This is a genomic window from Pseudonocardia wallangbongensis (assembly GCF_054486945.1).
The window spans coordinates 114,950-172,620 of the sequence record NZ_JBRERS010000014.1; the positions used below are offsets into that span (position 1 = coordinate 114,950).

Here is a 57,671-nt window from a genome sequence, read left to right on the forward strand (position 1 = left end):
CGGGTGGTGGGCACTCGGGCTTCGCGACCCCCGCACTGCCTGCTGCATCCGCGCGGTCCCCACGTCCCGGGCCGACACCGGCACCCGCACGGCGCGGGCTCTGCGGGCACACGGGCTGCGGGTGGCCGAGCTGCCTGGGCTCTCCGACGTCGACACCGCCGCAGACGCCTACCGCGTCGCAGCTCAGGCGGGCGGCACCCGGTTCGCTGCCGCCGTCGCCGAGCTGTCATGGGCTCGATGAGCACACGGCCGGTGGCCGCAGTGCCTGCAACCACAGCGCCGCCGGACCGTGGACAGGATCGGCAGGCAGGAGCCCCTGGCGCCTTCGACGCCGCCCTCACCGGAACGGTCGACCAGTTGCAGCTCGCCGACGGTCGCACCATGTCGTTGGCCACCCAGCGCTGGCGGACCACCGCGGACCAGACCGACCAGTGGATGCTCGACCGCTGCCACGGCCCCACGATCGACCTGGGTTGCGGACCCGGCCGGCTGGTCGCGGCGCTGCGTGCGCGTGGTGTTGCTGCGCTCGGCGTGGACTCCTCGTCGCTGGCGATGCGGCATTGCGCATTGCGGCGAGCGCCGGCTGTGCGCCGTGACGTCTTCGACCCGCTGCCCGGCGAAGGTTCCTGGCGACATGTCCTGGTCGCGGACGGGAACATCGGCATCGGCGGCGATCCGGCCGCGCTGCTGCGCCGCGTGGCGTCACTCGTGCGGCCCGACGGCACGATCCTGGTCGAGCTGGCCCCGGAAGGCACCCTGTGGCGCGGTGAGGCGCGGTTGCGCGGAAACCGCTGGGACACCGGTCCGTGGTTCCCCTGGGCCGTGGTCGGCGCGGACGCGGTGACGCACCTCGCGCGGCGCGCAGGCCTGCTGGTCACCGATGTACTCACCCGCCGCGGACGCTGCTTCGCCCAACTGGGCACCGACCGGTCAGAGGCACGGGTATGAGGATCCCATGATCGACGGCCTCGTCCACCACGCCGAGGTCATCTCCCACAAGGCGACCGACTACCGACACCAAGACCGCGACCTCGGCCACGGCCCGACGGCCACCACCGACGGCACATGACCAACCAAGGGGGTCAGGTGCCGACGACGGCACGGCACTGCTGGGCAACCGGCAGGTCGCCGTCGGGCCCGACCAGGAACGGGTGGAGGTGGGTGCGCTCTTCGGCAGCGTCGACATCGTGGTCCCCGACGGCGTGCGCGCGCGGGTCGCCGGCCGGGTCGTGTTCGGCGGCACCGAGTGCGAGCAGGCCTGCAGCGAGCCCGAGCGGGAGATCGTGGTGGATGCCGTCGGTGCGTTCGCGATGGCCGATGTGATGCGCCCCGGCGAAATCTTGGCCGATGAGCGCAAGCAGGCGCGGGAGGACGCCGAGGCCTCCCGGCCTGGAGGCGCGAGCGTGGTTGGCTTTCACGACCTTCGGACCTCGGCGCGTGAGGCCTGACAGCTCCGTGCAGGTTCGTCCTCGACGGGGCGGAAGCCCGCCCAGCGCCTGATCGCGTATCCGGAACCGCGGGCCTGTACCTCGGCTGCTCCGCGACCCGGGAAGTGGGCCGGCACGAGCAGCGTCCGCTGCTCGGCGGCCTCGGCGAGGATCCGCTTCCTGCTGGCGCGGGCGGCAGCGGCGTCCTCGCAGAAGCAACTGTTGGCGTCGGGCTCGGCGATCTGCACGGGGCTGTGCAGGATGTCACCGACGAACAGCGCCCGGTCACCCCTCGACCGCAACCGCAGCACCGACGAGCCGGGCGTGTGACCGGGCGCGGGCTCCAGCGACAGGTTGGCGTCGATCACGTACCGGTCCTCCCACAGCGTCGCCAGCCCCGCCTGCACGACCGGGCGCACGCTGTCGCCGAACACCAGGTGGCTCCCCCGGCGACGCAGCCGGTCCGCGTCGGTGACCGGCGCGGGCCTGCGGTGTTCGTTCACCGGGTCGAAGTAGTCGTGATCGATCCGCGGAACGAGGTAGGTGGCGTTCGGGAACGTCGGCACCCACTGCCCGTCGCCGTAGCGGGTGTTCCAGCCGACGTGGTCGTAGTGCACATGGGTGTTGACCACGACGTCAACGTCCTCGGGACGCACCCCGGCCCGGGCCAGGTTCTCCAGGAACGGTGTCTGCAGGTGGTCGAACGTCGGGACCTGCGGGCGATCGCGGTCGTTGCCCGCCCCGGTGTCGACGAGGATGGTGCGACCCTCGCTGCGCAGCACCCAGGTCTGGATCGCGCACCGGTAGCCGTCGTCGACAGGCTCGCGGAACGTGGGCTCCAGCGCGGCGCGACCGGCGGGCGTGCTGTCGGGAACCATGTCGGCGACCGTCCGGATCCGGCCGGTCCACTCGAGCACCCGGGTCACCGACACGTCCCCGAGCACAACCGTGTCCGATGCATTCACGACCCGATCACCGCCAGCGGGCGGATCGGCGCACCCGTGGCGCCGCGCACGTTCAGCGGCGCGCCGACGAACAGGAACTCACCCGTGCCGCGCACGGCCAGGGTCTCGGACAAGACCTCCAAGGCCATCACCTCGATCAGGTTGATGCCCGCCTCGGCGAGCAGGATCCGGTGCACCGGGAGCGCGGCGAGCCCTCCCCCGGCGGGGATGTGTTCGAGCACGATCGTGTCGGCCCCGACGGCGGCGACGCCCCGCTCGGCGAGCCAGCGGGCCGCGTCCGGGTCCACGCCGGGTACCCCGTCGGTGCCTCCGAGGTATGCCGGCGGGTCGTCCCAGAGCTGCGCCCACCCGGTCCGGACCAGTACGACGTCCCCGGGGCGGGGTTCGGGCGCTGCGCGCAGGTCCGCCACGCGCACCGGCTCACCCGGCGCGAGCCGGGCCACGCCGCGGGACCGGGGGACGTCCACGAGCACGCCGCGCCGCACCAGCGGCAGCACCCGGTCGATGCCGTGCGTGCGGTAGCGGCCCGCGTCGACGGCGTCGGCCACCGGCACGCCGCCGTGCAGCAGCCCGTCCACCGCGACGTGGCTCAGCGCGTCCATGTGGGTGCCGACGTGACCGCCGAGGACCATCACCTCGTGCGAGCCGGTCAGGCCGTCGGCGCGCACCACGTCACCGTGGCGCTGCCGGAGCGCGAACTCGAAGGCCGGGTGGGTGGGCGAAGCGGGCATGCCCACCTCCAAGGGCTGGGCGAGGTCGACGACCTCGAGGCCGTCACGCAGCAGGTCGAGCGGGTTCACGCGCACCACCTTCCCGTCCGGGGTGGAGGCCGCCGGCCGCGAGGTCGCGACCACGCCCCTCGCGCAGCGTCAGCACGGTGACTGCGGTGACCACGAGGAGCGCCACCACGTACGCGGTGAAGGCCGGGCGGCCCAGCGTGGTGCCGACCCAGGTCTGCAGGTAGGGAGCGGTGCCGCCGAACGCGGCGACCGCGATCGAGTACGGCACGGCGAGGCCGACAGCGCGAATGCGGGTCGGGAACATCTCGGCGTAGGCGGCCGGCAGGATCGCGACCCCGGCGCCGATGAACACCATGGCGATCGCCATCGCGATCCCGAGCTGCACCGCGTCGCGCACCATCGCCTGCAGCGGGAACAGCAGCGCCGCGGTGCCGACGGAGCTGATCAGGAGGACGGGGCGCCGCCCGATCCGGTCCGACAGCGCTCCCCACGCCGGCTGGACGACGATGAGCACCAGGCTGGCCAGCACCCCGGCCAGCAGCGCCGCACTGGAGTCGATCCCCAGCTCGCTGATCGCGTAGGCGGGCGCGGCGATCACCCAGGAGTAGTAGACGACCGTGAACCCGACCGACAGCCCGACAACCTGCGCCGCCTCTCGGCGGTGGCGCACGATCTCCGGCCAGATCCGTGGGCGTGCACCGGCAGCGGCCTCGCGGCTGAACGCCTCGGTCTCCTCGAGCGAGCGGCGGATCCACAGGGCGACCAGGCCGAGCATGCCGCCGACGACGAACGGGATCCGCCACCCGAATTCGGCCATCTGCGCGGGCGACAGGGTGAGTGAGAGGACCAGCCCGAGCAGCACGCCGAGCGTGTTCCCGCCGACGCTGGCGATGTAGATGACGCTCGACCAGAGGCCCCGCCGTTCCGGCGGCGCGGCCTCGGCCAGGTACGTCTGGGCCGAGGGCAACTCGCCGCCCGTGGCCAGCCCCTGCACGACCCGGGCCAGCACCAGCACGACCGACGCCCCGACCCCGATCGTCGCGTACGTCGGCGAGATCCCGATCATCAGGCTAGCCGCGGCCATGCCGCCGACGGTGAGCGCCATCATCGGGCGGCGGCCGACCCGGTCGGCAAGCCGCCCGACGACCAGGCCGCCGACCGGCCGGGCCACGAACCCCACCGCGAAAACGGCGAGGCTCGACAGCACCGCCGAGACCTGGTCGTCCGGGGCGAAGAACTGCGCCGCGAAGAACGGCACGAAGATCGCGTAGATGCCCCAGTCGTACCACTCGAGGGCATGGCCGAAGCCGATGGCGAGCAGCGCGCGGCGGGCGCGCCTGCGCGCATCGGGAACTGGGGTCATCGCTGGTCCTCCGGGTTCCGGGCGGGGCCGGGCCGACCGGCCCGGCGCAGGGCGAGCTCGGCGTGCAGGGCGGCCCCGAGCGCGAGCACGGCCTCGTCGAACACGGCGTGGCCGCTGTGGTTGAACGCCGTCTTCGCAGGGTCTGCCCCGTCCGGGAGGGCGCCGAGCGCGACGAACGCGCCGGGCACCTCGGCGAGCACACGGGAGAAGTCCTCGGCGCCGGTGAACGGGTGCTCCAGCGGGCGCAGCCACTCCTCGCCAAGCGCCTCGCGCACCGTCTCGTCGACGAACGCGACCTCGTCCGCGTCGTTCACGGTGGCGGGGCGCTCGCGGACGAACCGCGCGTCGACCTCGACGCCGTGCGCGGCCGCGATGCCGTCGAGCAGCCGCCGCGCCTCGTCGCCGACGCGGACCGCGGCCGCGTCGGAGAAGGTCCGCACGGTGGCCTCGAAACTCGCCGCCGCCGGGATGATGTTGCGCCGCGTCCCGCCGTGCAGCACCGTCGTCGTCAGCACGACGGGGTCGAAGACGTCGATGCGCAGCGTCTGCAGCGCCAGCACCATCTCGGCCGCGACCACGACCGGGTTCCGCGCCAGGTGCGGTGTGGAGGCGTGACCGCCCGCCCCGTACACCGTCACCTCCAGCGCCGAGGACGAGGCGAGCATCGCGCCACGGCGGGTGTGGAACCGCTGCGGAAGGGTGGAGAACGCGTGCATGCCGTACGCGGCGGCCACCCGCAGACCGGCCGCGTCGAGCACACCCTCCTCGATCATCGTGCGGGCGCCCTCCCAGCCCTCCTCCCCAGGCTGGAACATCAGCACGACGTCACCGGGCAGCTCCACCCGCCGCGCGGCCAGCAGGTGCGCGGCGCCCAGCAGCATCGCGGTGTGCAGGTCGTGGCCGCAGGCGTGCATCACGCCGGGAATCGAGGACGCGTAGCGCAGCCCTGTCAGCTCCTGCACCGGGATCGCGTCCATGTCCGCGCGCAGCAGCACGGGCGGGCCGTCCCCGCCCCCGCGCACCACGGCGGTGACCGAGGTGGCCGCCGTGCCCGTGCTGATCTCCAGCGGCAGGCCGTCGAGCGCGGCGAGCACCGCGTCCTGCGTCCGTGGCAGCTGTAGCCCGACTTCCGGGTTGGCGTGCAGGTCGCGCCGCCACCGCGTGAGCTCGCCCGCCATCTCGCGGGCCTCCTCCAGCACCGACACGCCAACCTCCGGTCTCGACGTCCGGCGCAGTCTGCGCATCGACTGCGCGACACGGCCCGGAATCCACCGATTCGTGCAGCAAGATGGCTCTTGTGAGCAGATCCGCGCACGCCATGGGCGAAGACGAGATCGACGAGCACGACCTCGCGTTGCTGCACGCGCTCCAGATCGCGCCGCGGGTCTCGTGGGCCGCGGCGGCCCGCGTCCTCGGCTCGAACCCCGCCACCCTCGCCGCCCGCTGGGACCGGCTGCGCGAGCGCGGGCTCGCCTGGGTCACCGCACACCCGGGCGGCAGCTACCGCCACGTCACGCTCGCGCTGGTCGAACTCGACTGCCTGCCCGGCGCGCGCAGTTCCGTCGTCGAGGCGGTGTGCCGCGACCCGCGGGCGGTCACCGTCGAGGAGTCCACCCGCGGCCGGGACCTGCTGCTCACGGTCATCACCCCGGACCTGGCCGCGTTGACCGCGTTCGTGCTCGACGACCTCGAAGCCCTGCCCGGCGTGGAACGCCAGCGCACCTACGTAGCCACCGCGATCCACCGGCACGGCACCCACTGGCGCCTCGACGCGCTCGACCCGGCGCAGGCCGACGCCTTGGAGGCGGAACAGGCCCGCTCGACCCCGGCGAAGCGGACAACCCCACCCGCGCAGGCGTGGCCGCTCATCGAAGGGCTGGCCGTCGACGGCCGGCGCACCGCGGCCGACCTCGCCAGGGCGACGGGCCGCAACACCGCGACCGTGCGCCGCCAGCTCGCCCGGCTCGTCGCCTCCGACCTGCTGTCGTTCCGCTGCGAGCTCGCCACCGAGGTGTCCGGTTGGTCGGTGAGCAGCACCTGGACCGCCCACGTCGAGCCGGCCGATCAGGAGCGCACGATCGCCGCGCTGGCCACCCTCCCCGAGCTGCGGATGTGCCTGTCCATGACCGGCGACGCGAACATCGCGATGACCGTGTGGACCCGTTCCCTGCACGACATGCTGCGGATCGAGCGCCTCTTCGGCGAACGGCTGCCCTGGATGCGGCTACGCGAGAACGCGGTCAACCTGCGCACCCCCAAACGCATGGGCTGGATGCTGGACGAGCACGGCCGGGCGACCGGACAGGTGGTGGTACCCACCGCGCTCGCCACGCGCTGATACCGCGGCTCACGGCCGGTACCCGGTGCGGCGCACCCATTCATGCCGGCGCAGGGCCCACCACACCTCGCTCGTCTCCTGCGCCGACCGCATCGTGATCCCGCTCAGCATCTTCACCTGGTTGATCCGGTACCGAAGGGTGTTCGGGTGCACGACGAGCGCACGGGCCGCGACCGCGGTGTTCATGCCCGCCGCGAGGAAGGCGTCCAGGGACGCGACGAGCTCGGCGCCGAACTCCCCCTGGTCCAGAAGCGGGGCGAGGATGCGATCGACCAGTACGTCGCCGATGTCGTGCTCGGCGGCCACCGCGACGCGTAGCGAGAGCTGCTGCAAGGTCTGCGGCCCGTGGCGCCCGAACTGCGCCGCGACCTCCATGACCCGGCTGGCGACCCGGTAGGACTCGTGCAGGTGGCGGAGCTCGACGGCGGGTCCGACGGCGACGGTGGGGCCCGCCACCGGGATCACCTCGGCGGCGGCGAGCACGCCCGCCGCGTCCCCCTCGACGACGGCCCCGACCGCGTCCAGGTGGTGGGTGGCCGCCCACCGCACGATCTCCTGCAGGAGCGAGGAGGCCGACCCGTCCTCCGCCGGGCGGGCCCGGAACGCCCGGTAGCGCGCGCCCGCAACCAGACCCAGCGAACCCCGCGAGCACCGTGGTCTCGGGTGAGAGCGCCTCCTGGGTGAGGAGACGGCGCAGGATCTCCACCCGGCGGGACTCGGCCGTCCTGGCCATCTCGAGGTCCTCCTCGCGGTGGGCGACCGCGTACTCACGACTGACCAGGTCGTTGACCTCCCAGAGAACCCGGATCCCCTCGAGCTGGACCGCGGTCGGGATCCCCAGCTGCGTGGCCGTCTCGATCGCGAACTCCCGCAGGTACTGGAACGACACCCGGATCGCGAGCAGCACGTGCTCGATCCGGATACCGGACCTCGCGCGCTCCGCGGCCACGCTCACGTCGCTGATCCGCTCCGGGACCCGACCGGCGGTCAGGGCGGTCGCCGCGGTCTCGACGTGTTGCAGCAGCGAGTGGCGCAGCGACGCCCGGGCCACCGACTCGTAGCCGGGCACGTGGCTGTGGATCTCCTCGATGATGTCCTCGGCGAGCACTTCCGCGCGCTCCTGCAGCCGCAGCGCGACCCCGTCGAAGGCGCCCGGCGCCCACCCACCGCGTTCCCGCATGCCCGCTCCTTCAGTCCGGTGCTGCACCCGATGATCGATCCTGTTGTGCCGCCGCGGCTCAGCACCGACGAGGCCCTCGCGCGGTTCGAGTCGGTCGACCTGCTGTGCGCGCCGCAGCTGACGGTCCAGGAGGCTCTCCGGCACCCGCAGGTGCGCCACAACGGGCTCCTGGTCGAGGTCGGGGTCGCCGACCAGTTCCGGGCCCAGCTCGTCGGCTACCCGGTCCACCTCTCGCGGACCCCCGGCGCCGTGCGGCGGCCGGTACCCCGGCTCGGGCAGGACACCGTCGACGTGCTCCGCGAACTCGGACTCGGGACGGAGGAGATCGACCGGCTCGGCGGAGGGGGAGCGATCCGCACACCGGCCCACCGCGACGCCGCCCGGCGCGCGGCGCAGTACCTCTGACCCCGGCGCCCTGTCCGCTACGCGGTGCGGGGCGGCCGATCTGGTGAGCTCTCCGATCCGACCCGGCCACGGAGTGCGGCGAGCTCGCCGAGTCGTACCCCGGCCATCTCGATGACCGCGTGCGCGGCGGGCGAGGGCCGACGTCCCGCGCGGGTCACCGCCACGAGCTGCCGCTCCAGCACGGGAGCGAACGCCACCGCGCTGAGAACGCCCGCGTCCAGGTCGTCCCGAACGAACGTGTACGGCAGGACGGAGCAGTACTCGCCGCGCGCGACGAGATCCTTGACCATGTGGATGGAGTCGGTGCGGGAACCGATGTCCTCGGAGACCTCCCCGAGCTCGACGCTCGCGCGCAGGAGATCGTGGAAGCCCGGAGTCAGGACGAGCCGGAGGGACCGGAGCGCGCCGGGAGTGGCGTGGTCGCCGAGGGCGGCGAGCACGTCCTGCTTCCCGACGAGCAGCATCTCGTCCGAACCGACCGCGGTGACCGACAGGTGCGGCCTGGCGTGACCGGGCTGGTGGGTGAAGACGGCGAGGTCCAAGCGCCCCGCCTCGACCCACTCCCCGAGGAACATCGGCAGGGCCTCGACGATCTCGATGCGGGCCTGCTGGTGCTCGTCGGCGAATCTCTCCTCCAAGTAGCCGGCCAGCCCGGGGACGAGCGACGGTGACAGGCCGAGCCGCACGGTGCCCACCAGCGACGCAGCCGCTTCCCGGACCGCCGACTCGATGTCGTCCACGTAGCCGAGAAGGGTCTGTGCCATCCCGTCCAGGCGGGCACCCGCCAACGTCGGGCGCACACCATCGGGCAGTCGGACCAGCAGCTCGACGCCCAGCTCACGCTCGAGCGCCTGGACCTGCTTGGTCAGGGCGGGCTGGCCGACGTACAGCTTGCGGGCGGCGCGGCTGAAGCTCCCCTCGCGCACGATCGTCGTGAAGTACCGGATCTGCCGGATGTCCACCAGGCCCCCGTCCCGACCGGTCGGCCGCGCCGGCGATCCGGGATGGGCGCGCTGTCACGGCTGCACTTCCGGCACCGTAACAAGCAGTATTCCCATGGGGAATGCTGCCGCTCAGCCTCGCCGCAACAGGAACCTCTGGATCTTGCCGCTCGGCGTTTTCGGCAGCGTCTCGACGAAGTGGACGGCGCGGGGGTAGGCGTGGCGCGAGTACGTGTCCCGGACGAGGACCTGGAGCTCGCGGGCCAGCACCTCGTGCCCTTCCGGTGGGGCGCTCGTGACGACGAACGCCTCCACGACCTCCCCGCGGATGCCCTCGGGGTCCGGCCTGCCGACCACGGCCACGTCGGTGACGGCGGGGTGGGTGACCAGCACGCTCTCGACGTCGAACGGACCGATGCGGTACCCCGAGGCCAGGATGACGTCGTCGTCGCGGGCGGTGAAGAAGAAGTACCCGTCCTCGTCGACGCGGCCGGCGTCCCCGGTCAGGTACCACCTCCCGGCGTCGGTGAAGCGCTCGGCCGACTTCTCCGGCGCGTCCTGGTAACCGCCGAACCAGAACAGCCGGCTCGCCGACGCGTCGACGGCGATCTGGCCGTCCACCACCCCGGCGCTGAAGCCCGGCAGCGGGTGTCCCATCGAGCCCGTCCGGATCGGGCGCACGACGTCGTCGTGCCAGTGGTTGCCGATGACCATGCCCAGCTCGGTCTGGCCGTAGTGGTCCCCGATCGGGACCCCGAACGTCGTCTCGCCCCACTCCACCACGTCCGGGGTGAGCGGCTCACCGGCGGACGAGGCGCGGCGCAGCGAGATCGACCCGGCCGCCGCCCCCTTGCTCATGGCGCGGTACATGGTGGGAGCACCGGCGAAGTTGGTGACACCGAACCGCTGCATCACCGCGGTCGTCGACTCCGGGGTGAACGCCCCGCGGAACAGCAGGTTGGCCCGCCCGCCGACCATCGGCGCGACGATGCCGTAGTAGAGCCCGTAGGCCCAGCCGGGGTCGGCCGCGTTCCAGTAGACGTCGTCGGCGCGCACGTCGAGCCCGTGGTGCAGGTAGCTGTGGAAGGCGGCCAGTGCCCGCACCGGGACGACGACGCCCTTCGGTTTCCCGGTGGTGCCGCTGGTGTAGAGCTGCAGGAAGGCACCGTCGCCGCCGACGGCCTCCGAGGTCGTCCACGGCGCGCTGTCGCCGACGAGCCGGTCGAACTCCGCGCCGGTCTCGAGCACGTCGACGTCCTCGAGGGCGTCGAGCTTCGCCCGCTGCTCCGGCTCGGTCAGGACCAGCCGGACCCGTGCGCTCTCGACCCGCAGCCGGATCGCGCCGTGGGCGAAGGCCGTGAACAGCGGCACGTGCACCGCACCCAGCCGCCACAGCGCCAGCAGCGTGACGACGAGTTCGGGACGCTTGGACATCAGGACCGCCACCCGGTCCCCGCGCTCCACGCCACGCTCCGCGAGGCCGGTGGCCAGGCGCCGCGACCCGTCGGCGAGCTCGCCGTAGGTCATCGTCGACCCCGCCAGGTCCTCGTCCACGAACCGGAAGGCGACCGTGTCCGGGTCGTGGCGGTCGCACAGCAGGATGGCGACGTTCGCGTCGGGCGCGGCGTAGTCGCTCAGCCAGCGCTCGACCGTGTCATCGATGTCCGGCACCGGACTCCTCCTCGGCTCGCAGCGGGATGACCTCGACCCCCTGCGTCACAGTCTGTCGGGTCTCCCCCAACCCCGCCCCGCTGAGGCTCACCACGTCCCCCGGCTGCAGCCAGCGCGTGAAGTCCCGGAGTTCGGGGGTGTCGACGTGCTCGAGGAGGCAGCCACCGGGAACCGTGCCGGACCCGATCACCGCACCGGGCGGGAGGTCCGTCCCGCGCGAGATGTAGGCGAGGAGCTCGCCGAACGTCCAGTCCATCTGGGCGGGGGTTCCGCGGGTCAGCTCATCGCCGTTGACCGTCGCGGACAGCTCGAGCACCAGTCGCCCGTCGCGGCGGTACGGTTCGAGCTCGTCGACGGTGACCAGTGCGGGCCCCAGCGTGATGGCGCTGTCCTTGCTCTTGGCCATCCCGATGCCCTGGGCCATGTCCACGACCTGGTGGTCGCGGGCGGTCCAGTCGTTGTAGAGCGTGAAGCCCGCGATGTGCTCCTCGGCCCGGCGCGGGTGCAGGTCGCGGCCACCCCGCCCGATCACTGCGCCGAGCTCGAGCTCGAGGTCGAACATCGTGGAACCCGGCGAGATCGGGACGTCGTCGTAGGGCCCGACGATCGCGTCGGCGTTGGCGAAGTAGAAGGCCGGGCTCTGCGACCACACCTCGGCCAGCCGGTCGTCGCGGCCGATCGCCCGGTAGCACCCGCGGAGGTGGTCGAGGAAGCACAGCCCGTCCCGCACCGACGGCGGACGGCGCAGCGGGGCGAGCAGCCGGACGTCGGCCAGCCCGCGGACCTCCGCGGGCGCGCGCCGCGCGTCCTCCCCCGCCTCGGCGAGGCTGCCGCCGGCCAGCAGGCCTTCAAGGGTCGTGCCCGCAGCGAGCCCGCGGACGGACTCGCCGTCGAGCACTCCGGTGTGGACGCCGTCCCCCGCCTCGTAGGTGACCCACTTCATGGCATCGCTCCTTCGAATCCGGGCCGGCCGGTCGCCGCGGGATCGCCGGCCGTCGAGAACCCCCCGGCCGGTCGTGCGCCTCGGCCGAGGTAGGTGCGGACCCGCAGGACGACGAAGGCGGCGACGATCGTCAGGCAGCACGCGACCAGCACGACGTACATCGGCGCGCCGAGACCGACGGTCGCGACGAGCCACACCAGGATCAGGTTGAGAACGCCGCCGAGCACGGCGACGACGATGTTGTAGGGCAGCGAGAAGCCGGTTTGCCGCACCTCGGTCGGGAAGATGACCGAGACCATGCCGGGGGCGGAGGCCGCGATCCCACCGGCCGACAGCGCCGCGGGCAGCTGGATCCACACGGCGAGGCCGGATCCCGGGGGCAGGGTGGGGAGGACGAGCAGCAGCAACACCGTGGTCGCCGCGGTCGACAGACCGGCCCAGAGCAGCATCCGGCTCCAGCCGTAGCGGTCGGCGACGTAGCCCCATGCCGGCATCGACGCCATCGCGCCCGCGATCGAGATCAGGCTGGCGACCAGCGACGTCGTCGAGGAGTAGCCGAGGACGGTCTGCAGGTAGGTCGGCCAGAAGTTGAAGTAGGTGACGTTGACGAGCGTCAGGGCGACGACGAGGAGGACCGCGAACGCGACCGGACGGCGATGCTTGTCGAGGACCTCACGGACGGGAGCGACCGGGCGCCTGCCCTCCTCGAGGGTCTCGCGGACGAACGCGGGCGTCTCGTCGATCCTGCGCCGCAGGTAGATCGCCACGGCCCCGAGCAGTCCGCCGACGACGAACGGGAGTCGCCACGCGAGCGAGGGCAGATCCGGGGTCAGGTGCGTCGCCACGAGGCCGGCCACGAACGCCGCGGCCGCTCCGAGCAGGAACCCGCTGTAGGCCGTCATCTGCTGGAACGCGCCGGCCCGGGCGACGCCGTCCGGCCGGGCGTGCTCGGTGACGAAGACCGCGGCCGCGGGGATCTCCCCGCCCACCGCACAGCCCTGGGCGACCCGCATCAGCAACAGCAGCACCGGCGCGAGCACGCCGACCTGGTCGTAGGTCGGCAGCAGCCCGATGCCCAGCGTGGCCACCGACATGACGACCACGGTCAGGATGAACAACCGCTTCCGCCCGACCCGGTCGGCCACCCGGGCGATGAGGATCCCGGCGACCGGCCTGATCAGCAGGCCGGTCGAGTAGATGGCGAAGGTCTGGACCAACCTCATGGTCGGCGACATGTCCGGGGGGAAGAAGGCCTGGCCGATCAGGGTCGCCACGTAGAGGTAGACGACGAAGTCGTAGTACTCGAGCGCGGCACCCAAGGAGCCCAGGCGGATGTTCCGCCTGGCCCTCCGTTCGGCCTCGACCGATGATGATTGCGTCATTGCAAGCCATCCTTTGTGTGAGGCGGGTACTAGTCGTCGAAGTCGACGGCGGCGTGCGGCCAGTCCACTGCGTTGATCAGGTGGTCGTGGGACTCCTGCACCCGGCGCCGGACCTCGTCCAGGTCGACGCCGACGAGGCGACCGTCCCACTTGACGATGCGGCCGTTCACCAGCACGGTGCTGACGGACTCCACCCCCGCGCCCTGCACGACCGAGGCCAGGACGTTGTTGCGCGGGAAGAGGTGCGGCGCCGAGGTGTCGACGAGGATGACGTCGGCCTTCTTGCCCGGAGTCAGGGAGCCGGCGACGTCCCCCACGCCGCAGTTGTTCGCGCCCTGCTGGGTGGCGGACTGCACGATCTCCCGCAGGGTCGCCGAGGCGCTCCCGCAGCGGTGCCGGTCGAGGCGCTGCACCAGGTGGAGCGCACGCATCTCGGCGAACATGTCGATCGCGTAGGTCATCGGGTTGTCGTTGCTCAGACCCGGCCGCAGCCCCTGCTCGACCCACTCGCCGTACGGGATCCGGCCGTACCGGAACTGGCTCTCGATGCGGGGGCACACGTTGACCTGCGCCCCGTTGTCGATCACGAGCTGCCGCTGCTCACGGGAGAGGAAGTTGGCGTGGTTGATCGCTTCCCGGCCGTCGAAGGATCCGTCCGCGTACAACCGGGCCAGGTCCTGCTTCTCGATCCCGCTGTCGAAGGAGAACCACAGGTCGAGCTCCTTGCGCACGGGCAGGAGGTCGGTGAGGTCGTCGAGACCCGCCGCGTAGAGGCGCATCGTGCACAGGTCGTCGTCGCCGCCGAAGTACCGGTCCCGCAGCCGCCCGGCGTCGGCCGGGAACGTGCCGGCCCAGGTGCCCGCACGAGGAGCGCCCATGGCGTGCACACCCCGCACCCCGGAGGCGAGGAGCGCCTCGACGCCGGCGTCGGAGTGCTCGGGCGAGCGGGCGTTGTGCATGTTGTCGACGACCGTGGTGATCCCGCCGTTGAGCGCGGCCAGCAGGGTGTTCAGGGTGCCCGCGTAGATGTCCTCGGGCCGGCATGCCGGCGCGAACGCCCGATGGGCGGCGTACATGTAGCTGCGGCCCGACACCGGGGCACCGCCGACGGCGTCCTCGGTGGTCTGCGGGATGTTCTCCGGGATGATCCGGCCGAGCGACCCCTCCCAGCAGTGGATGTGCGGGTCGCAGAAGCCCGGCATGACGATGTGGTCGCGCGCGTCGACGACGACCGCCCCCGGCGCGGAGATCGAGGCCCCGACCTCGGCGATGCGGTCCCCGACGATCAGCACGTCGCCGACGGCGAAGTCGCCCACGGCACCGTCCATCGACAGCACCGACCCCCCTCGGAGGAGGATCTGCTGGTCCGCCTCCACCCGCCGGGCGGCATGCCGCTCGCGGAGGGCCTCGAGCCTGCGCTCGGCGGACGGGTCCGGTCGCACGTTCTCGTCAGCACTCATCAGACCTCGATTCCACGATCCGGACAGACCCGGCCCAGCGTCAGGTCGAAGCCGAAGCAACCGACCCAGCACGTCCCCTGCGGGTCGACCGCCATGTCGTTGATCTCGCCCACCGCCAGGCCACGCAGGTCGGCGTGGGTGACCAGGGTGCCGTCGGGCTCCCGGCGCACGATGCGGTTGTCGAGCATCGACGCGACCAGCAGCCGGCCGTCGGGCAGGAAACCCAGGCCCGACGGCTGCCCCTCGACGGTGGCCTCGACCCGCGCGTCGGTCCCGTCCTCGCGGACGCTGAGCACCTCGTGGGCGTAGCAGTCGGACACCCACACGCGGCCCGCTCTCCACCGCGCCCCCTCGAGGAATGACCGCTTGTCCAGTACGACGTCGAACTGTGCCATGGTCATCCTTCCCGATCAGCTGGCGTCGTCGGCGAGCACGATCTCCATCGCGTCCTGCCACGAGACAGCGGCGAGGCCGGGCCGCAGCTCGGCGTACACCGCGCGGATCGACTGGAACGCCCGCGACGCGTGCGGCCACAGGCGGTACTCGCCGGGGTCGAAGCTGCGGTAGGCCTGCTCCAGGGGCGTACCGGCCTCCACGCACCGGGTCGCGTGGTCGAGCAGGCGGGAGAGGTAGTCGCGCGCATCGCGGACACCCGCGGTGCCGGCGACCGGGCCGTGGCCGGGCACGACGACCGCCGGGTCGAGCGAGAGGATGACCTCGCAGGCGGCGATGTAGTGCGAGACCGGACCCGCCCACACGATGGGTGTGGAACGGTGGAAGAGGATGTCGCCCGCGTAGACGACGCCAGCTTCGGGAACGTGCACGATCGCATCGCCGCCGGTGTGCGCGGGCCCCACCTCGCGCAGTTCCACCGCGCCGTCGCCGACCTTCAGGGTGTGGGCACCGTCGAACGTCTCGGTCGGGTGGACCGGTCGCCAGCCCTCGTAGTCGTAGATCGATGCACGCCACCGCGACCAGCGGCGCAGCGCGGTGCCCTCCTCCCCGACCTCGGCGAGGCGGCGGGGATCGACCCGCAACGTCCGCATGCCGTCCGCGGCGGCCGTGGTCGCGACGATCCGGGCGTCCTCGAAGAACATGTTCCCGAACCAGTGGTCACCGTCCTCGTGGGTGTTGACCACCGTCGTGACCGAGTCGGACCCACCGAGCTCGGTGGCCGCCGCGCGCACGGCACGGGCCCGCCCGACATCGTTCTGGGTGTCGATGACCAGCATCTCGTCACCAACTCGCACGATCCCCGAGTTGCTCAGCCCCCAGCTGCCGGGTGGTTCGAACCACGCCCAGCAGCTCGGGGCCACTTCGTGCAACCCCCGGGAGAACGGCACGGATGACATCGGTGTCTCCTGTCCATGATCGTGTGCTGGCCGGGGTCACCCCCACTTGCCGCCTGCGCCGGGCGCGAAGTAGTGCCCCTGGTCCAGGTCCGCGAGCAGGCCCGGCTCGCGCGGGGCCCAGCCCGTCAGCTCACGGGTGAGGGCGCTGGAGGCCGGGCCGTCGATACCGAGGAACGTCGCGAGGAAGCCGAAGTGCTCGTCGACCTGCGCCGGCACCTCGCGCCTCGACGGCGGCGTCCGAGGCGTCCGACCGGGCGAGCCCGGTGGCCACGTGCCGCGCCCCGACGAGCTCGGGAACGACCGCGGAGCCGATCCATCCCGACGCGCCGGTGACCTGCACGCGCATGACAACACCTCCGACGGGACGGATTTCAACGACCTCACAAAACGCCGGCCGCCTTCGTCGAGCAATCAGCCGGGGAACCGTTGCAGAAACGCTAGCAGCGGCGCCGCGCCGGAACCAAATGCACATTTATCATGGCGAACATTCCTAGGAGGAATAGGATTCCGTCACGTGCTCTGCTGCCGTCAGTCCGCGTCCACGCTCGCGCTGAACTCGAGGATCGCCTGGGCGACGTCGTGGGGAGCTTCCATTGCGCCGGCCTCCGGTCGCGCCGCCTGATCGCCGCTGAACTCGAAGTACAGCGTCGGGACGTGGACTCCGCGGCGCAGCGCACGAAGTCCGCGTTGGTGTGGTGGGCCGACCCAGCACGTCCCGGTAGAAGGCGACGCGGTCGACTACCGGGTCGGCGGCCGGCTGCCCCTCACCCGGACCGGGATCGGCATAGCCCTGCTCGCCCACGCCCCCGGCCAGGTGCGGGACCGCGCTGGCCGGCGCGGCCGACGAGAGCACCCTCCGCCGGCTCCCGGCCACGGTCCGCAGGGAAGGCGTCTGCGCCGTGACGGTCCCCAACCCGCTCCGTACCGGGCCTCCCACGATGTCGACGGTCGCCGCCCCCATCCTGAGCCACCGCGGCGACGCGGTGGGTGCGCTGTCGCTGGTCGCACCCGAAGACTGCGCAGCGAACTCGGCGGAGACCTCCAGCAGCGATCTGATCATCGAGCGGGCTTCGAGGTCGTTTCCGGCTCGCCGGGCGGCGGCTGCCCGCAGATCCGCGACGAAGGCGCGGGACTGGGCTTCGTGGTCGGCTTCGGGATACAGACGCCGGGCGTCAGGTTCGGTGAACCACCGGTGCACGAAGCTGGCGCGCACGCCCCGGAACCCGGAGTGGTCTCCGAGCAGCGCCACGGCGAGCGGATTCTGCACGAGGGTGACGTGCAGGTCGGTGATCACCTGCGCAGGTGTCGACGTCAGACGATCGAGCAGATCGAGCATGCCGGGGTGCACGTGCGCGGTGGCTCCGCCGTGCACGGGCACCGGGCGATCAGCGAGGTGGTAGAGGTAGTCACGCTCGTCAGCGGTCAGGCGCAGCGCCCTCGCCAGCGCGGCGAGCATCTGCTCGGACGGTTGGGACCCGGCTCCGCGTTCGAGCTCGATGTAGTACTCCACCGATGCGCCGGCGAGCTGGGCCACCTCGTCCCGGCGCAGCCCCGGCACCCGGCGCCGCGGCCCGGACGGGAGACCGACGTCGGCCGGGCGGATGCGATCGCGCCGCGAACGCAGGAACACCCCCAGTTCGGTGTACTTCGCAGAACCCACGCCCACCATTCTGCGCCCGGGCTGGTCCCGGACACGGGGGACGACATCCCCTGGTTCCGCCGGCCGATGGCGCGCATCGTGGCGACCATGACAACGAACCACGACACGCTCGCACCGGCGGTGCGGGTCGCCGTCGTCACCGGAGGATCACGCGGAATCGGCCGCGCGATCTCCCGGAAGCTCGCCCGCGACGGGCAGCCCGTCGTGGTGAACTACGCTCACGACGCGGCTGCTGCCGAAGAGACGGTCGCAACGATCGCCGCGGACGGCGGACAGGCGATCTCCGCGCAGGCGGACGTGGCGGACGAGAACGCGGTTGCCGCACTGTTCGACACGGCCGAGCAGGAGTTCGGCGGCGTGGACGTCGTCGTGCACTCCGCCGGCCGACTCGCCCTGTCGCCCATCGCCGACCTCGACCTCGCCGTACTCGACGCCCTGCACCGCACCAACATCCGTGGCGCCTTCGTCGTCGCCCAGCAGGCCGCCCGCCGGGTGCGTGCGGGCGGGTCGTTCGTGGGGTTCTCGACCTCGGTGGTCGGCACGCAGTTCCCCACTTACGGCGCGTACGTCGCGAGCAAGGGCGCCATCGAGTCGATCACGCTGATCCTCGCCCGTGAGTTGCGCGGGCGGGACATCACCGTGAACACGGTCGCGCCCGGGCCCACCGCCACCGAGTTGTTCCTCGACGGCAAGACTCCCGAGCAGATCGACCAGCTCGCCAAAACGCCGCCGTTGGAGAGGCTGGGCACCCCGGAGGACATCGCCGATGTGGTCGCTTTCCTCACCAGCCCGGAAGGGCACTGGGTCAACGGCCAGATACTCCGCGCCAACGGCGGCATGGTGTGACGGAGCCGGACGCGAAGTCGTCCGATTCACCGACACGATAGATCCGATCTCCGCATCCGCAGAAGAAATCAACCAGAGGAGAACAGTCATGCCCTTCGCCAACTTCAAGGTTCCCGCAGGCACCATCAGCGCCGAGGACAAGAAGAAGATCGTGGAGCGCACCACCGACCTGTACGCGGAAATCTACGGTGAGCGTGCCCGGCCCACCACCGTCGTGCTCATCGACGAAGTCGTCGACGGCGGCTGGGGCGTCTCCGGCAACATCCTCACCGCCGCCATGCTCAACGGCGAGTCCTGACCCGAATCAGATGGGCGGGCGCGCCACCCGCCCATGCAGCCATTGCCTACGACCGAAAGCAACCGCACCCGTGACCGATGCACCGACGATTCCCGACTCGCACCTCGACCTGCTCACCGCTGGAACGGTCGTTCTGAGCACGAGCAACGCCGACGGCACCATCCAGTCCACGGCCATCTGGGTCCACTACGGTGACGACGGCGTACTACGCACCTCCCTCGCCAGGGCGCGCCAGAAGTACCGCAACCTCCGCGCCCGGCCGGACCAGGCCACCATCTGCGCCATCTCGACCACCGATCCCTTCCACACGCTGGAGATCCGTGCGGTGGTCGAATTCGCCGACGACACCGACCGGTCGTTCTTCGCCGAGCTGCTCGCCCCGTACGGACACACGCTCGAGACGTTCAGCGCCCAGGCTGCCGAGAACCGTTGCGTCGTGACGTTCACCCCGACCCGCGTCCGGGCGAGTTGACGGCTTCGATCCGACACCTGGGCGGCTGGACGACCGCCGCTCAGCGCCTACTCATCGCGAAGGCCGTCTACGCGGGGGTGGGCGCTGAGCCGGCTGGGTCTCGTCCTGCTACGTGTCACTCAAGCGCAACAAGCGCAGCATCAGCCTCGATCTCAATCGAGTGACGGGCCACTGGACCTGCGCCGGTGGCCGCGCGGAATGCGAGTGATCGTCCACAAGGAGCGCCCGCACCACGCCACCGCAGCGCCCTGCTCCGGCGCGAGCCGGTGGGGCGCTGCACGCGCTCAGTCGTGCGGCGACATGGCTCGGATGCCGGCGAGCACCACGTCGACGATGCGCTCCGCGTCCGCGTGGGTGAACGGGCGCAGGCCGCGGTTCACGATGAGGCGCACCGGACCGGTGATCATCTCACCGAGCAGGGAGCAGTCGACCGGCGGCAACTCGCCCCGGTCGATGGCCAGGTCCACCCGGCGCCGCATGGCGGCTCCGCGCTCGTCGAGGATCCTGGTCGCCGCCCGGCGCACAGCCGGGCTCTCATCGGTGGCCTGGGTGGCCAGTTCGAGCGCCCGGACGGTGGGCCTGCCCAGACCCTCGGCCAGGATCATGAGGAAGGACACGAGGTCCGCGCGGAGCTCGCCGGTGTCGGCCACCGACCCGAAGTCGTCGACGTACTGCAGCAGGGCCTCGACGACCAGCTCCTCGCGGTCGGGCCAGTTCCGGTAGACGCTGGTCTTGTGCACGCCGGCGACCTCGGCGACCTCCTCGTAGCGGAAGCCGACGATGCCGTCGCGCGCGACGAGCTCGACGGTCGCGGCGAGCACCTGCGCGCGCACCCGCGCGGTGCGGCCACCGGGTCGACGCGTCGGCGCCCCATTCATCGGGTCAGCCATCACCTGCTCACCTCCTGCCGGCTCGAGGGCTCATGGCCGCGCCGATTGTCGACCACCCCGCGTTGCGAGCGCACGGGGCCGGGCGTACTCTCCTTTAACGCAACAGATTGTTGTTTTTAGTGGGAGTGGAGGCCCAACGTGAAGATCCTCGTGTCCGGAGCCGGCATCGCCGGGCTCGCCGGCGCGCTCGACCTCGACGCCCGCGGCCACGACGTCACCGTCGTCGAGTACGCCCGCCACCTGCGGCTCAAAGGCACACCCATCGACATCCGGGGCGACGCCATCGAGATCGTGGAGAAGATGGGGCTGCTCCCGAAGATCCGCGAGCAGCGGATCCGGATGAGCGAGCTCCTCCAGTTCGTCGACGCCGACGGCGAGTCGATCGCCCGCATCCCGATGGCCGAGGTGAGCGATTCCGACGACGACATCGAGATCGTCCGGGAGGACCTGGTGCGCATCCTCGCCGACGCGCTCCCGGACACCGTGACGATCCGCTTCGGCGAGTCGATCGAGGCGCTGACCGACGACGGCGACCGCGTCGACGTGGAGTTCCGGTCCGGCCGTCGGGAGCGGTTCGACCTCGTGGTCGGCGCGGACGGCCAGCACTCCGCGGTACGCAGGCTGGTGTTCGGGCCCGAGCGAGACTACCTGCGCCACCTCGGTGTCTACATCGCCCTCGCCGACCTGCCCGGGCAGACCGGGGCCGACCGGGTCAGCTCGATGCACAACGTCCCCGGCCGGATGGCGGGCATCGCCCGGTACAAGGACAAGGCGCTGGCGACCTTCACCTTCCGGTCGGAACCGCTCGACCACGACTACCGCGACGTGAACGCCCAGAAGAAGCTCCTGGCCGGCGCCTTCGCCGGGCACACCTCGTGGAAGATCCCCCAGCTGCTCGACGCGGCCCGCGCCGACCCCGAGCTCTTCTTCGACTCCGCGAGCCAGATCCACATGCCCTCCTGGCACCGGGGCCGCGTCGTCCTCGTCGGGGACGCCGGGTACTGCGCGGCCTTCCTCTCCGGCCGCGGCACCTCACTCGCCCTGACCGGCGCCTGGTTCCTCGCCGACGAACTCGGCACGGACGACACCGACCACGCCGCTGCCTTCGCGCGGTACGAGGCCCGGCAGCGCCCCTACGTCAACTCCGCCCAGGAACGGGTCGACGAGGGGCGCGACCGCCTGATCCCGGCAACCCAGGAGGCCATCGAGGCCCGCAACGAGCACCTGCGCGCTGCGAGCAACCCGACGAGCACAGCGGCGTGCTGAACCACACCCAACCCCCGTCCGCCACATGCATGCGCTGGAGAACCCGTCGTGAATGACGCAACAGTGGAGCTCGAGCCCGTGGTGGAGGAGCGCCGATGGAGCGCGCGGCTCATCGGCTGGGTGGCCGTCCTCGTCCTCGCCAACCGCGTCGCCGACACGGTCATCACCACACCCCAGATGGTCACCTCGGACATCCTGGAGCACTTCGGCACCAACCAGCTCGCCTGGCTGAACTCGAGCGCACTGTTGGCGGGCGCCATCTGGTCGCCGCTGATCGCGAAGAGCGCCGACATCTACGGCAAGCGCCGCGTCCTGCTCATGACGCTGTTGCTGGCGGGCGTGGGCTCGGTGATCTGCCTGCTCGCCCCCAATCTCGGGATCTTCCTGCTGGGGCGGCTGCTCCAAGGCTCCGCGATGGCCGTCGTGTTCCTCACGGTCGCGCTCACCCGGCAGATCAGCACCCCGCGGGTCGCGATGACCGCCATCGGGATCGTGACCTCCGCCTCCGCGATCATCGGAATCGTCGAACCGTTCCTGATGGACCCGCTCATCGACCGGTTCGGCTTCCAGAGCGTGTTCGCCGTGTCGATCGCCCTCGCCGCGGCCGCCGCACTGTGCGTTCGGCTGTTCGTCCCGGAACCGCCGGTCCGCAGAACCGGACGGGTCGACGTGGGCGGAGCGCTGCTGCTCGGCGGCGGTCTCGCCGGCGTGCTCGGCTACCTCAGCCTCGGACCGGACCTCGGTTGGCTGTCCGGGAGCATGATCGCCCTGCTCGCGGCCGGTGCCGCAGCCCTGACCGGATGGGCGGTCCTCGCCCTGCGGGTCGACGAGCCGATCGTCGACATCCGGGCCCTGAGCAGGCCGATCCTGCTGACGCTGCTGGCCGTCGTGCTCGCCGCAGGCGCCTTCCAAGCCGTGATCGGACTCACCGACCTCATCGCCTCGGTCTCGCCGGACCTCGGGCTCGGGTACGGGCTGAAGGACGGCGGCCCGAACGCCCTGCTGTTCGCCGCACCCGCGCCCGGCATCATCCTCGGCGGCATCTTCGCCGGATGGCTGGCCACCCGGATCGGCCCCGCGCGGACCCTGCTGGGCGGTATCGCGATCGGCACACTCGGAACCTTCATCATGCTGGCCGGGCTGACATCCTTCCCGCTGGCGGCCATCGGTTTCGCACTGCTCGGGACAGCCGCAGGCGCGATCAACACGTCCGGGTTCAACCTGGCCACCAGCCTCGCGCCTCCCGAACGCCACGGCGTGGTCTCCGGTCTCGTCTCGGTCATGCTCGCCGTCGGAGGCGCCGTCGTCACCGTCGCCGGAACGACCGTGCTCAACGCCACCCCCACCGTCGTGGACGGCACCCCGCACAACTCCGCAACCGGCATGTACCTCTACATCCTCATCTCGGGGATCCTGTTCGTCCTCTCCACGGCCACCGCGACCGTGCTCGTCCGGAGGCGGTTCACCGCGGGCCAACCGCCGCGCGATGCGGGGCCCTCGAGCCGGACGAAGGCGACCGGCGCCCACAGAGCCGCGCCGTCGGCCCACCACGGTGCGCCCCGCCCGCACGGTCCCGGGGGCGTTCCAGCCCACGGTCGGCGCTCGCACCGAGCCGGCCGTGGGACCGGAGAGGAGCCCACAGGGGTCATCGCCGTGCCCCGCCCGCCGTCCGACAGTGGTGTGAAGCGCCTGGGCCAGCGCCTCGTCGTCGGGTTCGGCGCAGTGCTGTTCGCCGGTCTGGTGCTGCTCTTCGGGATCCAGATCGTCACCGCCGACGACAGCACGGCGCTGCTGGGTAGCCGGCAGATCACCGTCGGCCCCGGCCAGGAACGGGTGGACGTGGGTGCGCTCTTCGGCAGCGTCGACGTCGTGGTGCCCGACGGCCTGCGCGCCCGGGTCGCCGGCCGGGTGGTGTTCGGCGGTACCGAGTGCGAGCAGGCCTGCAGCGGGCCAGGGCACGAGGTCGTGGTGGACGCCGTCGGTGCGTTCGCGATGATCGACGTGATGCGCCCCGGCGAGGTACTGGCCGATGAGCGCGAGCAGGCACGGGAGGTCGGCGAGGACGCCGCGGAGGAGGCGCGGGAACGGGCGCAGGACGCACAGGACGACAACTGAGGCCGGGGGATCAGCCCACCCTCGCCCACCCTCGCAGCGCGCCGAGGTAGGCCTCCGTGAGACGGGTGGTGACCTCGCGGCGGGTCATGCCGGCCTCCTGGAGCAGGTCGTGGATCTCCCGCGGGTCGTACATCATGTTGTTGAGGAACAGCGCGTGCTCGAGCATCTGCGCCGGGAGCCCGAGATCGGCCAGCAGCCCCTCGACGGGACGTCTCCAGGCCTCCCGGACCATGGCGATCGTCTCGTTGCCGTCGTGGAGCCGTTCCAGGAAGCCCCGCCGGGAGCGGAGCTGGACCATCACCGGACCGTGCTCGGCGAGCAGGTCGATCCACCGGTCGACGACCGCGTCGAACAGCGGGCGGCCCGCGGCGGAACTGCCGGCGCCGAAGTCCCGCAGCTCCTCCACGACTCCGAGCACGTAGGCCGCGAGGACGTCGTCCAACGTGGAGTAGTAGCGGTAGGCAGTCGCCGGTCCGATCTCGGCGCGGTTCGCGACGTCCTTCATGGTCAGCTGGTCCGGTGCCTCCCGGGCGATCTGGCCGAGCGCCTCGAGGAGCCGCCGCCGGTTGCGGCGGGTGTCGCTGCGGAGTCTGCGCGCTTCTCGCGGGGCCTGCTGATCGGTCACTCGCTCTCCTCGTGCTCGGTGCGCGCCGCCGGAACGATATCCCGATCGAGTGCAACCACTGCCCGGTCAGGACCGCTGGTCCGCCAGGTAGGCGACGAGGCGGGCCAGCCCCGTGCGCAGGTCGTCCTCCGAGGCGGCGAACGAGATCCGCAGGTGCCCCTCGCCCGAGGGGCCGAACTCGGCGCCGGCGCGAACCACCACCCGCCGCTCGGCGAGCTCCCGGGCGACCCGCTCCGAGGGACGATCGAGGTCGTAGCGCAGGAAGCCGTAGAAGGCCCCCTCCGGCGGGGTCAGATGCAGACCCGGAACCCCGCTCAGCTGCGCGACGACGAGCTCCCGGCGCGCCCGGTAGGCACCGACCATCGCGTCGATCGTCGCCTCGGGTAGGTCCAGCGCAGCCAGCGCCGCGAGCTGGGCCGCGGTGTTCACCGAGCCGTTCCCGGTGCGGTGGACGTGTGCGGCGGCGTCGACCACGTCGGGCGGACCGGCCAGGTGACCGACCCGCCAGCCGGTCATCGCGTAGGTCTTCGAGAAGGTCTGCACGTAGACCGTCCGGTCCTGCAGTGACGGGATGTCGAGCGCGGAGACCATCCGGTGCCCGGGGTAGACGAGCCGGTGGTACGCCTCGTCGGCCACGACCAGGGCGTCGGTGGCCCCCAGCAGCTCGCCGAGCGCTTCGAGTTCCTCGGCGCGATGCACGATGCCGGTCGGGTTCGACGGATTGGAGAAGATCATCATTACCGCGCCGGGCAACCGGGCCGCGAGCGCGTCGAGGTCCCAGTGCAGGTCGGGCGCCAGCGGGACCCAGTCCACGGTGCCGCCGGCGAGCACGACGAGGTCGGCGTAGAGCGAGTACGCCGGCTCCGGGATCACCACCCGGTCCCCTGGCCCGATCATCGCGAAGACGACGGCGGCCAGCGCGGCGGTGGCGCCGTGGGTGACCACGACGTCGTCCGCGGTCCACGATCGGCCGGCGCCGCCGGGCAGACGCCCGGCGAGCGCGGCCCGCAGCTCCGGCAGGCCCTTCTGGTCGGCGTAGTGCGTGTGGCCGTCGCGCAGTGCCCGCACCGCCGCTTCGATCACGGCGGGCGGGGTCGGGAAGTCCGGTTCACCCATCGCGAGGGAGGCCGCACCGGGCGGGGCCGGGGCGAGCGCCGGGCGCCGGGAGGCGGCCCGCAGCTCCGCCATGCGGGCCGCCGGGGCCGGGACGGGCAGGATCGGCCTCATCGGACGGCCGCCGCGCGGTCGTCGCGGGCGGCGTAGATCTTCTGCCGCAGCGCCTCTTCCCCGGCGACGATGCCGTCGACCGAGCCGATGACCTGTGCGACCCGTTCGCGCGGCACGACGACGACGCCGTCGGCATCCCCGACGATCACATCACCGGGCGCGACGACCACGCCGCCCACCGCGACCGGGACGCCGATCGAGCCGGGACCGTGCTTGAACGGACCGGCCGGGGTGACCGCCCGGGCGTAGACGGTGAGGCCGAGCTCCGACAGGGCGCGCACGTCGCGCGCAGCCCCGTCGATGACCGCGCCGGTCACCCCGGTCGAGACCATGATCTCCCCGATCAGGTCGCCGACCAGCGCGCGGGTGGTGTCCCCGTGCCCGTTGACGACGAGCACGTCGCCGGGCTGCGCGTCGTCCAGCGCGCGGTGGACGGCGAGGTTGTCCCCCGCCCGGACGTCGACGGTCAGGGCGTTCCCGAGGATCTCGGCACGCTCGGTGACCAGGTGGATCCGCCCGTCGAGCACGGTCATCCGGGACAGGGCGTCGCCGACGTTGGCGGCGGGCACCTCGCCGAGGCGGCGCAGGTCATCCGGCGACGTGCGATTCCAACCGGCGCCGACGGCCAGGCTGTCGGTGGGTGCGGAGATGAACACGATCTGACACCTCTATCTCAAGTGAGATTGTCTTATCATCTGAGACAGTACTATGATTTTATGACCGCGCCGCCCCCGATCAAGAGGAGTCATCGATGTCTCGTTCCGACCCCGTCCCCTCGGCCTTCTCGCCGGACGTAGGGACCGAGGTGGTCTTCGAGAACGACCGGGTGCGGGTGTGGGCCATGACCCTCGGGGCCGGCGAGACCTGCGAGTTCCATCAGCACCACTTCGACCACCTCGTCCTGTGGCCGGAGCCGGGCAGGTCGCAGGGCCAGGAGTACGGGGCCACCGGATGGCCGATCACGCAGGAGGCGGAGCGCGGCTTCGCCTTCTTCCGGACGGTTGGACGGGACGGACCGCTGCCGCCACACCGGATGCGCAACCTGGAGGACCACCCGGTGACGCACTACATCGTCGAGCTGATCAGCGAGGAGTCCCCCAGCGCGGGTTCGCTCCCCCACCAGACCAACGGCCGCGGCCGGACATCGCGCCCCACGGCGTGAGCCGGTCCCGAGGGCCGCACGCACCCACCCGAGCAGAGGAGACACCATGCTGTCCGACAGCCACCCGAACGCCCTGTGGCTATCCGAGATGTACCGGGACGGCGCGGCCATCACGGTCGATGAGAGCATCGGCGAGGACGAGCGGCTGCGGCAGCAGCAGGCGCACATCAGCGGCGTGATGGAGCGGATGTCCCCGGACCTGGTGATCCACACCGGTGGGGTGCGCCTGGCGGCGACCGGGGGGATGGACTTCCTGCGCCGCTACTTCAAGCGGCGGGCGAGCCTCGCCGACGCCAACGTCCAGCCACTCGAGATCCACCAGATCATCGCCGACGACCACTACGGCATCGTCCACGGGACGTTCCGCACGACACGTGGCGAGCGGCACTGGACGCGCGTCGGCATGGGCGCGTGGCGCTTCGACAGCGGCCTGGCCGTGGAGCATTGGGAGCTGTCCAACGGACCCGTGTGGGACGAGTTCTTCCTCTCCGGCGACCCGGCCCCGTTCACCGGGTCGGCGCACGAGTTCTGGACCCGCGGCGTCTGATGGCGCCACCACTCCGACCGGGGCCCGCGCAGCGAGATCCGCACACGGCGGACCGGCCACGCCGACGACGTGACCGTCCGCCCTCGCAGCCGCGCGGCCACCCGTCGTCGGACGACCCGTCCATGCCGTCCACGAACTTGTCGGCGAGCTGGACCTGTACCCCGTCGGGCAGGTCATCGTAGAACAGTTCCGATCGGTTTCGTTTCACGTGCAGGCGCCAGTAGGAGTCAGCGATGACATCGGGATCGGAATTCGGCGCCCGATGCCGATGCAGGCAGCCAGTGCCAGGTGCGCGACATGGACCACGCGGTCCGCCACCGACTCGTGAAGTGCGAGCACCCAGTTACGCAATCCAGCGTTGGCTCGACTCCCACCCGAGCCAACGCGGCGGCCTTCCTCTCCGGCGAGGCGGGTCAGCGCCTCCTCCGGCCTCGTCGAGACGCTCGGCGGGCAACTGCCAAACCAGGTCGACGCGGGCGGTGAGCCGCGTGATGACGCGGGCCCAGATGTCCTCGGCGCGCGGGCCGCGGCTCGGCACGCCGAGCATCTCGAGGAGGGCCTCGGCGACCTGCCGGGCAGCGTCGCCCATACGCCTTCGCCGGGCAGTTCTCGGCGGCGTCTCGCTGTCCGCCCTGCGGGAGTCGGAGAGCGGCGCGCGGTCCTGCCGTGGCGGCCCGCCCGCCGGTTCCGCATGCGGTGCCGACCTTGGCCATGCCGAGGCACCGATCCCCGCCGTACAACCCGGGCACGCCGCTCACTGGGCCACCACCGGCTTGACCCGGACTGGTCGGGCGCCGCACTTGACGCGCCCAGAAACTCATCAAGCTCACGCGGCAAGACCCTCACGGCGAGAGCATCCACGAGGTCCTGGAATCAGCCTCATAGGAGAACCTCAGGACGTCGACCTCGTGGGCCCACAGCGCATGAGTGCCCAGGTAGCGGCGGTGCGGCTGACCCAGATGAGCCAGACCACACCGACATCGCGCATCCTTCACATGCGACGAGTCGATCATGGATCGGTCGACCTCAGAGCGCCTTGGCGCGGCACGCCCGGTTAGAGCATGTGAGACGGCCCGTCTCGATCATGAATCAGGGCCCTGATTCATGTGAGCGAATCAGGGCCCTGACCTGGGAAAACTTCCCATCTCGCCGTCGGGACGACAGGATTTGAACCTGCGACCCCTTGACCCCCAGTGGGCGAGGAGACCCCCAGCAGGTCTCTCCAGCGCCTCCGACCTTGGCAGCAGTCCCAGGGCAGGGCCTCCAATCCGCCCCCGTCCGCACAGTCTGTGAGACGAATGTGAGACGGGGCGGCCCCGGCCGGTGATCCACACACCAGCCGGGGCCTCGCTCGGAATCGGAGGTTCCGACCCCGTGCAAGACCCGCAACAGACCCCCACCCCACGGACCTGGTGACGCCGACGCAGCGGCCCGCCACCGCAGCCGGATCGGAGACGAACGAGACCGGACGCCGGCGCTCACCGACCGACGGGCAACACCATCAGGTCGCCCGGTCCGCTGCCGTCCACGACGAAATCCACCCGCGACCCGCCTGCCAGGAGCCCGGCCGATGACCACCACAGCTGAGCCGGAGGGAACGAGCACGACGACCGCGCAATCCGAAAGATCCATGACCGTCGCTCCACGCCACACGCCCAACCCTCGCACCCCGCCTTCCCGGTTCACCACGAAGCCCAGCGGCGACACGGGCTCCGACAAGCGAACCCCCATGACCATGCGCGAGCAGTGGGCACGAATCTGGCCAAGCCTCCTCGCCGTCGTCACCCTCTCCGCCGTCGGCGGCCCCGCCGCCGTCGCCAGCTACCGCCACGCCCGCGACGTCATCACCCAACACGGCGACCCCGTCATGGCACCCTGGCTCGCCCTCACCACCGACGGCATGCTCCTCGCCGCGCTCGTCGTCATCTGGGTCCGCCGCCACCGCAGCGAACCCGTCAAAGCCGGCCCCTGGGCCGCATTCTGGGCCGGCATGACCGCCACCATCGCCGCCAACCTCGCCGCCGCCCACCCCACACCGATCGGCATCGTCGTCGCCCTGTGGCCACCCGTCTGTCTAGCGATCACACTCGAACTGGTAGCCCTCGTTGCGTACCCGGCCCAACAGCAACCGACCGCCACCGGCGCATGGCGCGGCGAACAGACCAGGCAGGTGCTCAACGACACCCACCCTGCGCCCGAACCTGTGCTCGCCGAGCCCACTCCCCAAGCACGGGCACCGCAGCCGCGCGAAGCTCGCCACGACAGGAACAGCGAGACCAGGCACCCGCTGAACGGGGTGCCACCCGAGCCCACCGCCAGGACCGGGCACAGGCCCCTGTCCGAGCTCAAGCACGCTGTGCCCAGTCAGCACCCGCGGAATGCCTCCAACCCGGCCGGGCAGCCAACCGTGCCCGAACACACGCGCAACAACCAGAACCCGAGCGGAGGTGTGCCCGACGACCACATCGTCGCCTGGCTACGCGAGCGCGAACGCACTACCGGGCACGTGCCCGGGCGCAGGCAGATGATCGAACAGTGGGCACTCGGCTCCACCAGGGCCGACCGACTACGCGCAATCGTCATCAAAGAGGTTCCGCGCAGCAGCACGGGGTAGAAGCCCTGCGGTCCGAACTCGCCCGTTGGCCTCGAAGAAACCGCAGCTCGGGCAGCTAGGCACGCGCAGCGAAGCCGACCGACTTCGCGCGATCGTCATCATGGAAGCCGTGAGCAAGACCCCATTCGGGCAGGCTAACTGACCAGGCGACCAGGTTGCCCACGACGCTACGGACGCAACATTAGGATGATCCGTCGTGGCAATTCAGACCAGTCGAGGCCAGACGTTGCGGTACGGCTCGGCGGGTGAGCTCGGTGGTCGACTACGCCTCGCGCCGGAACTACTATCGTTGCTCTTTGTTAGTCGGGGCGGCGCGCACCGCATCTGCAGCAACGTCTACGGACCCTTGGGTCCACACCTGATCACTGGGCTAGGATCGCATCCCCCCAAACTAGTACGGTTCGAATCTTCTCAAATCCGCAATATTGATTAGGGGCATTCGGATTATTCATGAAGAGGCGTATCCGAGTGACACTTGTCACGTCAACGTCGAATTTCTCGGCTGGACCGGCGGCGAGACTCCCGCTCGCAAGGTCGCGGCCGGTTAGGGCATCGAGGATCTGCCACGTTCCCGAGGACTCCGTTGAAGACTTCCCGTTCAGACCAACGTTGCCGGAGAAGCGCCTCCATCCATCCCCGATCGTATATTCGATCCAATAGTCGCCGCCGTCATCGTTCTGGCAGCCAGCAGCCATCGAGACGGAGTGCCCGAACTGCCTCCCGCCGATATCCATCGTTCCATCATTCCAGCGTCCTGTACCTGATTCACGGTTCCAGTCGGCCACCGATAGCTCGCTCAGGTACTGCTCGCTGGATTGAGGCGCCAACGTTGCACCTGAGTCAGGCTCGTCAATTTCAAAACCCGGCCCGCCTGGGAAGCTGGACCGTCCGGAAGCGGAGGGAGGTGTCTCGATTTCTGGACTAGGTGTTGCAGTGGATGGGAGGGCCGCGTCCGGCGGCACTGGTTGATCCGTTGAGCCTCTACTTAGCGTCCCTATGCCGAGGAATGCGAACCCGAATAGCACGAAGGCTGCGCCGACAAACAGGGTGTATTTGCGCAGGGTTCCTGACGCAGCTAGAGCTATGGTCACGAGTATCGCTGCTACGGCGAACATTGCCGTCATCCAGCCCGTGAGCGTATCGGTCAACTTCTCTCCAACTCGACGATCGTGATGGCCATTTCACTGAACCGTCCGACGCATGGCCACAGGCCGCTCGTCTCCGATCCTGAGCCGTCCGAAATTATGCCCGGACGATGGCAGGTCCCCCGCACCCCGACGGTCGACGGGACAAGCTGCGCGCTGGTGCCGCATTGTGGTCGATCCATGTCAAGGATCGCGAGACGGGATGGCTTCGTTACCATCAACGGCTCTACCTAATGAGGCGATCAGCCAAGATCGTGTTCGTGGCGGCTTCTGGGAGAACGTCGGAGTAGACGCCCTGCCCCCGGGCCGGTGAACGCAGGCAGGACGCCCCTTGTAAGGCTGGATTTGTTCAAGTCCGAACGGGAGCTCTCCTTGGTCGCCTATCGAGCCAAGCTCGACGTGCTCCGCGAACTCGACCCGCGCCTGGGCGGCCCCAGGAGGTCGGTGTACGTCATCTCGGTTCCGAACGCGCCGCCCGAATTCGTTCTATTCCGTCGAGCGGAGAGTCGTTGAGCCGTCCACCGAGGTAGACGTTCGCGACGTACAGCGCGAGGAGAGGCGTGAGCACGAGCGCGTACGGCCCTATCCGAAACGACCAGAGGACGACGATGAGCACGACACTCAGGGCACCGGCGACAGCCGCCAGTACCGGGCTGCGTCGCCCGTTTCTCATATCCATGGTGATCCCGTCCGGAGCATGGTTCGGAGAGGTGGGAGGAAGGCGCCCGCCGACGACGGCCGGTGGGAGCGAGCTCGCCCGGCTGCTTCTTCCTGGTGCGAACCGCAGCCGGGCCGTACGTGCGGAACGCAGTGAACACGTTCGGACACCTGCTGTCACGCCTCGTAGGGCGTGAACGAGTAAGCCCGTACAAGTCCGTACGAGGGAGGTTCGTCCAGGTGGAGGTCACAGAGGAGGCCAGCGGGGATCCGTCACGGATCTCGTCTCCCCAGCAGCTCGCGGTCGCGCTCAGCCTGGTCAGGGAACGTGCGGGTCTCACAGTTCGGGACGTGCACAAGCGGACGGGCATCGCCGCGAGCACGCTGGGCGGCTACTTCAGCGGACGGCACCGACCACCGCTCGGTGCGCTCGAGCAGATCCTCGCTGTCTGCGGGGTGACTGATCCCGACCAGACCGAGGCATGGACCTCGGCGCTGTTGCGGGTACGCCGTCCGGACCGGCGGCGGGCGAGGTCGGTCTGCCCGTACCGGGGCCTGGAACCGTTCCAGTCCGAACACCGCCAGTGGTACTTCGGCCGTTCACAACTCGTCGAGACGGTGACCCGCCGACTTCTCGAATCCGCAGCGGCAGGACATCCGCTCGTCGTGGTCGGACCCTCCGGCGCGGGAAAGTCGTCGCTCCTGGCCGCCGGCGTCGTCCCGGGACTCGCCGACGAGCACGGAATGCGGGCCCTGGTCATCACCCCGGGCACCGAACCGCTGCAGGAAATCGACGCGCAAATCGCCAACAATGTCACCGACAACGTCACCGACGTGCTCGTCGTGGACCAGCTCGAGGAGGTGTTCGCGCCGGACGTCTCCGCTGCATCGCGCGCGGCGTTCCTCACAGCGCTGAACGACCTGGCCGCGCGGCCGCCTGGCGCCGGCCGGGTGGCCGTGGTGATCGGGCTGCGCGCCGACTTCTACGCCGAGGCCCTGCGCCTGCGCGAGTTGGCCACCGCGCTGCAGTGGGCGCAAGTGCTCGTCGAGCCGATGACGCCCAAGGAGCTCCGCGAGGTGGTGGTCAGGCCTGCCGAGCAGGCCGGTGTCGAGATCGAGGACGATCTCGTCGACCTCCTGCTGGAGGACCTCGCGTTGGGCGACGACCCGTCGGCCGGCGCGCTGCCGCTGTTGTCCCACGCCCTCATGTCGACCTGGCGGCGCTCGAACGGGATTCGCATGACGCTCGCGGACTACCGAGCGACCGGCGGGGTGCGTGGGGCGATCGGCCGCTCCGCCGAGGACGCGATCGCGCAACTCGGCTCCGACTACGAGGAGCCGGTCCGCCAGATGTTCCTCCGGCTGGTCCACGTCGCGGAGGACGTCGTCGACACCCGACGACGCGTCGAGCGCGCCGCACTCCTGCACATCGGCCACGCCGCGGCGACCGCCGAGGCCCTCGACCGGTTCGTCCACCACCGGCTTCTGGTCGTCGACGGCACCAGCGTGCAGATCGCCCACGAGGCGCTGCTCGTCGCGTGGCCGCGGCTGCGGTCGTGGATCGACGCCGACCGCGCCGGGCTCGCGGCACACCGGCGACTTGCCGAGGCTGCTCGGCAGTGGCTCGACCACGGAGAGGACCCCGACGCGCTCCTGCGCGGGGCCCGGCTGCACGCGGCATCGGAGCGGTTCCGCCAGCCCGCGCACGCCGCCGACCTCAACGATGTCGAGCGCAGGTTCCTCGTTGCCGGCGAGGAGCAGGAGACGAGGCGCAGCGTCGCGCGGAAACGGCAGACCCGCCGGCTGCGCCGGCTGCTCGCGACCGCGACCGTGCTCTTCCTCACCGCGTCCGGGCTCGGCGCCTACGCCGTGCACCAGCGCAACAGCATCGCCGCCGAACGAGACGCCGCCGTGTCCCGGCACCTCGCCGTCCGGTCCGACACGCTTCGCGGCAAAGACCCGGCGCTCGCCGCGCAGCTCGCCGCAGCCGCGTACCGGATTGCACCCACGACGGAAGCACGCTCGAGCTTGTTCGACTCCACAGCTGTGCCCCTCCCCGCACGCCTACTCGGCCCAGGGGCGGTCACCCAGACCCTCGCCGTCGGGGGCGGGCTCGGGGTCTCCGCCACGGGTGCGCTGCCCACCGCCCAAATCTGGCGGCTGGACAGCAGAGGGAAGCCGCGGCTCGTCGGCGACACCGTCGGCACGACGGCACCGATCCAGACGATCGCGCTTCAACCCGGTGCCGGCACCCTTGCCGCGGGCAGCAGCGACGGGCGCATCGTCGTCATGGACCTCACCGACCGCACACGGCCGCCCCGGACGGTACGAGCCGGAGGCGGCAACGTCCTCGCGCTGTCCTTCACGCCGGACGGCCGGACGGTCATCGCCGGCACCGCCGACGGGCTGCACGCGTGGACGATGCCGGACGGCGGAGCACCGTCAGAGATCCCGTTCCCGCTTCCCCACGGGAGCGCCCCCGTGCACGCCGTCGCCGTCAGCCCCGACGGTCGGTTGCTCGCCGCCGGTGGCGCGGACGGCGTCACCTCCCTGTACACGGTCGACGGATCCGCGATGTCGCCCGTCGCGCAGCTGCCGGGACCGGGAGGCAAAGTATTCGCCGCCGCGTTCGCTCCCGACGGCGCGGCCCTGGCCACCGCCGGGGGCGACCGCACCGTCCAGCTGTGGGACGTCGTCGACCCCGCCCGGCCCCACGCTCGCGCGGTCCTCGCCGGGCCGAGCAACTGGCTCAACGCGGTCGCCTTCACCCCCGACGGCAGCACCATCGCCGGTGGTAGTTCGGATGGGCACGCATGGCTGTGGGATGTCGTGACCGGCGAGGTCCGCGGCCGACTGCCCCACCCGACACCCGTCACCGCTGCTGCGTTCCTCGACGCGGACACGCTCGTCACAGGGGCGGCCGACGGCACGGTGCGGCTGTGGCCGGTCCACGGACCGCTCCTCACCGGTTTCGACGACGCCGTGTTCGCCCTCGACTTCGACGCGAGCGGGGGAATTCTCGCCATCGGTCCGGGGCGGCAGGACAACGCCGCGCACCTCTGGAACATCTCCGCAGCCGGTGGCCCACGTCCGCTCGGTGCCGTTCCCAATCCGTCGGGCGAGGCCCCGGTCTCCGGGTCCGCGGCACTCACCCCGAACGGCCGGATCCTCGCCGTCGGCCGCACCGATGGCAGCGTGCGGCTCTGGGACGTCGCCGACCCCGCACGACCGGTCGCCGCGGGGGCGCCGCTCGTCGGCTCCGGCGCGCTCGTCGAGCAACTCACCATCAGCGCGGACGGCCGGCTGCTCGCGGTCTCCGGTGACGACAACACCGTCCGGCTGTGGGACATCGCGCAGCCGGAGGCCACGAGACCGCTCGCCACGCTCACCTGGGCCGGCAGCTACGTCCTCGCGTCCGCATTCAGCTCCGACGGTCGGCTGCTCGCCGCGTCCAGTGCCGACACCACCACCTATCTGTGGGACCTCGCCCAGCCGGACCGGCCCGAGCTCATCGCGTCCCTCACCGGCCCGTCGAGCTACGCCTACTCCCCCGCCTTCAGTGCCGACGACCGGCTGCTGGCGATCGGCAGCGCCGACAAGACCGTCCGGCTGTGGGACGTCACCGATCCACACCATCCCGTCCAGGTCGGCACCCCGCTCACCGGCCCGACCAACTACGTCTACTCCGTGGCCTTCAGCCCGAGCGGCGCCGAGCTGGCGGCCGCCAGCACCGATGGGACCGTGTGGCTCTGGGACCTCACCGATCCTCGATCACCGCGCGTTCTCGCCACCCTCACCGGCCCCACCGAGGCCGCGTTCTCCGTCGCCTGGAGCCCCGACGGCCGCAGGCTCGTCGCCGGCAGCGCCGATCGCGACGTCCGCATCTGGCAGGTTGACCCGGTGGAGGCGGAGGCCACGCTCTGCTCGAGGTCCGGTTCACCCCTCACCGCGGACGAGTGGGCCCGGTTCGAGCCGAGTTCCCAGTACGACTCGCCGTGCCGGTGACCCGCGACGATCGCCGGCAGCCGCTGGCTGCGGCGTGTACGGACTTGTACGGGCTGCGTCGCGAGGGCTGACAGCGCACGGCGCCGCCGGGTTCACTACGCGCACCGTCGAAGCGTCGCCCGACGGCTTCTCGCCGCCCCGCCCAGGAAGGAAGCGGCTGTCCCACCGGAGGATCCATGACTCGTCGTCGTGTCAACATCGTCCTGATCGTCCTCGCTGCGACGGTCGCCGCCGGCTGCGCTTCCGGCCCTGTGGACAGAAACGACCTGTGCGAGGGCTTCGACCGCCTCGACGAGGCAGTCGCCACGGGCAACACCGGCATCGGGAACCCCCTGTTCGAGGCCGCAGGCGACCTCGCCGACCTCGCCGACGGGTACCCGGGCGGACACACGAGCACGGATGCGTCAGCATTACGCACCATCGCCGACTCAGACTCCACCGACATCAATGAGCTACGCAACGCGACCATGCAGACCTCCACCATCTGCGAACGACCGCCCGTCGGCCTCGGGGGCCTAATGGGCGGACGAAAATGAAGTCGCGTTCTTCGGATAGGGTATCAGCGCGAGCGCGATCGACCGATTGCGCGCAGCCGGGTTGTCCGACGAGCACCTCCGGAGCTTTTTGCCTTGAGTAGAAGCGTTCCCAGAGCCGTTCCGCGATCTGTCCGATAAATTCGCGGCCGAATCTTCATCGCCTGCCTCCAAGGCGAGGCCACCGACCTCGTTATACGCTCACCCGATCGCCCCATCGATCACAGACGTCGGGAAGACTGCCTCCAGCGAGCGACCCGACGCGACGAGATCCTGAAGCGTTGTGCTGTCAATGATCGAGGACGAATCGAGTCCGGCGTCGGCGCGGTTGCGCATGAAGTACATCTTCAGGGTCGCCGACCAGACCAAGCGCCAACCGTCGACGTCGTCCCGTCGACCCACACCGAGACCGGCTGCCAGCACGGTAGCGGCTGAGACACGCCGGTAACGCACAGCAGAGGCGACGAGGCGAGGCAGGCGTGGATCCGCCAAGGGGGCACTGATACCTGCGACGTGGACGGCAAGCGGAACGGGGTGTCCGCGGCGTTCCTCGAGCCAGATGCCGTCGAGGCCCAACTCCTCTGCGGACTTGGCACACCACAGCTCGTCATCGACGAATGTGGCCGCCGACAGCAGGTCCTCGGTCATGCTCGCGGGTGTCGCGCGTTCCTCGCCGCACGACACGGCCTGGCTCGCCGCGTGTTGCGTCGGCTCGAGCAGCCCGTGCTCGAGGGCCGGGACGAGGACGTCCTGAACCGCGACAATGCGTTCGCGCTGATCAGCACCGCGTCGGATCATGACCCAGCAGAGGAAGGCGGCCGATTCCCGGACGTCGAGGGCCAGCGAGCCGAGCACCTCGTTCGTCTCGACCTCGTCGGATCCGTCGAGGAGGCCGTCCCGGCGACCGGTTCCGACGAGCGCGCGCAGCCACAGCCACCAAATCTCGTCCACGTCGTCCTCACGTAGTACGGTGCCTGGCCAGTCCTGAGCCGCGGCGACCCTGAGCTGCGCGAGTACCCCTGCCATGACGGCGAAGTTGGCCACAGGAGCGAACCGGTCGATCCAGCGCAGGCGGGGGTCGGTCTGAGCGGCAGCCCACCTGCGCAGCAGGTTCCGGACCCGGACACGCAACCGTGTCGTGGCCCCCCACCGCCGGGAGCCCGCCGGCCGGTCGTCGGCGCGAGGGTCGTCCGTATCACCACCAGCTATCGACGATCGATCCGACGCCGCGGGCACTGCCGCTCCCAGCATCTCGACGACCTGGAGCAGGACGTCGCGCGGTCCACCGACCGGCTGCCGGTAGCGGCCAGCTCGCGCATCGGAGGCGAGTTGTTCACGTTCCAGACGCGACCAGAAGTCGTCGTCCTCCCCCTCGGATCCGGCCGCGCCGCCACCGGTTCCGCGGACGACGGCGTCGGCACGTTCCGACACGTCCATCACCAGTTCGCGGTGCAGGAGCGCGAGCGCGTCCACGAGCGGCCCGCGGGCGTCGACGCCAGCGAGCTCCGGCGGCAGGTCGCGGTCAGTTTCGGCCCCGGCGTCGCCGAGCGCCGCGGCCAATCCGGCGACGTCGTCGACCACCACCGGGTTGGACAGGCGTGTCCCGGCGGGATCCACGAGATGGACGAGGCGGCCGTCGACCGCGCCACGGGTCCGGCCCGATCCGTCGGCGTTCACCACGAGCGGCAGGGTCTGCTCACCGTCGGCGAGCAGCCAGGTGTCGTCGGCGTGGGGCTCGGTGGTCACGAGCACGGACCCGTCGTCACCGGCCTCGGCCCGCCGGAGCAGCACGGGGTGTGCCGGCATGTCCTCGTCCGGCGCGAGCACGAGAGAGTCGAGGATCTCGACGGGCCGATCCATAGCTGTCGTGCCCGGCGGGACGAACCGTCCCCGGACATCGGCGGCGGGAAGCCGGGTCAGGACCCCCAACTCGACGTTGCCGCCTGCCCTTGCGGGGTTCAGCAGCGCGGCGCGCGAGAGGTTCGCCGAGCCGGAGACCAGCCAACCGCGCTCGCCGGACACCGCTCCGATGAGTTTGGTGTGGGTGAACCGATCCGGCTCGTAGGCGCGGACGACCAGTTCGCGGCCGGCGGACACGCGGCGAAGCGCGGCACCGTGGACGCTGGTCGAGCTCGTCACGTGCACCACGATCCGCGGGGGGTCGAGCGCGACGACGAGCCGCTCGACCGCGGCTGCGTCGGCGTCGTAGAACGGAGCCGCGAGGAGTAGCTCGTCGGTGACGGTGACCCCGTCCGCCCGCAGTCGGGTGAGGATCTGCCGGTCGAGGGGCTCGTCGAGGTTGTCCAGGAGCATCGACTGCCATGGGCCATCGGGCCCGATCGCGGCGGGGAGGCGTGATTCCAGGTCGACGAGCCGCTCGCTGAGCAAGGGGTCGCTCTGCGCCCGTACAAGCCGCCGCATCCACCCCCGCCATTCGGCAAGTGCACGGTCCCCGTCGGGCTCCCCGCTGCGGAAGGCAGTGAACGTCTCCCGCCCGTCGTCGAGGCCGCCTGCGGACAGGTTGCCGCTGCCGACGAGCAACAGGACGCGCCCCGGCGCGACGGACAGGTACGACTTCGGGTGGAAGGCTGGACCGGCCGGGCGGACACCTCGCAGCAGCCAGCGCCGGTTCACCGTCGCCAGCCCGCCGAGCTGGTCTGCGCCGAGACGACCCAGACCGTGGGCAAGTCGCCGCTGGTCCGCGAGAACGGTGATGTTGACCGGCGGATTGCCCAGACGCGGCAGCAGGTACTCGGAGAACAGGCGGAGGTCGATGTTGTAGGTCGTCGCCCAGAATCCGGTCATCGACCGGTCGAACAGCTCCACGATGGGGCTGAGGGTGTCGATCGGGGCCGTGCTCACTGGAAGACCTCGCCCACGAAGGCCCTGCCGCGCGTGGTCAGGACCGGAGCGTCCTCGTTTTCCCATAGCCCGAGGTCGAGGGTGAGGGCGCGGAGCGGCCAGTGGCGTACCGACGCGACGGGGAACCGGTGGGCCCCATTGTCGAAGAACCGCAGGAGTCCCTCCTCCCAGCGGAAGCGGAACGTGTTGTCGGGTAGCTTCGAGAACGCAATGCGCTCGTGGGTGCCTATGACGAAGCGGTCGAGCAACCACAGCAGGGTATCGGCGGCCGACTCCCCCGTAGCGGCGCGCTCCCGGAACCCGGCGAGGGCCTCGCGCACGGACGGTTGCCATGTCGACGCGACATCGAGTGCAGCATCCCAGTCCTCGCCGTTGCGGCCCTGAGTTCGTCGGGCCAGCTCGAGCAGAACCACGATGGCCGACGATCCGGTGTCGAGTTCGGCGGTTGCGGCGCGAAGGCCTTCGAGCTCGGAGACCGACGGGTCGAGGGTCTCGTCACCCACGGTCAACAGGAAGGTGCCGGCCTCGATCGCGGCCGCCAGGTCCGCCGTCCGCATCGCTGCGGGAATGGTCGGCGGACCGTCGAGCGTGGCGACCGCCACCTGCCGGACCTCGGTCGGGGTGAGGCCTCGATCGAGCTCGCGGACCTGCTCCAGCCCGCGGCGGCAGAAGTCGGCCCAGACCGATGCGATCGCCTCCTGCCAGATGTCCTTGACCGCCAGTGCGGCCCATCTGTCCGCGACGGCCTGGTGGGCATCGCCTCGGACGGCCTCGCATGCCCAGAGCTGATGCCGGAACTCGCCGACCTCGACGACGACGTCCGCGGTCGAATCCACGAGGCTCAGGAAGTGCGCCACGGAGGCGCGGCGCCTTGGCAGCGTGTCGTCCTCAGCGTCGGCGCTCGGCTCGCCGGTGAACAGCGCGTCGTGTAAGGCCGCCTGCTCCGTCGGGCGGTCAAGGAGGCGGCACAGGCAGGCGCGTTCGGCGTACTCCTCGACGACCGCGGCCGGAAGCGGTTCGTCACCACCGAGGAAGCGGCGGACGTACTCCGTGTCCCTCACCGCGTCGCGGTACTCGGCAACAACCCGCCGAGCCCGGGTGGAGCCGGGCCGGAGGACGTCGATCGGCGTCGGTTCATCGCCCAGCATGGTCCCGGCGCGAGCGACGAGACCCAGGGTGATCATCGGTGACCGGTAGTAGAGGCCGTACCCGCCGAGCGCCTGCTGTACCGACTCACCACGCGGCAGTGTCGCCAGGTCGTTCGACACCGCACGGAGCCGCCGCGCCCCGACCGGGCTGTACCGACATGAGCGTGGGCAGCGCTCAACCGCAAGCCCCAGGTCCCACTCGCTCGCCCGGATGAAGCGACCCAGCTCCGCCATGCTCGCCGGCAGCGCCCGCTCGCGGTACTCGTCGAGGAGGAAGGCATGGAAGGCGAAGTACCGGGCGACGGAGGACAGTTCGAGGATCCCGGGTATCAGCCAGGGCAAATAGCGGTCCTGGGTCATCGACAGGTAGCCCAAAGGATCCTGGCCCTCGCCGACGCGCAGCCCGGGCCGAATCCACTGCGGCCCGACCGGAGTCGCCGACTCCACGCCATCGTTCATCGGCGCGGTCCCGGTGTGGGCAGCACCCGTTCGTAGATGGCGTCCTCGGCCCGCCGCATCTCGGACTCGACCGCCTGCGCGAGGTTCGTGTTGTCGGCCAGCACACCCAGCTCGACGTTGCCGTGTTCTGCGCTCCACGAGAAGTTCGCGCTGGTCACGAGCAGGAAGCGATGATCGACGGCGAGGAACTTCGCGTGGTTGCGGACGTAGCCGCCGTCGAATTCCTTGGTGTGCATGACCACCCCGGGACGCAGGTGGGCCGCCACTTCCCCGGTGCTAGGTGCCGAGGCATGGCCGGCTGCCTTCCGGTCGACGTAGACGCGGACCGCGATCTCCGGCCGCAGCGCCGCCGTGCGGAGGGCGGTCCACAGCGCGGAGCTGCGCTGGAAGTTGAAGGTGGAGCAGGTGACGGACTGGCGGGCGCTGTCGACGAGGCGCGCAACCGAACTCGTCAGCGGCCCGCTCCGGGCGAGGTGGCCGGGCATCGTCCACAAGGGGTCGATCGCCGTGGTGGTCGAGCGGGCGCCCTCGATCCCCCGCAGGACGGCCACCGCCTGGTCGCGGACGAACGCGACAGGATCCGGGGCGAGCAGCACCCGCAGGGGTGGGCGCCGCCCGGCGCCCACGGCTCTGAGCGCCGCGGTGACCGTGTCACCGTCGGCCAGCCGGTCCGCGATCTCCTTCGCCTCCGTGCCCGTGAGCAGGCGGCCCAGCTCCCGGGCCGCCTCAGCGGACGGGTGAGAAGAACCCAACATCGCTCCCCGGAAGATTGAGGAGGAACCGGCGGTCGAGGAAGCGGTTGGCCTTCTCGCACGAGGTCTCCGACGCCATCACGCAGCAGTGGCAGGCCGCACCGTGCAGGAAGTCCTCCGGGTTCTGAGGGGTGCGCATCGCGCAGATCGGGTCGGACGAGCAGCGCTCGGCCCGGTACAGGGCAGCGGAGACGACCCGTTCCAGCCGGTCCGGGGTGCTGAGCTGCACGAGCCCGCCGAGCGTGCCGTCGCTGTCGGACGCGGTCGTGCAGATCAGCAACCCTGCCGCGGCGGCCCGCCCGGGCGCCGCCGGCCAGGCGTAGAGCCGCTCCGACAGGCTCGCCGCGGAGTAGCCGCAGGTCATCGCCAGCTCACGGATCAGGACGTGGGCAAGGGTGTGCACCAGCCAGTAGCGCGGCGGCTTGAGCCGAGTATCGGGATGGACCGTCTCGGCGGTCTCGGAGAACCGGCGCTCGAAGTTGCGGCGGTGCGCGTCCCGATGGTCCTCCCATAGTGGGGTCGAGAGGATCCGGCTCTCCCACGCCGCGACGGCGTCGCCGTCGAGCTGCAGGAAGATGCCCTCGCCGCGGTCCTCGGTGGCAACGGTCCACGTCGGGCGGTCGGTCCGGGTGAGCGGGGCGAGCCGCCGGGGCAAGTCGCCGACGCGGTCCATGTCGTCGATGCGGGTGAAGCCGACCAGCGCGTTGACCTTACGCAACCGCTCGACGGCCAGCACGCGGGTGATCGAGGCCGGTAGATCCGGGCCGCGCTCCATCATCGAGAGGGTCAGCCCGCTCGCCGGGTCCTCCTGGTGGGGACCGATGGGGTCACGCTGCAGGTAGTCCCACTCGGGGACGAGCAGTTCGACCGGATCCCAGTCCCGGATCTGCTCCTCCTGCTCCTCGGGGCTGACCGGAGGAGCGATTGCCGCCTCGACGGCGTCGAACAGCTGCGCGTCGGACAGCTCGGTCACGTCGACCCGACCCTCCAACACGTCCCGCAGTGTGTCCAGGTCGTCGCGGTACTTCGCGAGCTTGTCGCCCAGGGCGAGACGGATCTCGTCGGCGACGTCCGCGGCACGCTCGGCCTTCGACTCGGGCATCACGATCACCGACTGGGTCGCCGGGAACCACAGATTTGACGCCCCGACCAGGATCAGCTTGGTCTTGTTCTTGCATCCATTCACGTCGAATGCGTCGAGGTGCGGGTGACGGCCACGGCAGTCCGGCAACTTCGCCCGGCCGACCTCGCCCTGGGCCTCGTTCATCGGGCGGCGCAACCCACAGGATGCGCATTCGATGACCGCGGACGCGCCCTTGCCGACGGTGCGGTCGACCATCCGCAGTGCCGGGAACTCCGCCTGCGCACAGGCCTGGCCGTGATGGACCCACTGGTCGTAGGGGAACTCGTCGAGGTGGCCATCGACGCAGGCCAGCAGGTAGCGGGCGGGCACGGCCGGGCGACGGGCCGCCTTGCGCCCCCCGTGGCCGTTGCGTCCCGGGCGCCCGGTGCACTTCGCGTGCTCGAAGCCGGCGAGATCGGTCCGAAAGGGGTGGGTGTTGCGGTAGTCGAACTGAGCGAGGCCGGCGAGCATGTCGCAGCCGGTGCAGCGCAGCCATTGCGGGAACACCCGGGCCGGCACGCCCAGGTCGCTGCCCTCGGTGGAATGCACGTTCTTCTTCGGTTGCCACGGGTGGGGCCGCAGCTGAACATCGGGCGAGCGCAGCAGCATGCGGACCACGTCGCGCAGCCGCGGAGCGCGGATCTGGGGGATGCCGTCGCGGCGGCGCCAGATCCGGTCCCAGTCGTCGAGGCCTGCGGGCATGACCGTGAACTGGGGCAGATCCATGATCGCCCCGGGGCCATAGGTGTAGAGCAGCGACGACGGTCGCCCCGACCCCACCTTGGCGCGGTTGTGCTTGGTGCCCTTCTCGGCCTCCTGATCGGCGTCACCGAGCGGGTCGACCGGCGAGGCAGGGTCGTAGTGGAATCGGCCCTCAGTGGTTGTCATCAGTCCTCCTCCGGCATCTTCCAGGTCGGCGAGCCGGGCGGGGCCACGTAAACCAGGTTCTCCGTGATCGGGCTGACGAGGAGGTTGATCTCCGGCTGCACCTCGCGCATGGAGTTGGCCACCACGAACGGAGCCGCGTCCTTGCTGGTCGCCATCGCGCGAGCCATCTCGGGACTCGTCATCAGTGGGCCCTGGTGCGCCTCGTCGGGGGTGCGCTCGTAGGCCAGCGCCTTGGACAGGCTCTTCAGGTAGGCCCGCCGCTTGCTCCACTGGTCGAGGCGGTTCGTCAGGTGCTGGCGGGCGCGTTCGGCGCCGTCGTCGTCCGAGGCCAATCTCGTGCGCTCGACCAGCGCGTCGATCATTTTGACGACGGCGTCGCGCTCGTCGTCGATCCGGCCTGCGGACTGCTCCGGCGAGAGCCCGTCAGTGACGATCGCGTGCTGCACCCGCGCCGCGCTGACGAGAACCCCGTCGAGGCCACGCTCCAGCGACGTCACGGAGAACGGCGTCACCGACAGTGCCTCGACCTGGCGGTAGAACGTCTCGTGGTAGTGCCGGAACTGCTCGAAGTGTGCGAGGTCGCGCGGGCGCGCCCAGTTACCGAGGCTGACCACCAAACCCGGCCGACCCGGATCCCGCCCCACGCGCGAGGACGCCTGGATGTACTCCGCGGTGTTCTTGGGCTGCCCGACGACGAGCATCAGCCCGAGCCGGGTGACGTCGACGCCGACCTGGAGCATCGACGTGGCCAGCACCGCGTCGAACGGGTTGGTATCCCGCTTCGGCACCGCCTTGCCCGCCTCGCGCAAGTCGCGAAGCTCGCGCTTCCCGTCCGCCGAGTCGAACGCGGGATCGAACTCGACGGCCATCTGGTCGAGTGTCCCGGTGATGTCGGCGCTGGCCACCCGCGAGGTCAGCTCGGCGGTGTGCAGGTTGCCGTAGTCGGTTCCCGAACGGCTCGGAAGCAGCGACCACGGTCGACGCTTGGCCAGCGCGGTCTGCACGTCGTCGCCGAGGTAGCGGGCCATACCGGCCAGCTCCCGGATCGCGCTGAAGTAGCCGACGAGCGTCATGTAGGGGTCGGCAGCCCGCCCGGACCGGTCGAGCAGCAGTTGCGCGCCCGCCATCAGGATCTCGGCGACCCGGATCTCCGCGGTGGTCAGGCGAACCCCGGTGGTGCTGATCCCCACGTAGCGCCGGCCGGGGAACTCCTCAGACACCGGCGCGTCCTTCGAGAAGAACGTGCGGCCGGCGTCGAGCACCTGCGGCGGGAAGATCGTGACGTGCCTGCCGTACAGGGCACGGACCTGATCGGGGGCGTTGCGGGCGGTGGCCGTCGACGCCACAAGCAACGGCCGTATCGGGCGTCCTTCCTTTTCGCGCCAGGAGGTGAGAACGTCGACGGCCACCTCGAACAGCCCCACCGTGGTACCCAGCGCACCGGTGATGAGGTGCAGCTCGTCCTGAATGATCAGGTCCGGGGGGCGGAGCCGGCCCACCGGCCGAACCGTCGCAGGCGGCGCCCCGTCCTTGCCCTTGGGGTGCTTGCTGCCGTCCTTGATATCGCAGAAGCGGTAGTCGGGATGGACGTAGCCGTGGCGCCCGCAGCGCCGGTTGACGAACCCGAACAGCGCGGCCGCCGCGCCCTCGCGAGCCAGCCGGGCGAACTTGTCCACCGTGGCGATGACGAACGCCGGGGCGAGCCGGTAGATCTCCTCGTCGATGGTGAGGACGGGCAGACCTTCCTCGACCGTCCCGCCCTCGGCGAACGGGCATCCGGCCAGGTCGTCGCCGCACCGCACGTACACGCGTCGTTCCGAGGCGGCGGCCTGGATGTCGCGAGCGGTGATGCGGCTGCCGCACCACGGGCAGCGCTGGATCTGCAGCACGGTGAGCCGGTGCCCGCGGCCCTCGTTGACGCTCTTGAGCTGCTTGTCGGCCTCCTCCCACCACTTCGGGCTGACATCCGTGCCGACCCACAGCCCGATCCGAAACGGCTCTTTCCCCCAGGTGGCCGGGTCCTTCTGCCGGGCCAGCTCGGCGGCGCAGACGAGCGCGGTGGCGCGCTGGAACTGCTGCGAGGTGAGCAGCCGCAGCGTGTAGCGCATCAACACGGCGACGCCGTCGCGGCCGTCGAGCGTGCCGTCGGGGGTGTCGACGACGCCCTGGCGGCGACGGACCGCGAACGTGTACGCCGCGAGCCCGAGGTAAGCCTCGGTCTTGCCACCGCCGGTGGGGAAGAACAGCAGCTGGGCCCGAGCCATGTTGCCGTCGGAGCGCTTGGGCGTGGCCGGGTCGGTGAGCATCGGGAGCTGGGCGAGGATGAACGCGAGCTGGAAGGTGCGCCATGAGTGGGCGCGGGCGCCCTTGTCGTCGAGGACCGCGGCGCGGGCGGCGGCGATGTCCAGCGTCGGGTTCTTGGCGCGCAGTTCGGCGACCTGGGTCTGAATGCGCTGGTCGGCCATCACCCGGTTCATGAACCGGAAGCAGCGCAGCGGCTCGTCGTCGGTGGCGTCGAGGAGGTGCGCGAGGCCGTCGGCGAGCTGCTGGGCGACCTGGCGCGCCTCGGTCACGGCGTCGTGGGCCTCGTCGCGTAGGTGCTCGGGCAGATCGGCCGCGCGCTGCTCCTCGCCGTCGAGCCACTCCCGGTAGCCGGTGATGATCGGCGTCAGCCCGGCTTCGAGGGCGCCTCGGTCGGCCGTGGCGAGTTCCTCCATGTCCAGCAGCGCAGCCTCAACCTCCTCGGCCGTGGTCTGCGGGGTTTCGGACGTCGGCAGCCAGGTGGTCCACACCGAGGTGGCCCGCCGCTTCTCAGGGCCGACGGCCCAGTCGACCGAGCACGTGCGGCCCAGCGCGAACTCCAGGCGGTCGCGGTACTGCAGCCGCAGCCGCCGCAGCTCGTCGTCGCGCTCGTCACGGGCGTCAAGCAGCGCGTCAGTGACCGGCAGGAACACCTCCGCGCCGCCGGCGTCGACGGTCAGCCTGGTCTGGTAGAGCCAGGCGTCGACGGGGATCTTCCGCGGCGTCACCTTGTCGTTGCACAGCGCCACCTCGATCATGCGGCAGCCGCGGTCGGCGTCGTCGTAGCGGTCGACGCGCAGCACGACCTTGTCGTGCAGCACGTAGGTCTTCGTCGTGCCGGGGACGAGGTCGGCGACCCGCACCGTCGTGGGGAACTCCATCGGTGTGCGCTGGTACTTGCGCGCCCGCGGCGAGTCGGAATGTTCGTCGGCCACCGACTTGTAGGTACCCCAGGTGGCGAGCACGGTGAACGTGTCGAGGTCGGTGGGGATCTGGAAGCGCAACCCCATCGACGCGGGGATCATCAGCCCCCGCTGCTGCGGCTGGTCCTCAGCCGAATCCTCGTCGGCCGATGCGGTGCCGTCGTCGACTGCGGTGACCGGCACGCCCCGGCCCTCGTCGGCGTCGACGGCGTCGCCTACGTCGGTGGCGGCCTCCGGGTCGTCGGCGGTGGTGGGGTCGTCGCGGCCGGCCGTGAGCCGAGCCGGGGCAATCCGGCCGATGAGATAGGCCGAATCGGGCGAGCCAGTAAGAAGTTCCCGCGGACCATTGGCCGGGCCGAGAAGTTCGCGTTCAAGGATGTCGGACAAGTTCTCCCGGGCGGTCCACGACCGGCCGTCCGGCTCGTGGGCGAGCCCGAACGGCGGCCGCTCCTCGCGCCGGACCACCGTCTTGGGGATCGAAGTGCTCATTCGTCCTCACCCTCGGTTTCCTCGGCCTCAGCCGGGGGAGGCGCCTCGCCGTGCGCGGCAGCGCGGCGGTAGTTTTCCTCCAACAGCCGGTCGAGGATCTCGACCCGCGCCGTCGGGCTGACCGTCCAGCGGCGCATCTGTCGGTAGATGTGGAAGCTATGGTCCAGCGGGACGTCGTCCCAGCCGTAGGCGGCCATCACAGCTTCGTCGAGCTCGACGTGGATCTGGCGCAGGCGGGCCACGTCGAGGTCGACAGAGTCGGATATATCTGGGTCGTTGACGAGGTTGTAGAGCTTGGTCAGCCCAAGGTTTCGTCGGAGCATAATCTCCCGACGCTCGGTGTCGAGGCTCTTGCCGACCTCGCCGAGGCGATCAGTCGGCCTTGGGCGAGGGAAGGTCTCGAAGACGACCGACGGTGTGTAGGTCGGATCGACCCTCATGGTGGTGCCGTACCTGATCGCCCACGTCTGATGCGGGCTCGACGACAGGATTGCCTGATCGGCGTGCAGATCCGTAGCGAAGACCACCAGCTTCTCGTGGAAGACCTGATCATTCGCGACGCGAACGGGCATGACCGTCTTGCTAACGCGGGCGATGACCACCACCTCGTCGAACCCGGCGATCGCTCGACGCATTCCTGGCCGCTTTTCAGCGTATTGCCACCATCTATCGCGCAATGCCTTGCGGTTCACCTTCTGACGCTCGGACTTGACCTGCACCCTCACTCGCTCGAAGGGCAGGTGATACTTCGCGGCTGCGTCTTCAGAGCGGTCGTTGAAGTCGATGACCCAGCGCGACGGTGACGCGTCCGGCCTGGAGTTGAGATTCTCGCCGTTCAGGTAGGGAAACAGCACCTCTTCGTTATGCGGGTCAGCCTCGATCCACTCCGCGGCCTCCTCGGGTTCGAGCACGAACCCCATGCCGAGCACGATGCAACCCTGAAACGCGATGCCGGCATTCTCCGCGAGGCGGATCGCGTTGCCCTCGACCCGACCCTCGGCCTCCAGCAGCGTGGAGATCCGCGCCACCACCACGTCGTCGGCCACGCGGAGCGCATCCGGGGCAACCTCTCCCCGCGTACCCCAGGCTGCGGCGAACTCCAGGTTTGCACTCGCAGCCGGCCAAGACCGGCTCTGAATGGCGCGGGTAAGAGTGAAGCCTGCGGCGACCATGCGGTCGAGACCAACCTCGCGAGTGTCGCCCTGAGCCAAGGTGTTCGTCGCGATGAGCCCGAGCGCGCCCCTGTCGGTCAGCAGCGAGGTCGCACGGAGGAAGAAGTACGCGACCAGATCCGCGCTGCCCTTCTGTCCGCCCGCCACCACGTTGACAAGCCAGTCGCGCACACCGGTTCCGAGCGCACCGGTGAGCTTCTGACCGCCGAGGAACGGCGGGTTGCCAATGACCGCATCAAATCCACCCCTGTCCATCACGTCCGGAACCGCGAGGATCCAGTGGAGCGGACGCCAGCGCCCATAGTCGGTCTCCACAGTCGGGGTGAGACCGGCGTCGAGTATGCCGTCAAGCATCGTCCGGTCCGGATCCGACCCGTCGCCGGGGTGGGCCTGGCCGACTGCGATTTGCAGGTTCTCGTACGCCTCGCGCAACGCCTTTCCCGGTTTGCCACCCCAACGCAGCCCGGCCGCCACTACTCCGTCCGCGACGTCGACGAGCTGTTCCGTCAGCTCCTGGTACTCACGCCACTGCCGCCGCTTTGTGGCTGCGGAACGCTGCGGGTCGGCATCGTCGACCTCCGTGGCGAGGCGCCGCCGCAGCTTCACCGCCTTGGCCAGCACGTCATCGACGTCGAGCGCCGACAGCGGCATCCGACCGCTCGCAACGGCGGGATCGATGTGCTGGAACTTCAGCTGGTCCTCGCTGGTGAGGCCGAGCAGGGAGTTGCCGTGCAGCACCTTGTCGTCGACGAAGGAGAACGGGAGCTTCGGATCCAGCGACACGAGCCAGAGGGAGAGCTTGCACATCTCCACGGCCATGGCGTTGATGTCTGCGCCGTAGAGGCAGTTCGCCACCACCTCGCGTATCGCGCGCACGCGCTGCTCATGCGGTGCGCCGGTTGCCACTCCCTCCCGCAGATAGGCCTCCACCAGCCGGTCGGCGAGATAGCGGGCGGCGGCCACGAGGAACGCGCCGGAGCCACAGGCGATGTCGACGACCTTCAGGTCGAGGATCTGCCACGACTTCAGGGGCGTCCAATCAGTCGAGTTGGGCTTCTGGTACGAGCCGGGATGGAACACCAGAGGCTGCAGAGCGTGCTCCACCACTTCGGTAGCCAGCGAGCGAGGCGTGTAATGCGCGCCGGCGGTAGCACGGGACGGCGTCTCCACCACCACCAGCCCGCCGGGCTGCACGACCAGGGGGCGGTTGCGTAGGTCGCGGCGAATGATCCCGACGAAGGGCCGCAGCCGCTCGCGGAGGCCCGGAGACGTGGCCACCGCCCGCAAGGCCCGGTCGGCGTCCTCGATCTCGTCGTTGGTGCGGATCGCCTTGGTCAGCGCCGACTTCGACACCAGCGAGGCCGCGGGCTGGCTCGCCTTGACCGCGGCTAGGATCGCGTCGGCCCGCTTCGCCGGGTCGAGATGCCGCTCGGCGAGATCCTCCAGTTCGGCGAGCGGCAGTTCGGGCTCCTCGCCAGGCTTGCCGATAAGCCCGACGGTGACCTCGTCGACGTCGACGCACGAGTAGCCAAGCAGGCCTTCGTAGATGTAGCCGATCTGCTCGACGTCGATGTCGCGGAAGGAGATCTGCCGCGCAGGTTGGCCCTTCAGCCGGGCAACTTGCACTGCGCCGAGCACCTCCAGCATCACGCGGTCGCTGACCGTGACCGCCAATGGGCCACGCTCGCTGCGTGCGGTGAGGAACGCGAACCGGTCGGGATCGAACAGCGATCCGCCGTAGGACGGCAACCGAAGATCCTCGAATGAGGCTCCGCGGTAGAGCGCCAGCGAGGTGGCGAGAAGCCGATGCCAAGTCAAATGCGTCGCGTCGAGAGCCTCGGCATTCTCCGCGTCCTTGCGCTTTGTAAGTGCCTCAAGCTCATTGCTGATGCCGTAGCCCGCGGCGAACAGCCGGCCCTGCGGCAACAGCCCGCGCTCCTCGGCGAACAGCAGGAAAACCACCCGCATCATCACCGTCACGGCTGCCTCGTACACCTGCGGCCGGTTTCCGGGAAGCGGGTCCGGCTCGCCGCGATCGCGCGCGTCCAGCGCTGCCTCTGACAATGCCTGCACCAGCAGCTCGACCGCGCGGCGGACCTGCACGCCGAGCGCCTCCGTGATCTCCTCCGCGGCGGCGACCGACTCCTTGAACATCAAGGTCAGCCGGTCCTCGGGCCGGCCCGCGACCAGGCGGCGGCGCGAGAGCAGCTCGATGAACGCGTTGCGGGTGGCCGGCTCCTCCACCCACGTCTGCGCGTCGACGATGCCGGAGGCCACCATCGTCTCCGGCCGGGCGCTGACGATCGCCCACCACCGACCGTCGGTGACCACCCCGATCGGCACCGATGCGGCCCGCAGCAGCTCCTCCATGCGGTCGATCGGGCTGGTGGCCCAGCCGTCGGTGAGCGGGTCCCGCAGCGAGTCGACGGGATCGACGACGAGCACCAGCGCGCCGGTGGTGTCGCCGTGGATGAGCGCTCCGGTGGCGGTCACCGCGACCGTGAGGTCGGGCGAGCGCACGGCCGCGGCCGACGCCTGGCCGTAGGCGGACGACCAACCCAGTACGTCGCGGAGCACGACCTGCACCCAGGTGTCGCGGGCGGCCCGGTATCCGTCGAGCGGAGCCTTCCGCCGGCGGTCCCAGGCCTCCCAGGCCTTCTCGAACGCCGGCTTGGCGTCCTTGAGTGCGGCGACCGCGTCGGCGTCGGGCTGCGGGATCCCGCTCCCGTAGACGCGGCTCAGGGCCGGGACTGCGAGGAACGGCCCGTCGGTGTCGACGAGCTCCAACCACTGCCGGTGCAGGTCGCCCGTGGACGGGGCGCGCCGTTCGCCCTGCCGTCTCATCTGGGGCCGCATCATCGGGCCACCGTCCCGGCCTGGGCGTCCTGCGGGGTCAGTGCGAACACCACGGCCGCCGCCGACACGTGCGGCTTGACCTCGGCGTAGCGTTCCGTAATCGCCGCCACCTCGCGCTGTTCCTCCTCGTCGAGGCTCTCCAGCCGGTCGCGCATCGCCTCCAGGTCGCGGCGGCGCTGCTTCTGCTGGTCATCGGTGAACAGCATCTCTTCCTGAGTACGGATCTCGGCGGTCAGCCGCTCGCGCGAGTCGCGCAGGTTCGTCCGGAACGCCCCGAAGATCTCCCGCGCCCGGGCGACGTCGGCCGTGCGCCGCGCCTCCAGGGCCTCGGCGACCTTCGTCTGCCGGGCCTCTGCCTTTCGGGTCATCGCCGTCAGCAGCCGGGTGCGCAGCCGGGAGCCGTCGGCGTTCCACTCCTGGGCCAGTACGGCCCGCACGTCGTCGTCGGCGAGGGTCAGGTGCTCGGCGTCGAGTGCCGCATCGAGCACCTCCTCCACCTTCGCCTCCGCCATCGCCTGCCCACGCACCCGGATGCCGGTCAGGAACACCTCCTCATGCAGCCGCAGCCCGCCCCGCCCGACCAGCACCAGCCGCGACACCGCGGCGACGCACGACTGCGGCAACCCGTCGACGACCACCGCGGTGACGCGGTGCACCGGGGACTCGACGCCGAACAGCGCGCTGCGCAGCAGTCGGGTGGAGCGCCGCATCAGGGCGTGTCCCAGGTGGACGTGCACGAGATCGGTCCGCTTCTCGGCGGCCCGCTCGTCGAAGGTGATCGGGCGCAGGACGTCCGGTTCCAGGCGGGTGGCGAGGCCGTCCAGTGCGGGCTGCCACGCCGGACCAAGGGCCGGGATGGCGAACACCTGAGCGTCGGTGTCCGCGTCGCCGACCTCCTCCAGCGGCGGCTGCGCGGTGAGCGCCAGCGCCGCGTCCACCACGCGGCGCGCGTTGCCGGGCGTCAGGTGCATCTCGATCTTGCGCTCGGCGTAGGTCTGCGACAGCTCGGTGAGCCGGCGGTTGAGCTCCATCCCGCCGGCGAGCGCGCGGGTGATGATGGCGTTGCCGCTCTCCGGCGCTGTTTTCGCGGCGCGGCGGGGGCGGCCGGCGAAGTGCTCCTGCACGTCGGCGTCGATGATCTGGTTGACCGAGCCGAGATCGTGCGCGACGGTGCCGACCTTCTCCGCGATGCGGCGCATGAAGTCCATGTCCGCGGCGTAGGTGGACGAGGTGGAGTCGGGCGCGAAGTGGTAGATCTCCGGGATCTTCTCCTGCCCGTAGCGGTCGATGCGACCGATCCGCTGCTCGAGGCGCGACGGGTTGAACGGCACGTCGAAGTTGACCAGCCGGTGACAGTGATCCTGCAGGTCGATGCCCTCGCCCGCGGAGTCGGTAGCCAACAGCACCCGAACCGCCGTACGGCCCGGGGGCTCGGTGACGGGCGAGGTGAATGCGGCGCGGATGTCCTCACGGTCCTCGGGAGGCGTGGAGCCCTGGATCACGCCGAGGACGTCGCGGTAGCCCCGCTGCGACAGCACGCGCGTGATCCAGTCGAGCGTGGCGGCGTACTCGGTGAACACGACGACACGCTCGTTGGTCCACGTCTTCCCGTCCGGGCGGCACACGGCGTCGAGGAACTTGATCAGCCGGGCCAGCCGGGAGTCGGGCCGGTGCTCGTAGCCGCGCCCCCAGTCGACGAGCGAGCTGATCTCCTGTGCGGTGGCGGACACCAGCGGGTCGGACGCCTTGCTCTGTCGCAGGGCGGTGAACTCGGGGTGCTCGACGTCGCCCTCCTCCTCGTCCGACTGCCGGCTGCCGAGCACCTCCTGGTAGTACTCGTCGTCCCCGTCGTCATCCCAGCCCAGATCGGGCAGGGCGCCGGCGGTGGCCGCGTGCTCGTACAGCTCCAGGGTGCGGGCGAACGACCACGGACTCGACAGGAACCGCTTCTTGAGCAACAGCGACACGATGTCGCCCGAGCGGCCTTTGCCGTTCGCGCGGGCGCTCTCGGTGAGGATCCGGTCGAGCGTGGCGAACCGCGCCTGCTCGTCGTCGCTCGGGGTGAAGTCCAGCGCGGCGATCCGGCGCGGCTGAAAGCCCTTCTCGGTCAGCTCGCCCTTCAGCCGGCGCACCGTCACCTCGCGTAGCGCGGTCTCGTCGAGCATCGCGCCGCGGCTGAACCGCCGTCCGTCGATCATCTCCAGCAGCGCGGTGAACGACTCGGAGTAGCCGTTGTGCGGGGTGGCGGACAGGAACAGGCGGTGCTCGCAACGCTCGGCGAGAGCCCGAGTGGCGGTCGTGCGGGCGCTGTCCACGGCGTAGCCGCGGTGGCCGCTCGCCGCGCTCGGGCTCGCCGGGGCGACGTGGTGGGCCTCGTCGACCACGAGGATGTCGAAGGCGAAGCGGCGTGCCAGGCTCGTGTCGCGCACGTCGGCGTACACGCTGCGCAGCAGGCGCTGGGCCCGCAGCGACGGCAGCCACGCCATGCTGACGATCACCCGCGGGTGCAGGCGGAACGGGTTGGCGGCGAGCCCGTGGCTGCGGCGGGTCTCGGCCAGCAGCTCGCTGTCGACGATAACGAAGTCGAGGCCGAACTTGTCGCGCATCTCGGCCTGCCACTTCAGGCGCAGGCTCGGCGGGCAGACGATCACGACCGAGCGGGCGCGGTGACGCAGCAGCAGCTCCTGGATGACCAGGCCGGCCTCGATCGTCTTGCCCAGTCCCACGTCGTCGGCCAGCAGCAGGTTGGTGCGCGAGGACTGCAGGGCCCGGCGCAACGGCTCGAGCTGGTAGGCCTCGACGTTTGCGCCGCTGCGGAACGGGGCCTGGTAGGAGTCGGCGTCGGCCGAGGTGACCGCGCCCCAGCGCACCGCGTCGACGTAGGCGGCGAGAGTGTTGGGGTCGTCGAAGCCGTCGGCGCTGACGGCGTCCGGGAGCCCCTGGTCGGGCGCGACGGTGTGCCCGACCTCCAGCTCCCAGACCACGGCCAGCTCTTCGCCGAGACGGTCCTCCTCCAGCGACTGCAGGCTCACGACATGGGTGAGGCCGGCGGTACCCTCGTCGGCGGGGCTGCGCGGCAGGCCCTGGCGCCGGACGTCGGCGACGGCCCAGGTGGACCCGCGCACATTGACGATCTGGCCCGGCTCGGGTGCCAGCGGCAGCGCGTCGGCCCGCTCCAGTGCGATCGTCATCGTTCCCCCATCACGTACCGGCTACCGTCAACGATCACGGCGCGTCACAGATCCATCGCTCGGATGCGCCACTGTGCCGGATTGTTGCGATTTTCGCAACCTCCTTGCTAGCATCCCGTCCATGCCCAGCACCTCCGACCGTGTGCGTGATCTGATCAGGGAGTCCGGGCTGACCCAACACGACTTCGCGGTACGGATCGGACTGGACGACTCGAAGCTGTCCAAGGCGCTCAGCGGCAGCCGTCGCTTCTCCTCACTCGATCTCGCGCGCATCGCCGATCTGTCCTCGGTCACAGTCGACTGGCTGATCACCGGCGACCAGCCACCGCTCGCCGTCGCGGCCCGCACCACCGGGGGCAGCGCCCGCAGGGCTGTGAACGAGGCCCGCCGGCTCGCCACGATGCGCTCGGACCTCTCCGATCTCGGCTTCGCCCAACCGTGGCGTCCGCTCGAGATCTCGGCCGGTACGAGCGGGTGGACCGAACAGGGCACCCAACTCGCCATGGCCGCACGGGCCCGGATCGAGGGGGCAGACCAGACAGACCTCGTCGGGCTAGTGGAAGCAGTGTTCGGCGCCGACGTCGCCGTACTCGACCTCGGCAGCGGGTTCGACGGGCTGGCAACGTCCTCGGATGAGGTCAAGCTGATCGTGCTGGCCACCTCGGCGGTGCCGACCCGCCAGCGGTTCACCCTCGCCCACGAGCTGGGACACCTGCTCGCCGGGGACGACCAGGGCGTTCATCTCGACGAGGACGTCTTCGACCGGGCGCAGGGAAAGACACCCAGCGAGCTGCGTGCGAACGCGTTCGCCGCCGCGTTCCTGATGCCTGAGCCGACGCTGCGCGCGGCCGTCGGCGGCACCGGCTTGACGGAGCAGACCTTCGCCGCGCTCGCCTGCGATCTGGTCGTCACACCCTCGGCGCTCGCGTACCGCTTGAAGTCGCTCCGGCTCATTGACGCCGGCACCTGCGACCGGTTCCGCAGCCTCACCGCGCGCCGGGCGGCATCACTGGCCGAGCGAGGACCGGACTTCGCCCGGCAGGTCAGCGAGGCGAACAGACAACGCCCCCCAGGTTTGCTCACCCGGGATGCCTACGCCGCGTACGACGCGGGCGCGACGACACTGCGCCCCTACGCCAACCTACTCGGCGTCGACGTCGACGAGATCAGGCGGGCACTCGACGTCGAAAACGGGACGATGGACGTCTCGTGACGACGTTCCTCTTCCCCGACAATACGGTGCTGTGCAACTTCGCTGCCGTGGATCGGCTCGACCTGCTGCAGGTTCTACTGAACGGACGGGGACGGTGGACGACCGCCGTGGCTTTCGAGGCGAGCAGATCCGCGCGGTACCTCCCGGCACTCGCCGGCGTGCCGGCCGCCGGGTGGCTGGACGAGCCGATTGAGATCACCGCCGATGCCGAAGTCCAGCGCGTGAACCGGGTGCGCCGGGCAGTGTTCGGCGGTACGGACGACAAGCCACTCCAGCACCTCGGCGAGGCCGAGACCTGCGTTGTGATCAAGGAGTGGGCGGAGTTCGCCGGTTCGTGGTGGATCTCCGACGATCGCGAGGCGTTGCGGTACGCCCGGTTCCAGGGCATCACCACCTACGAGACCATCGACCTGCTCAGCATGGCGGTCGCAGACGGAGACGTCACCGACAAGCACGCCTACGAGGTCATGGTCCGCATGAGCAAGGAAGGTCGATCGCTGCGACTGCCGCGATCCGCGTCCGACCTGAGGCGATAGCCGGCGCTGATCAAAATGATCTCGGCGGCGCCGCTGGCAGCGATGGCACGGTCGGTAGTCACCAGCGGCGCCGTGAGCTGAAGCGCGCGGCGAGGATGAAATCGGTCGAAGGGGTCGCGCAGCTCCAGACGCGATGGATCGCCACGCACTTGACGCCCCCACAAACTCATCAAGCTCGCGCGGCCAGAACCGGACAGGGAGAGCATCCACGAGGTCCTGGGATCAGCCTCACGGAGGGCACCAGGAAATCGACCCAGTGGCCCACAACCCACGAATGCCCAGGTAGCGGCAGCGCAACCGACCCAGATGAGCCGGACCACACCGACAAACGCGCATCCTTCACGAGCGACGAGTCGATCACGCATCAGCAGGCTTCAGAGCGCTTGGCGCGGCAAGCTCGGTGAGCCAATGTGAGACGACCCACCTCGGACACGAATCAGGGCCTTGATCCACTTGCGTGAATCAAGGCCCTGACCTGGGGAAACTCCCCATCTCGCCGTCGGGACGACAGGATTTGAACCTGCGACCCCTTGACCCCCAGCGGGCGAGGAAGCCGCCAGCAGGTCTCTCCTGCGCCCCTGACGTCGGGAGTAGTCCCAGGGCAGGGCCTCCCATCCGCCCCTGTCCGCACAGTCTGTGAGACGAATGTGAGACGCGGGGCAGACCCGGCCGACGATCCAGACACCGGCCGGGGCATTGATCGGAATCGGAGGTTCCGACCCCGTGCAAAACCCACCACCGACCCGCCCCGCCGACGGTCACGTCCCCGCCAGCTCACCACCACGCGACCTACCCGCCGGCGGCGAAACCCACCTCACCCCCGCGATCGGCGCCCGCGTCGACGATCGCGAGCCCGACCCGGCCGCCCAGCCCCGCACCCATGCACACGCCGACACCCGGACGCTGGACGACCGGCTGACCGCCACACGGACTCTGACCGCCACCGGGCCCGCGACCCACGCCGCCTCGGCCGTGCGTATCCCCGCCGCGCCCGACCACGAGACCATCGAAACCGGCGCACCGCACCCGCAGGCCGACGAACACTCCGCCGGCGCCCTCAACAACCTCCACCCGCTCCCAGACGACCGGGAGCCCGGCCGGTGACCACGACCGCAGACCGGCCCGGGACGAGCGCCACGGACCGCTACCCCGCCCGAACCAGAACCAGACCGACACGCGGAACGGGAACCCCTGACGCGGCCGGCAGATCCGACCCACCCATGCTCGTCGATACGCGCTGCAAGCCAAACCATTGCATCAGCCCGCCTCCGGACTTCGCCGCCGCGCCGGTTAGCGACACGTATTACGCGACGCATGGCCAGACGACGACGATGCGCCGGCGGTGGGCACGAACCTGGCCCAGCATCCTCGCCGTCGTCACATTGTCCGCAGTCGGCGGACCCGCCGCCGTCGCCAGCTACCGCCACGCCCGCGACGTCATCGCCCAGCACGGCGACCCGATCATGGCACCCTGGCTCGCCCTCACCACCGACGGCATGCTCCTCGCCGCGCTCGTCGTCATCTGGGTC

At 70.7% G+C, this 57,671-nt stretch carries 45 protein-coding genes and 1 pseudogene (2 of these 46 running past the window's edge); 20 read left to right on the forward strand and 26 right to left on the reverse strand.

The genetic code is table 11. From position 1 onward, the window contains the following. From ACU436_RS35605 to ACU436_RS35615, 3 genes are all read left to right on the forward strand, one after another. On the forward strand, positions 1–241 hold the 3' end of the coding sequence (locus tag ACU436_RS35605; protein ID WP_459031478.1) for a TIGR04282 family arsenosugar biosynthesis glycosyltransferase. The gene continues 437 nt to the left of window position 1, outside the view; only the last 241 of its 678 coding nucleotides appear in the window; its start codon lies off the left edge, out of view; it ends in the stop codon at positions 239–241. Positions 242–381: 140 nt separating this feature from the next. Next, positions 382–948, forward strand: a complete 567-nt coding sequence (locus ACU436_RS35610) for a class I SAM-dependent methyltransferase (protein ID WP_459031479.1) — start codon at positions 382–384, stop codon at positions 946–948. A 209-nt stretch (positions 949–1,157) separates the two neighbouring features. Then, the gene (locus tag ACU436_RS35615; protein WP_459031480.1) at positions 1,158–1,448 is read left to right on the forward strand and encodes a hypothetical protein; all 291 of its coding nucleotides are present in this window, start codon (positions 1,158–1,160) and stop codon (positions 1,446–1,448) included. Here the strand turns inward: ACU436_RS35615 and ACU436_RS35620 are convergent. The 4 genes from ACU436_RS35620 to ACU436_RS35635 are packed head-to-tail and all read right to left on the reverse strand — an operon-like array spanning position 1,415 to position 5,700. Further along, on the reverse strand, positions 1,415–2,353 hold the full coding sequence (locus ACU436_RS35620; protein ID WP_459031481.1) for an MBL fold metallo-hydrolase: 939 nt from the start codon (positions 2,351–2,353) through the stop codon (positions 1,415–1,417). The genes ACU436_RS35615 and ACU436_RS35620 overlap by 34 nt on opposite strands. Before the next feature lie 35 nt (positions 2,354–2,388). Beyond that, on the reverse strand, positions 2,389–3,192 hold the full coding sequence (locus tag ACU436_RS35625; RefSeq protein WP_459031482.1) for a cyclase family protein: 804 nt from the start codon (positions 3,190–3,192) through the stop codon (positions 2,389–2,391). After that, on the reverse strand, positions 3,167–4,495 hold the full coding sequence (locus tag ACU436_RS35630; protein WP_459031483.1) for an MFS transporter: 1,329 nt from the start codon (positions 4,493–4,495) through the stop codon (positions 3,167–3,169). The genes ACU436_RS35625 and ACU436_RS35630 overlap by 26 nt, the downstream gene beginning before the upstream one ends. Further along, on the reverse strand, positions 4,492–5,700 hold the full coding sequence (locus ACU436_RS35635) for a M20 metallopeptidase family protein (protein WP_459031484.1): 1,209 nt from the start codon (positions 5,698–5,700) through the stop codon (positions 4,492–4,494). Before ACU436_RS35635 ends, ACU436_RS35630 begins: the two co-directional genes overlap by 4 nt. 92 nt (positions 5,701–5,792) lie before the next feature. Between ACU436_RS35635 and ACU436_RS35640 the strand changes: the two genes are divergently transcribed. After that, on the forward strand, positions 5,793–6,833 hold the full coding sequence (locus tag ACU436_RS35640; RefSeq protein WP_459031485.1) for an Lrp/AsnC family transcriptional regulator: 1,041 nt from the start codon (positions 5,793–5,795) through the stop codon (positions 6,831–6,833). 9 nt (positions 6,834–6,842) lie between these two features. Here the strand turns inward: ACU436_RS35640 and ACU436_RS35645 are convergent, their stop codons facing one another. Beyond that, on the reverse strand, positions 6,843–7,382 hold the full coding sequence (locus tag ACU436_RS35645) for a PucR family transcriptional regulator (protein WP_459031486.1): 540 nt from the start codon (positions 7,380–7,382) through the stop codon (positions 6,843–6,845). A gap of 296 nt (positions 7,383–7,678) precedes the next feature. On the opposite strand from ACU436_RS35645, the gene ACU436_RS35650 reads away from it, so the two are divergent. Together ACU436_RS35650 and ACU436_RS35655 are read left to right on the forward strand one after the other, a co-directional pair. Continuing rightward, positions 7,679–7,894, forward strand: a complete 216-nt coding sequence (locus ACU436_RS35650) for a hypothetical protein (RefSeq protein ID WP_459031487.1) — start codon at positions 7,679–7,681, stop codon at positions 7,892–7,894. Positions 7,895–7,902: 8 nt separating this feature from the next. Next, the gene (locus ACU436_RS35655) at positions 7,903–8,418 is read left to right on the forward strand and encodes a CoA transferase (RefSeq protein ID WP_459031488.1); all 516 of its coding nucleotides are present in this window, start codon (positions 7,903–7,905) and stop codon (positions 8,416–8,418) included. 17 nt (positions 8,419–8,435) lie between these two features. Here the strand turns inward: ACU436_RS35655 and ACU436_RS35660 are convergent, their stop codons facing one another. From ACU436_RS35660 to ACU436_RS35705, 10 genes and pseudogenes are all read right to left on the reverse strand, one after another. Beyond that, positions 8,436–9,380: a LysR family transcriptional regulator gene (locus ACU436_RS35660; protein ID WP_459031489.1), complete on the reverse strand. Its 945-nt coding sequence runs from the start codon at positions 9,378–9,380 to the stop codon at positions 8,436–8,438. Between the two features lie 111 nt (positions 9,381–9,491). Continuing rightward, positions 9,492–11,030 (reverse strand): AMP-binding protein, encoded by a 1,539-nt coding sequence (locus ACU436_RS35665; RefSeq protein WP_459031490.1) that lies wholly within the window; start codon positions 11,028–11,030, stop codon positions 9,492–9,494. Continuing rightward, positions 11,014–11,973, reverse strand: coding sequence for a fumarylacetoacetate hydrolase family protein (locus tag ACU436_RS35670; RefSeq protein ID WP_459031491.1), 960 nt, complete (start codon positions 11,971–11,973; stop codon positions 11,014–11,016). The genes ACU436_RS35665 and ACU436_RS35670 overlap by 17 nt, the downstream gene beginning before the upstream one ends. Further along, positions 11,970–13,355: an MFS transporter gene (locus tag ACU436_RS35675; protein WP_459031492.1), complete on the reverse strand. Its 1,386-nt coding sequence runs from the start codon at positions 13,353–13,355 to the stop codon at positions 11,970–11,972. Before ACU436_RS35675 ends, ACU436_RS35670 begins: the two co-directional genes overlap by 4 nt. A 29-nt stretch (positions 13,356–13,384) precedes the next feature. Next, a complete protein-coding gene (locus ACU436_RS35680) occupies positions 13,385–14,815 on the reverse strand; it encodes an amidohydrolase family protein (protein WP_459031493.1) in 1,431 nt (476 codons plus the stop codon). Next, the gene (locus tag ACU436_RS35685; RefSeq protein WP_459031494.1) at positions 14,815–15,210 is read right to left on the reverse strand and encodes an SMP-30/gluconolactonase/LRE family protein; all 396 of its coding nucleotides are present in this window, start codon (positions 15,208–15,210) and stop codon (positions 14,815–14,817) included. Before ACU436_RS35685 ends, ACU436_RS35680 begins: the two co-directional genes overlap by 1 nt. Before the next feature lie 15 nt (positions 15,211–15,225). After that, positions 15,226–16,167: an MBL fold metallo-hydrolase gene (locus tag ACU436_RS35690; protein WP_459031495.1), complete on the reverse strand. Its 942-nt coding sequence runs from the start codon at positions 16,165–16,167 to the stop codon at positions 15,226–15,228. A gap of 36 nt (positions 16,168–16,203) precedes the next feature. Beyond that, positions 16,204–16,383, reverse strand: coding sequence for a hypothetical protein (locus ACU436_RS35695; RefSeq protein WP_459031555.1), 180 nt, complete (start codon positions 16,381–16,383; stop codon positions 16,204–16,206). Next, positions 16,367–16,513, reverse strand: a pseudogene (locus ACU436_RS35700) (3-beta hydroxysteroid dehydrogenase); the annotation flags it as partial. The gene ACU436_RS35695 and the pseudogene ACU436_RS35700, both read right to left, overlap by 17 nt. Positions 16,514–16,657: 144 nt before the next feature. Then, positions 16,658–17,827 carry an MmyB family transcriptional regulator gene (locus ACU436_RS35705; RefSeq protein ID WP_459031496.1) on the reverse strand — a complete coding sequence of 390 codons (1,170 nt, stop codon included), beginning with the start codon at positions 17,825–17,827 and terminating at the stop codon, positions 16,658–16,660. A gap of 87 nt (positions 17,828–17,914) precedes the next feature. Here ACU436_RS35705 and ACU436_RS35710 point away from each other — a divergent pair, with 87 nt between their 5' ends. From ACU436_RS35710 to ACU436_RS35720, 3 genes are all read left to right on the forward strand, one after another. Further along, complete coding sequence (locus ACU436_RS35710) at positions 17,915–18,673, forward strand: SDR family oxidoreductase (protein ID WP_459031497.1); 759 nt, start codon at positions 17,915–17,917, stop codon at positions 18,671–18,673. A gap of 88 nt (positions 18,674–18,761) precedes the next feature. After that, positions 18,762–18,971, forward strand: coding sequence for a tautomerase family protein (locus ACU436_RS35715; RefSeq protein ID WP_459031498.1), 210 nt, complete (start codon positions 18,762–18,764; stop codon positions 18,969–18,971). Between the two features lie 70 nt (positions 18,972–19,041). Then, positions 19,042–19,443: a TIGR03618 family F420-dependent PPOX class oxidoreductase gene (locus ACU436_RS35720; protein ID WP_459031499.1), complete on the forward strand. Its 402-nt coding sequence runs from the start codon at positions 19,042–19,044 to the stop codon at positions 19,441–19,443. 284 nt (positions 19,444–19,727) lie between these two features. Here ACU436_RS35720 and ACU436_RS35725 read toward each other — a convergent pair whose 3' ends face one another. Continuing rightward, entirely contained in the window at positions 19,728–20,333 is a 606-nt protein-coding gene (locus tag ACU436_RS35725) for a TetR/AcrR family transcriptional regulator (RefSeq protein WP_459031500.1), read from the reverse strand. Positions 20,334–20,471: 138 nt separating this feature from the next. On the opposite strand from ACU436_RS35725, the gene ACU436_RS35730 reads away from it, so the two are divergent. Together ACU436_RS35730 and ACU436_RS35735 are read left to right on the forward strand one after the other, a co-directional pair. Next, on the forward strand, positions 20,472–21,599 hold the full coding sequence (locus ACU436_RS35730) for an FAD-dependent monooxygenase (protein WP_459031501.1): 1,128 nt from the start codon (positions 20,472–20,474) through the stop codon (positions 21,597–21,599). Between the two features lie 48 nt (positions 21,600–21,647). Next, complete coding sequence (locus tag ACU436_RS35735; RefSeq protein ID WP_459031502.1) at positions 21,648–23,714, forward strand: MFS transporter; 2,067 nt, start codon at positions 21,648–21,650, stop codon at positions 23,712–23,714. A gap of 10 nt (positions 23,715–23,724) precedes the next feature. Here the strand turns inward: ACU436_RS35735 and ACU436_RS35740 are convergent, their stop codons facing one another. From ACU436_RS35740 to ACU436_RS35750, 3 genes are all read right to left on the reverse strand, one after another. Then, the gene (locus ACU436_RS35740; protein ID WP_459031503.1) at positions 23,725–24,339 is read right to left on the reverse strand and encodes a TetR/AcrR family transcriptional regulator; all 615 of its coding nucleotides are present in this window, start codon (positions 24,337–24,339) and stop codon (positions 23,725–23,727) included. A 66-nt stretch (positions 24,340–24,405) separates the two neighbouring features. Further along, positions 24,406–25,566, reverse strand: a complete 1,161-nt coding sequence (locus ACU436_RS35745) for a pyridoxal phosphate-dependent aminotransferase (RefSeq protein WP_459031504.1) — start codon at positions 25,564–25,566, stop codon at positions 24,406–24,408. Beyond that, complete coding sequence (locus ACU436_RS35750) at positions 25,563–26,222, reverse strand: RraA family protein (protein ID WP_459031505.1); 660 nt, start codon at positions 26,220–26,222, stop codon at positions 25,563–25,565. Before ACU436_RS35750 ends, ACU436_RS35745 begins: the two co-directional genes overlap by 4 nt. A 95-nt stretch (positions 26,223–26,317) precedes the next feature. Here ACU436_RS35750 and ACU436_RS35755 point away from each other — a divergent pair, with 95 nt between their 5' ends. The 3 genes from ACU436_RS35755 (at position 26,318) to ACU436_RS35765 (ending at position 29,889) form a co-directional block, all read left to right on the forward strand. Next, entirely contained in the window at positions 26,318–26,728 is a 411-nt protein-coding gene (locus ACU436_RS35755; protein WP_459031506.1) for a hypothetical protein, read from the forward strand. 46 nt (positions 26,729–26,774) lie between these two features. Further along, on the forward strand, positions 26,775–27,275 hold the full coding sequence (locus ACU436_RS35760; RefSeq protein ID WP_459031507.1) for a nuclear transport factor 2 family protein: 501 nt from the start codon (positions 26,775–26,777) through the stop codon (positions 27,273–27,275). Positions 27,276–29,004: 1,729 nt separating this feature from the next. Then, complete coding sequence (locus ACU436_RS35765) at positions 29,005–29,889, forward strand: DUF2637 domain-containing protein (RefSeq protein WP_459031508.1); 885 nt, start codon at positions 29,005–29,007, stop codon at positions 29,887–29,889. A 362-nt stretch (positions 29,890–30,251) separates the two neighbouring features. On the opposite strand, the gene ACU436_RS35770 is transcribed toward ACU436_RS35765, so the two are convergent. Continuing rightward, positions 30,252–31,037, reverse strand: a complete 786-nt coding sequence (locus ACU436_RS35770; protein ID WP_459031509.1) for an NPCBM/NEW2 domain-containing protein — start codon at positions 31,035–31,037, stop codon at positions 30,252–30,254. A gap of 894 nt (positions 31,038–31,931) precedes the next feature. Here ACU436_RS35770 and ACU436_RS35775 point away from each other — a divergent pair. Next, positions 31,932–35,696: an nSTAND1 domain-containing NTPase gene (locus ACU436_RS35775; protein ID WP_459031510.1), complete on the forward strand. Its 3,765-nt coding sequence runs from the start codon at positions 31,932–31,934 to the stop codon at positions 35,694–35,696. Positions 35,697–35,872: 176 nt separating this feature from the next. Then, positions 35,873–36,232, forward strand: a complete 360-nt coding sequence (locus ACU436_RS35780; RefSeq protein WP_459031511.1) for a hypothetical protein — start codon at positions 35,873–35,875, stop codon at positions 36,230–36,232. 198 nt (positions 36,233–36,430) lie between these two features. Here ACU436_RS35780 and ACU436_RS35785 read toward each other — a convergent pair whose 3' ends face one another. From ACU436_RS35785 to drmD, 6 genes are all read right to left on the reverse strand, one after another. Beyond that, the gene (locus ACU436_RS35785) at positions 36,431–39,343 is read right to left on the reverse strand and encodes a hypothetical protein (protein ID WP_459031512.1); all 2,913 of its coding nucleotides are present in this window, start codon (positions 39,341–39,343) and stop codon (positions 36,431–36,433) included. Positions 39,344–40,694: 1,351 nt separating this feature from the next. Further along, complete coding sequence (gene drmC, locus ACU436_RS35790) at positions 40,695–41,453, reverse strand: DISARM system phospholipase D-like protein DrmC (protein ID WP_459031513.1); 759 nt, start codon at positions 41,451–41,453, stop codon at positions 40,695–40,697. Beyond that, positions 41,425–43,461: a DrmB family protein gene (drmB, locus tag ACU436_RS35795; protein WP_459031514.1), complete on the reverse strand. Its 2,037-nt coding sequence runs from the start codon at positions 43,459–43,461 to the stop codon at positions 41,425–41,427. Before drmB ends, drmC begins: the two co-directional genes overlap by 29 nt. Beyond that, complete coding sequence (gene drmA, locus ACU436_RS35800) at positions 43,461–47,174, reverse strand: DISARM system helicase DrmA (RefSeq protein ID WP_459031515.1); 3,714 nt, start codon at positions 47,172–47,174, stop codon at positions 43,461–43,463. Before drmA ends, drmB begins: the two co-directional genes overlap by 1 nt. Continuing rightward, entirely contained in the window at positions 47,171–51,205 is a 4,035-nt protein-coding gene (locus ACU436_RS35805; protein ID WP_459031516.1) for an Eco57I restriction-modification methylase domain-containing protein, read from the reverse strand. Before ACU436_RS35805 ends, drmA begins: the two co-directional genes overlap by 4 nt. Continuing rightward, on the reverse strand, positions 51,202–54,393 hold the full coding sequence (drmD, locus tag ACU436_RS35810) for a DISARM system SNF2-like helicase DrmD (RefSeq protein WP_459031517.1): 3,192 nt from the start codon (positions 54,391–54,393) through the stop codon (positions 51,202–51,204). The genes ACU436_RS35805 and drmD overlap by 4 nt, the downstream gene beginning before the upstream one ends. A gap of 121 nt (positions 54,394–54,514) precedes the next feature. On the opposite strand from drmD, the gene ACU436_RS35815 reads away from it, so the two are divergent. The 4 genes from ACU436_RS35815 to ACU436_RS35830 form a co-directional block, all read left to right on the forward strand. Next, positions 54,515–55,606 carry a helix-turn-helix domain-containing protein gene (locus ACU436_RS35815; protein WP_459031518.1) on the forward strand — a complete coding sequence of 364 codons (1,092 nt, stop codon included), beginning with the start codon at positions 54,515–54,517 and terminating at the stop codon, positions 55,604–55,606. A 158-nt stretch (positions 55,607–55,764) separates the two neighbouring features. Further along, complete coding sequence (locus ACU436_RS35820; protein ID WP_459031519.1) at positions 55,765–56,142, forward strand: hypothetical protein; 378 nt, start codon at positions 55,765–55,767, stop codon at positions 56,140–56,142. A gap of 723 nt (positions 56,143–56,865) precedes the next feature. After that, positions 56,866–57,246 carry a hypothetical protein gene (locus ACU436_RS35825; protein WP_459031520.1) on the forward strand — a complete coding sequence of 127 codons (381 nt, stop codon included), beginning with the start codon at positions 56,866–56,868 and terminating at the stop codon, positions 57,244–57,246. 116 nt (positions 57,247–57,362) lie between these two features. Further along, positions 57,363–57,671: the beginning of a DUF2637 domain-containing protein gene (locus tag ACU436_RS35830; RefSeq protein ID WP_459031521.1), read on the forward strand. It continues 720 nt past the right edge of the window; the window shows 309 of its 1,029 coding nt (coding positions 1–309); its start codon is at positions 57,363–57,365; the stop codon falls past the right edge of the window.

Excerpts from the sequence above, each read along its gene's own strand:
- ACU436_RS35610 (WP_459031479.1), top strand. The coding sequence starts at position 382 with ATGTCGTTGGCCACCCAGCGCTGGCGGACCACCGCGGACCAGACCGAC.
- ACU436_RS35630 (WP_459031483.1), bottom strand. The coding sequence starts at position 4,495 with ATGACCCCAGTTCCCGATGCGCGCAGGCGCGCCCGCCGCGCGCTGCTC.
- ACU436_RS35670 (WP_459031491.1), bottom strand. The coding sequence starts at position 11,973 with ATGAAGTGGGTCACCTACGAGGCGGGGGACGGCGTCCACACCGGAGTG.
- ACU436_RS35675 (WP_459031492.1), bottom strand. The coding sequence starts at position 13,355 with ATGACGCAATCATCATCGGTCGAGGCCGAACGGAGGGCCAGGCGGAAC.
- ACU436_RS35680 (WP_459031493.1), bottom strand. The coding sequence starts at position 14,815 with ATGAGTGCTGACGAGAACGTGCGACCGGACCCGTCCGCCGAGCGCAGG.
- ACU436_RS35685 (WP_459031494.1), bottom strand. The coding sequence starts at position 15,210 with ATGGCACAGTTCGACGTCGTACTGGACAAGCGGTCATTCCTCGAGGGG.
- ACU436_RS35690 (WP_459031495.1), bottom strand. The coding sequence starts at position 16,167 with ATGTCATCCGTGCCGTTCTCCCGGGGGTTGCACGAAGTGGCCCCGAGC.
- ACU436_RS35710 (WP_459031497.1), top strand. The coding sequence starts at position 17,915 with ATGACAACGAACCACGACACGCTCGCACCGGCGGTGCGGGTCGCCGTC.
- ACU436_RS35715 (WP_459031498.1), top strand. The coding sequence starts at position 18,762 with ATGCCCTTCGCCAACTTCAAGGTTCCCGCAGGCACCATCAGCGCCGAG.
- ACU436_RS35725 (WP_459031500.1), bottom strand. The coding sequence starts at position 20,333 with ATGGCTGACCCGATGAATGGGGCGCCGACGCGTCGACCCGGTGGCCGC.
- ACU436_RS35745 (WP_459031504.1), bottom strand. The coding sequence starts at position 25,566 with ATGAGGCCGATCCTGCCCGTCCCGGCCCCGGCGGCCCGCATGGCGGAG.
- ACU436_RS35755 (WP_459031506.1), top strand. The coding sequence starts at position 26,318 with ATGTCTCGTTCCGACCCCGTCCCCTCGGCCTTCTCGCCGGACGTAGGG.
- ACU436_RS35760 (WP_459031507.1), top strand. The coding sequence starts at position 26,775 with ATGCTGTCCGACAGCCACCCGAACGCCCTGTGGCTATCCGAGATGTAC.
- ACU436_RS35765 (WP_459031508.1), top strand. The coding sequence starts at position 29,005 with ATGACCATGCGCGAGCAGTGGGCACGAATCTGGCCAAGCCTCCTCGCC.
- ACU436_RS35780 (WP_459031511.1), top strand. The coding sequence starts at position 35,873 with ATGACTCGTCGTCGTGTCAACATCGTCCTGATCGTCCTCGCTGCGACG.
- drmC (WP_459031513.1), bottom strand. The coding sequence starts at position 41,453 with ATGTTGGGTTCTTCTCACCCGTCCGCTGAGGCGGCCCGGGAGCTGGGC.
- drmB (WP_459031514.1), bottom strand. The coding sequence starts at position 43,461 with ATGACAACCACTGAGGGCCGATTCCACTACGACCCTGCCTCGCCGGTC.
- drmA (WP_459031515.1), bottom strand. The coding sequence starts at position 47,174 with ATGAGCACTTCGATCCCCAAGACGGTGGTCCGGCGCGAGGAGCGGCCG.
- ACU436_RS35805 (WP_459031516.1), bottom strand. The coding sequence starts at position 51,205 with ATGATGCGGCCCCAGATGAGACGGCAGGGCGAACGGCGCGCCCCGTCC.
- drmD (WP_459031517.1), bottom strand. The coding sequence starts at position 54,393 with ATGACGATCGCACTGGAGCGGGCCGACGCGCTGCCGCTGGCACCCGAG.
- ACU436_RS35815 (WP_459031518.1), top strand. The coding sequence starts at position 54,515 with ATGCCCAGCACCTCCGACCGTGTGCGTGATCTGATCAGGGAGTCCGGG.